The organism is Rhodothermales bacterium (assembly GCA_017643395.1).
Classification (GTDB): Bacteria; Bacteroidota; Rhodothermia; order Rhodothermales; family UBA10348; genus JABDJZ01.
Genome location: JAEPNP010000001.1, coordinates 57,672 through 115,342, shown reverse-complemented (window position 1 = coordinate 115,342; position 57,671 = coordinate 57,672). Strand labels below are relative to the sequence as shown.

Below are 57,671 nucleotides of genomic sequence, written 5' to 3'. Positions count from 1 at the left end.
GCGATCGGAATGGGTCTGAGAACATCTGGGTCGCGAACGCAGACGGCAGTGAACCCAGAGCGCGCACCACTGCAGAGAAGAAGTCGTTCATGTCGCCCGAGTGGACGCCTGACGGCACGTATATCGTGGCCAACGACGGCACCAGGCTGAGGCTCTACCACCGGGATGGGGGGTCTGGTGCCGAGCTTTCCGACAGCTTCCTGATTGGGGCGGCCTTCGGGCCGGACGCTGATGTGGTCTGGGTGAACATCCGCGGCACGCTGCCACGCGGCATCGACGTGCCGGATGATGCAGGCTCCGCCGGTGCGGCCTTTCGGGACGCGCATGCCCACCCGGTGCCGCCTCAGAGCTCCAGTCGTAGGGTCGGCACCTACCAGATTGCGGAGCTGGACCGCTCCAATGGCGAGATTCGGGTGCGCTCGCACGAACATGAAGGGGCCTTTCGACCCGTGCCCAGCCCGGATGGCCGTTACGTGGTTTATGCCACGCGCCATGACGCGCGGAGTGCGCTGAAGCTGCTTGACCTCGAAAACGGGAATGAGTCGTGGTTGGTCATGGATGTGCAGCGCGACGACTCGCAGGGCGGTGGAGCGCGCGATCGCGACGTCTACCCGGGGTCCGCGTTTCTGCCGGACGGCTCGGCGCTGATCACCAGTTTCGGGGGCAAGATCTGGCGCGTATCCGTTCCCGGCGGGGCTCTGACCGAGATCCCGTTTTCTGCCGAAGTCGAACTGGAGATGGGGCCGCTCGCCCTGTACGACTATCCGGTCAACGACAGCACGCTGACCGTCAGCCAGATCCGTGGCGCGCGGCCGAGTCCGGACGGCAGCCGATTGGTGTTCTCCGCACTGGACCGCCTGTGGGTGGCACCGCTGTCGCAGGATTCCATGGCTGTGGTACGGGACGCACGCCGGCTCACGGACCACGAACTGGTAGAACACGGTCCGGTCTGGAGTCCGGACGGTCGCTGGATTGCCTACGTCACGTGGGACGATGCGCGCGGGGGCCACATCAGGCGGGTGCGTGCTGACGGCACTGCGCAGCCGGAAACGCTGACACCGGCCGCCTTCTACGACAAGATCGCCTACTCACGCGACGGCACCCGCATCATGGGAATGCGGGGTTCGCGCATGCACCGTACCAGGATGCTGGAAGATTTCGGAAGCCATCATGCGAGCTCCGAATCCGAGTACGTCTGGATTCCGGCAGAAGGGGGAGAAGTGAATCGCATCAAATGGGTCGGCGGTGCCTCCACCCAGGAAGGCCGCAACGCCCCGCACATCGGACCGGACCCCGAGCGGCTCTACATCTGGGACGGCTCGGACGGCCTGCTTTCGATGCGTTTCGACGGCACCGAATTGCGCACCGTCGTCAAGGTCTCCGGCACACCGAACGGTCGTTCCGGCGGTAGCCCGGTTTCGCCGGATGAGGTCGTCCTGTCTCCCGACGGCAAGCGCGCCCTGGTGCGTGTGGCTCGCAACGTGTACGCGATCACGGTGCCCCCGATCGGCGGCAACGTGCCCACGGTGTCGGTGCGCTCCTCGAGTGCTTTTCCATCCTGGCGCATCACCGACATCGGCGGCGACTTCGTCGGCTGGGCGAACGATGGGTCCGCGGTGCACTATGCGATCGGGCGCAGCTTCTTCCGCTATGACCTGAGTGACCGCCTGGACGTGGAGACGGCTCAGGAGGCCGCCAAGGATGACTCCACGCTGACCGCACCGGCGGACTACAGCCCCCTGCGCACCGACATTGAAATCGTCGTGCCCAAGGATCGTCCATCGGGCGATGTGGTGCTGCGCGGGGCACGGGTGATCACCATGAACGGCGATCAGGTGCTGGAGCGTGGTGACATCTGGGTGCGAGACAACCGCATCGCCGGTATCGGGCCTGCTCTCGCCGTGCCGGACGGAACGCGGGAGATCCCGGTGACCGGAAAAACCATCATACCGGGTCTTGTGGACATTCATGCCCACACGTGGGTGGCCTGGGGCGTGCACCGCAGACAGGTATCGCAGTTCCTGGCTCAGCTCGCCTATGGCGTCACTACGCAAAGGGATCCACAAACCAGCTCGGAGGACGTGGTGACCTACAGCGACCTCGTGGAGACGGGGGACATTCTGGGGCCCCGCATTTACTCCACGGGTCCGGGCATTTTTTCGAGCGATGCGATCTCCAGCCTGGAGGAAGCCCGCAATGTGTTGAAGCGCTACGCGGACCACTTCAATACGCTCACCATCAAACAGTACCTGGCCGGCGACCGCAAGGTCAGGCAGTGGGTCATCATGGCGGCGAACGAGTTGGGGCTGACTCCCACGACGGAAGGCGGCTCGAACTTCACCATGAACCTCACCCTCATGCAGGACGGCTACGCCGGCCTGGAGCATGCGCTTCCGATCAGTCCCTTCTATGAGGATGTGGTGCGCCTGACGGCTGAAAGTGGGCTCTTCTACACACCGACGCTTGTGGTGGCCTACGGCGGGCCCAGTGGGTTCAACTACTACATCACCAGAGAAGATGTCGACGCGAATGAGCGGCTCCGGCGCTTCACGCCGCACGACGAACTCGACAAGTGGAAATCGGCTACCTGGTACAGGGATGACCAGTATGTGCACTTTCTGCACGCCGAGCAGCTGACCAAGGTCGTGGAGGCCGGAGGCAAGGTAGGCCTCGGTTCACACGGAGAGGTGCAGGGCCTGGGCACGCATTGGGAATTGTGGATGATGGCGTCAGGAGGCATGCAGCCCATGGATGCCCTCCGGGCAGCGACCATTCATTCGGCGGATGCGATCGGGCTCGACAACGACCTCGGATCGCTGGAGGCAGGCAAACTGGCGGATCTCATTGTCCTGGACTCGAACCCGCTGGACGACATCCACAACACGGCCGACATCCGGTATGTCATGAAAAACGGGCGACTCTATGATGCGGCGACGATGGACGAGATTTGGCCCCGAAACCAGCCACTCCCGGACCAGTGGTGGTGGCGCGTCGAGCCTGAACGCTAGATCAAGTGAGTATCAGTTTTGGCGTGCGCACGCAGCGCGGATACACGGTGAAGTCCCTAGACTGTCCATCGTATAGACCCGACAATCCGCCGTGCACCCTGAATTGACCACGATAGACGATACCAGCTACACGCTGACACACGATCAGGTAGCTTTCTACCGGGAGCACCGGTACATCAAGCTGAAGGACGTCCTGAGTGCTGACGAGCTCGACCACTATGGCCGGGAAATCACGCGTAAAGTGATCGAGCTGAACACGATGCATCTCCCCATGAACGAGCGGGACACCTACTCCAGGGCGTTTCTGCAGGTCATGAACCTGTGGCGGGAGAGCGACGTCGTGAAGGAATTCGTCTTCTCGAAGCGGCTGGCCCACATTGCGGCGCAGCTCATGGAAGTGGACGGAGTGCGACTCTATCACGACCAGGCCCTGTACAAAGAGCCCGCGGGCGGCTACACCCCCTGGCACGCAGACCAGTACTACTGGCCGCTCGCCTCGGACAAGACCGTCACCGCGTGGATCCCGTTGCAGGCGACTCCCCTCGAGATGGGACCGTTGGAATTCAGCGCCGCGTCGCACGAACTCAGCGCCGGCCGGGGTCTAGGGATCTCCGACGAGAGCGAAGCGGCTATCGACACACTGCTTGAGCAGGCTGGCTTCGAGCACGTCGTGGAGCCGTTCGAACTGGGCGAGGTCAGCTTCCACGCGGGCTGGTTGTATCACCGCGCGGGACCGAACAGCACCGATCAGGCTCGGCGCGTGATGTGCATCATCTACATGGATGAGCAGATGAAACTGAAGGCTCCGGAAAACGAGAATCAGCAGAATGACTGGGATACCTGGTGCCCCGGCGCCGATGTGGGTGAAGTAATCGACACGCCGCTCAATCCTGTGATCTACACATCGTGATACAGGGGCGGGCGGCGGTTACCGACGGCCAGGGCAACTGGCGCATCGACCAGATCCAGACGGCACTTCCGTCCGATGGCGAAGTGCTTGTGGCCATCAAGGCCTCCGGAGTCTGCCACACGGACTGGGACTCGAGAACCTGGGGGCGAAGCATGATCATGGGCCACGAGGGCGCAGGAGTCGTGCTGGAGGTCGGCCCTGGGGTTGAGCGGGTCGCGTCGGGAGATCGCGTATTGCTCAACTGGGCCATTCCGTGCGAGACCTGCTTCCAGTGCGAACGGGGCAACAAGTCGCTCTGCGAGGATCAAAAGGCGGCCCACGAGGGGAGCGCGCGGGTAGGCACGGAAACCGTCAGCCGCTCGTTCAATCTGGGCACCATGGCTACCCATTCGCTGGTCCACGAACGTGCCGTCGTCACTATTCCGGATCAGGTGCCGTTCCCGTGCGCGGCCATCATGGGATGCGGCGTCATGACCGGAGTAGGGTCTGTGTTGAACGCCGCGCAGGTCGAGCAGGGTGCTTCTGTCGTCGTGATCGGCTGTGGCGGCGTGGGGCTGAACGTCATTCAGGGCGCTCGACTGGCAGGCGCCCACCCGATCATCGCCATCGACATCCGGGACTCCCGGCTGGACATGGCTCGGCAGTTTGGGGCGACTCATGCGGTACGCCCCGCTCCGGAAGACCGGGACCTGGTGGAAGCTGCCTCGCAGGTGGCGGAGTTGACAGGCGGCCGGGGCGCTGACTACGCGTTCGAGGCCACGGGCATTCCCAGCCTGGGCGCCGCGCCGCTGCGCATGGTGCGGAACGCGGGCATGGCCATTCAGGTCAGCGGGATCGAGGAGGACCTGACCATCGACATGAACCTCTTCGAATGGGACAAGCTGTACCTGAACCCGCTCTACGGAAAGTGCGATCCCGCACGAGACTTCCCGCTCCTCATAGACGCCTACACCGACGGATCCCTGCTGCTGGACGAGATGATTTCCCGGACCTACGCACTGGATGATCTTGGCGATGCGTTTGATGATATGCTGAACGGCCGCATTGCCAAGGGCGTGCTGATCCTGTCGTGAGCACACCCAATCCTCCGTTCGTGCACGCGTCTCCTGAGATCCCCGGCATGCCCGGGGTGCGTCACGTGACCGTGAACTCCACACATCTTCGCGGCCGGGGGGATGTAACCCTGTTCGTGCCGGCGGGCGTGCACACACACTCGCCCGTGGGGCTGCTGCTGCACGGCATCTATGGCAGTCACTGGAACTGGACCTTGCTGGGCGACGCGCATCTGACCGCAGCGCGCCTGATTCAGGCAGGGGACATCCCGCCGATGGTGCTCGCCATGCCGTCGGACGGCCTGTGGGGGTCCGGAAGCGGATACGTGGAACGGGACGGCCGGGATCACGGGCGATGGGTTGTGGAGGAGGTCCCCCGCGCGGTGCATGCACTCACCCCGGCAAGGGGCCCGCTCTGCATCGCCGGATTGTCGATGGGGGGTCTCGGGTCGTTGTCCCTTGCGGCCCGTCATCCGGGTGTTTTTTCGGCAGCCGTGGGCCATTCCTCCGTGCCGTCCCTGGAGGGGCTGATGGGAGGCGTGCAGGAGCAGTGGGAAGGCGGCTTCCTGCTGGATGACATCCTGGCTGCGACCGAAATGCCGCCGTTCCGATTCGACTGCGGCACGGAAGACGGACTGATTGCAGCCAATCGGCACATGCATGCAGCGTTGGCTGATGTACCGCATGGTTGGGCCGAATACCCTGGCGGGCATGACTGGAACTACTGGCGGGCCCGTCTTCCGGACACGCTCCGGTTCTTCGCAGCGGTCTTGCGGGCCTAGCGTTCGCCCTCGGGCAGCCTCACGCGCAGCGTCAGCGCGGCCGCCACCAGCAGTGACAAACCGCCGCAGATGAGTACCAGGACGGCCTGGCCGTCAAACAGTCTGGACAGCAGGGTGCCGTACAGCGTGGCCGCGATGATCTGCGGGATCACGATAAAGAAGTTGAAGATCCCCATGTACACGCCCAGCTTGCCGCCGGGTATGCCGCCAGAGAGCATCGCGTACGGCATCGCCAGAATGGACGCCCACGCAATCCCGACCCCGATCATGGGGACAAGCAACAGGCCGGGCGTAGGCACGATGTAGATCCCTGCCAGCCCGATTCCGCCCAGGATGAGAGCCACCGCGTGCGTCCAGCGCATGCCGACCTTTCCGGCCAGGACGGGTAGGCCAAAGGCAACCGCCGCGGCCACCGCGTTGTAGGCCCCGAACATGATGCCGACCCAGTTGGCACCTTCGTTGTAGAGGGCGGAGGTCGTGTCGCTGGTGCCGTAGACATGCTCGGTCACCGCAGCGGTGGTGTACAAGAACATCGAGAACAGGCCGAACCAGGAGAAGCCCTGCACCCAGGCAAGATCCTTGAGCGTGTCGGGCAGATTGACGATGTCTCCAATGATCTCGACGAAGCCGTTTTCGGAACCGCGGCGCTGGAGCATGGCTGCGGAGCCCATCGCCACTCCGAAAACGGCGACAAAGACGGCGAGCAGGTGCACTTCCGGCTCAATGTCGAACAGCTCGACGGCCGCGGAGAGCAGCACCCCGGCGCCCAGCCAGACCGGCCAGCTGCGGCCGCCGATGGGCTGCACGGTGCGCGCGGAGATTTCGGCCTCGCCTCCGCGTTCCGCCCGGTTGTACGCTTCGAGCTGCTCCGGCGGGTATTCCCTGGTCGTAAAGACGGTCCAGCAAACGGCCGCCAGAAAAATGCCCGCGCCTACCATGAAGGCGATGCGCACCGTGGGCGGCACCACGCCTTCCGGCGCCGTGTTGGCGACTCCGAGCCATTCGTTGAGCATCCATGGGAAGGCCGAAGCCACCACGCTGCCGATGCCGATGAAGAAGCTCTGGGTGGCGAAGCCCAGCGTGCGCTGCTCCGGCGGCAGCATATCGCCCACAAAAGCGCGGAAGGGCTCCATGGAGACGTTCGCCCCTGTGTCCAGAATCCAGAGCAGGCCGGCCGCCATCCACAGGGCAGAGACGCCCGGCATCACGAGCAGGCTGAGGGAGGCCAGCACCGCGCCCGCAAGGAAATAGGGACGCCGGCGGCCAAGCCGGGTCCAGGTGCGGTCCGAGAAGTGGCCCACGATCGGCTGCACCAACAGACCCGTCACGGGGGCGGCAACCCAAAGAATTGCGATGTCGCCGATGTCCGCTCCGAGCGTCTGAAAAATGCGGCTGACGTTTGCCAGCTGCAGTGCCCATCCGAACTGGATGCCGAGGAATCCGAAGCTCAGATTCCAGATCTGCCAGAACGAAAGGCGGGGGCGGGTTGTCATGCGCGCGAGGGTTTGCGACAAAACTAGCGCGGGGTGGCAAACCGCGCCCGGTACGCGCGGGGCGTGACCTGGAGACGCTCCTTGAACCTGCGATTGAAGTTGGCCAGACTGCCGAAGCCCGCATCGTACGCAATGGATGCGATGGGTTCGGAGGTAGTTTGCAGGAGGGCGCACGCGTGGCTGACGCGCAGGTCGATCACGTACTGGGTGAATGTCATCCCGGTCATGCGGCGGAAGTACCGGCTGAAGGCGGCCTCCGTCATGTGCACCAAAGCTGATGCCCTGGCCTGCGTGACATCGTGCGTGTACGATTCGGCGACGTAGCGGAATACGGTGTCCAGCCGGTCCTTGAGGCGGTCGTCTCGCGCAGGTCGATGGCCGGGCGAGGCCAGTGGGCGCGTCTTGAGCTCGGTGAGCCGGCCCAGGATATCGATGAGCCTGGAGACACGACTGGGGCCGGAGGCATCGACAAGCTGATGAAGGTCCGCTTCAAGCGTTTGTCCGTCCGGGAAGTGCAGTCCGCGGGAAGCCGCATCCAGAAGGCGAGCCACATCCGCCATCTCTTCCAGGGCGCAGAGTCCACTCAGCGCGGTGGCGTCGAACTGCACAACGACAGCCCGGCAGACGCCGCTGCTGCGCTCAGACTGCCAGGAGTGGGGGAGGTCGGCGCCAAGAAGGGCCAGGTCTCCGGGGCGATACGATTCGGCCCGATCTCCAACCAGTCGGGAGCCGCGGCCCGAAAGGATCATCGTGAGCTCGAATTCCGGGTGGTAGTGCCAGTTGAATTCGAATTCCGGCAACTCGAGCAGGTAGGAGACGATCGAACGATTCTCCCGGGTTGGCCTGACGTATTCGAAGCGCGCCTTCACCCGGTCAAGATAGTATCAGTATTCGAAATGTGGTGGGGAGCGTGATGGGTCTGCGATTGGGGATACTCTATACTGGACTCCCATGCCTTCCATGTTGCGTCGCGGACTCATCCTGCTCGCTTTCTGTGGCACTGCCTGTACCCCGGCTCCGCCGGAACGGCAGCTGGATGTGTCCCTGCTGTTCCATTTCAACCAGGACCTGGTGCCCAAGGCACCCATGGCCGCGGCGGTACAGTACGAGCCGCTCCTCAAGACGCTGCTCAACGAAGAAGTCCCGTTTCAGGCCCAGGTGTCGGGGACGTTGCTCAACGCCCTGATCTGGTTTGATCGTGGTGTCGTGGACTATCTCCGCCAGGGAGGCTATTTCGATCTGGTCGAAATCTGGGGCAGCACCTATTCGCAGAACATCCTGGCGGCGACCGGGAGCCGCGTCACCAATGATGCCCAGATTCTCACGCACCGGCGACTTCTGGACCATCATTTTCGTGTCACGCCCCAGGGCTTCTGGAATCCGGAACGGGTGTGGACGCGGGACCTCCCGGACTACCTGTCCGGACATGGGTATGACTATGTGCCTGTCGAGACACACATCCTGCAGACCAGCGGCTACACGGACAGTCTGCATGTGGTGCGCCCGGCTCGGGGTGATTCGGCCAGCATTCTGGTCATTCACGACGACACGGCCTTCAAACACCTGTTCAACCAGGCCGTCAATTCAGGCTCCACCGATTCCCTGTTGAGCTATCTCCGGGCCCTGTACCAGGAGGATACCGCGGACCGGTATCTGGTCGCATACTTCGAGGATGCCGAAGCCTCGGGCCTCTGGCAGTTTGAGGCGGGCGGAAACCCGGAAGAGACCCTAGGGAGGTTGCGAACCGTACTGCGCACACTCGCGGACCAGGACTGGATTCGGATTACCACAACCGAAGCCTTCTTGTCGGGACACGATATCGCAGAGGAACCGATGGATATCGGGCCCGGCGCCGCGAATTGGATGAACGAGTTCTCAGCGAGCCTGGGCTTTGAGGACTGGTATGACTATGCCGCCCGCGATTCGGCGACTGCGTACTTCCGCTCGTTGGTGGAGCCGGTCAGAGCGGAACTTGCGGCGGCTGACGCTGCGCTGCCGCCTGGCGACTCGCCCGCTCGCAGATTGTTCGATCGCGCAATGCGCACGTATCTCGCGCATGAGTACGAATACGGTGCCAGCTGGACGTGGGACGAAGGCTGGGCGGACTTTCACTTCGCGAGGGAGGCCCGAATCAGTCTGCTGGCCAGTCGCCACGCATCGGGGCCAACGTACCAGGCCTATCAGCAGGACCTGACGGGTGACGGTGTGCAGGAGGTCGTGATCGTGCGCCCCGAGCAGATGCTGGTATGGACACCGCTGGGTGGAAGGCTGCAATACTGGTTTGACCTGCGCACGGGAGATTCGGTGGTCGGCAACGAAAATTTCGGCGACTACTTCGAGCGGTACCAGTTCAACCACACGTACCAGCGCGAATGGCAGGGCGGGGAAGACGTCTATCGATGGGCTGCCGACAACCCCCATGCCGCGGAGGTTCTCGGGACGACGTTCAAAGCCCGCACCCCCGCCTTTGCCGACCGGCTCCTGGCGGGCTCACGGATTGACAGTTTGCAGAATGCCACGTTCAGGGTCGAAGGGCTGACGCCGGACGGCGTGACGTTCGTGGAGCCCGTGGGAACCGGAGCCCTTCAGAAGACCGTCAGCGTGGACGAGAACCGCGTTCGAGTCGGCTACTCCCTGGCGGGATTGCAGGCTGAGCTGGAAATCGAGGTGGGGCTCTCGCCAGGCTATGTCGAGATCATGGACCGGGGAGCCTCCATCCTGACCGTGCAGCACATTCCAGACGGACTGCAGGTCATGAACCAGGTCACGGGCCGCGGTGCGGAGGTTCGCATGCCGCCCGGAGCAGCCCTTCGCAGCGAACAAACGGTATTCGGACACACGCTGCGTGCCACCGTTCGACCTGAGCAACCGGTCCGCGTTATTCTTCGACTCATCTCTGACTCGGACTGATTCCATGCTACGAGTGGCGCTCCTGATTCTGATCCTCGCGCTGGCCCTGCCGGCAACGGCCCAGGAGGCAAGGCCTCCGAACATCGTCCTGCTGCTCGGCGATGACCATGGATACCCGTACTTCGGATTCACGGGATCCGATCACGTGCACACGCCGAACATGGATCTCCTGGCACGCGATGGTGCCACCTTTCTGCTGGGACACGTGACCGACAACCACTGTCGGCCGTCGCTCGCCACGCTGATGACCGGTCTCTTCCCGGCCCAGTACGAGCATCTTGTGGACGAATTCCGGGAGGCTGCCAAGGCCCAGGACCCGGACTACCTGGCGGCTACCCCGGACGAGCAACGCATCTGGGAAAACAACTTCGGTTTTATCGCCATGAACTACTTCACCACGCTGCCGCAACTGCTGGACGAGCAGGGCTATGCCAGCTTCCAGGGCGGCAAGTGGTGGGAACAGTCCTACAAAAACGGCGGCTTTTCGCACGGTATGTCTACCGGCTGGGACCTGGATGCGCCGAAGGGTCCGGGCTGGTTTCACGAGTTCATGGGGGGCAAGGGCATGGAGCTCACCCGAGAGACGATGGAACCGGTGTACGATTTCATTGACGTGCACGCAGACCAGCCGTTTTACATCTGGTACGGGCCGTCGTTGCCCCATACGCCCCTGAATCCGCCCTACAAGTACCTCAAGTACTACCAGAACACGGACCTGTCCGAGTCCGCGAAACTCTACTACGGCAACTGCACCTGGTGGGACGCGGGCGTCGGGGACCTGGTCAACTACATAGAATCGAAGGGCCTGCTGGAGAATACGATCTTCGTGTACGTCAACGACAACGGTTGGGAGCAGCCGCCGTTTGTGGACTACACGCCGGTGCGAGACCTATTCCTGAACGGCGGGACGAAGGGCAAACTCGGCTTGCACGACCTGACGTTCCGCACGCCCGTGATCGTGCACTGGGCCGGCCAGATCGAGCCACAGCTGTTCGAGGACGAGCTCGTCTCGACGACGGACATTGTGCCGACCCTGCTGGATTATGCCGGCGTGGACATTCCGAACGGGCTGCCGGGACAGTCACTCCGGCCGCTGATCGAGGGCAGGGAGTTTGACAGCAGGCAGGCTCTGATCGGGCGCATCACGCAGACCCGGTCGGACGACGACCCCATGGGACAGCGCACTCGCGGGTACTACTATCGCGATCAGCGCTGGCATTTCATGTGGTGGCGCGACCTGGGCCGCGAGGAGCTGTACGACATGGTCGCCGATCCGGAGGCGGAGCAGGATGTGGCGGCAGAGCATGCCGCACTGATCACGAGATTCAAGGGCGCCATCGAGGCGTGGGAGACTGAGATAATGGCCGAGGTATCGCAATGAAAAGAGTACTCTTGCTGGTCGTCCTGCTCGCAGGTTGCTCGGGCGGTCCGGGCGAGACCGCGCCGACGGCACTGGACAAGACCCCGTCGTGGAGCCACGAGGCGGTGTGGTACCAGATCTTCGTGGAACGCTTCCGGAATGGAGATCCCTTCAATGACCCCACCGCAGCCGATATCGTCGGTTCGTACCCGGGCTTCATACCCGACAGTTGGGCGGTGACACCGTGGTCCTGGGATTGGTATCGGCCGGATCCCTGGTTTGAGGAGATGCGTGGTCGAGAGGCCTGGGACGGCTCGACCGTGGAGAGCTTCGGCCAGTTTGCCCAACTTCGGCGGTACGGCGGTGACCTGCAGGGCGTGCTGGATCAGCTGGACCACATCGAAGCGCTGGGAATCAACGCGGTGTACTTCAATCCGCTGAACGATGCGGCCTCGCTCCACAAGTTCGACGCGCGCAACTGGCGACACATGGATCGGAATTTTGGTCCGACCCCTGACGAAGACGCCGCGATCATGGCCGCCGAAGATCCGACGGATCCAGCCACCTGGCAGTGGACGGGAGCGGACCGCATGTTTCTGGACCTGCTGGACGAACTCCATGCGCGCGACATCCGGGTGATTCTGGACTTCAGCTGGAATCATACCGGAAACCAGTTCTGGGCCTTCAAGGATGTTCGGGAGAACGGCGCAGCCTCCGAATACGCGGATTGGTACTGGATCGATGCGTACGACGACCCGACCACTCCGGAGGACGAGTTCGCCTACAAGGGCTGGTTCGGCGTGGTCTCATTGCCGGAGATCCGGGAGACCATCTACCATGACCCCAGCATTCGCATTGAGGCCTACGAGGCCGATATCCACGCGCAGGCGGTCAAGGACCACATCTTTGCCGTGTCCCGCCGCTGGCTGGATCCGAACGGCGACGGTGATCCGTCGGACGGCGTGGACGGATTCCGACTGGACGTGGCCGCGGAAATCGGCCTCGAGTTCTGGCGCGAGTACCGGGAGGTCGTGCGTGGGGTGAACCCTGAGGCCTACCTGTTGGGCGAGGTTTGGTGGGAAAAGTGGCCGGACGACCTGCTGGATCCTGCGCCGTTCCTTCAGGGCGATGTGTTCGATGCCGTGATGAACTACCGTTGGTACCGTTCCGCAAGGCGCTTCTTCGCCGAGGCTCCGGACCGCATGCCCGTGTCGGAGTTCGTGGACAGCCTGCGCAGCTACAACGAGGGGTATCCCGACCGGCATCAGTATGCCATGATGAACATGTCCGCGAGTCATGACGCACCCCGGGTATCCACCTCGCTCTACAATCCGAAGCAGTACAAGGTCAACGTGAACGCGGTGGGAGATCCTTCCTACCGCATCGACCAACCAGACGCCGAGACCTGGGAGACGCTGGACCTGCTGATGGCCCATCAGTTCACCTACATCGGGGCGCCCCAGATCTGGGCCGGCGATGAGATGGGCATGTGGGGTGCGGACGATCCCTCCAGCCGAAAGCCGTTGGTCTGGCCGGACCTGGAGTATGACGACGAGACGGCGCATCCGCTCGGACTCGACAGGCCGAAGAACACGGTCCAGTTCGATCAGGCCCGCTTCGAGCGGTACCAGCAGTTCGTTGAGATCCGCCGGTCGAACCCGGTGCTGTCCCACGGAGGGCTGGAGTACCTGGTCATCGATGACGAGGCTCGCGTGCTGGCATTCCGGCGGTTCAACGAGACGGGCGATGAGGTCATCGCGGTGTTCAACGCGTCCCGGGAAGACGCGAACGTCGGATTTCAGGCAACGAGTGGGGACTGGGAGGACGTGCTGGATGGGTATTCCGTCTCGGGGACCCGCGGATCTCTGGACGTTAGCCTTCCGGCTCGTCGGGCGGCGATTCTGGTGCGACGGTAGGGCCTCTTGCGCAGTGCCCGGCTTGGGGCCTCAGAGGTTCCATTTTGGGGCGATATGCAACCTTTTTGCGCGTTTCTTGGCCTCAGAGGTTCCATTTGGGGCGATATGCAACCTTTTTGCGCGTTTTCTGGCCTCAGAGGTTCCATTCGGGCCGTTATGCAACCTTTTTGCGCGTTTTCTGGCCTCAGAGGTTCCATTTGGGCCGGTATGCAACCTTTTTGCGCGTTTCTTGGCCTCAGAGGTTCCATTTGGGGCGATATGGAACCTTTTTTCGCGTTTTTGGGCCTCGGAGGTTCCATTTGGGGCGATATGCAACCTTTTTGCGCGTTGTTTGGCCTCAGAGGTTCCATTCGGGGGTGTTATTCAACCTGAGCACGCGCTCGGCCAGCCCTCCCGCAGCCCTGCCGGCCGGCCCTCCCGCGGCCTCGCCCCCGCCCACCAGGCCACGCCTGGACGACGGCTGAAAGCCGCGGCCGTCGCCCGACCTGCCGGGCGGCTGGGCCCCGGGGTCGACACACAACAGGAACCCCAAATGGCGAGCCGAATCTGAGGCGCATGCTCAGACTCCTCATGCTCTGCGCGGCCACCGCGCTGGCGGCCGCTTCCGCCCACGCCCAGTTTTCGACCTACCAGGCCTTCCGGGACTCGCTGGACGCGGTTGTAGCTATTCAGGATTCCGGGGAGCGCTCCGAGCGACTCGGCGTGTTCCTGGACTCCTTGGCTGCTCAGGATCAGCTTCCGTTCAAGTTGGGCTCTCAAGCCGCTTTCCTCTACCGAGGGTCGGGGAACCAGGTACGCGTCGCGGGGGACTTCAACCGGTGGAATCCCGCCGCAGGACCGGCGACACGGCTGGGCTCGAGCGACGTCTGGATTCGTGAGGAGACGTTCCCAGCCGACGCGAGGCTGGATTACAAGTTCGTGATCGGGTCGAGCCAGTGGATTCTCGATCCGCGCAATCCACATCGCCAGAGAGGCGGATTTGGCGACAACTCCGAGCTGCGCATGCCGGACTACGAGCCCTCGCCGTGGGTAACAAGCTGGGCCTGGGTGAACGGCGGCAGCTACACGAGCGGGCGATCGCTCTCCAGCACGCATCTGGGATACAGCGTCACCTATCGGGTGTACACGCCGGCCGGCTACGACGCGTCCGGCACGGCGCTACCGACGATCTACGTGACCGACGGCCATGAATACGCGGACAACGCGGTCGGCAGCATGCGCATCGTGCTGGACAACCTGATCCATGAAGGCCTCATCCAGCCGGTAATTGCCGTATTCGTCGATCCACGTGTGGGCGGGCAGAATCGGCGTGGCGAGCAGTACGTGGAGAACCCGGACTTTGCGGCCTTTCTGGCGGAGGAGTTGGTTCCGGAAATCGACGGCAGCTACAACACCCTGACCGGGGCCGGAAGTCGTGGCATTCTGGGCACCTCCCTGGGCGGACTCAATTCGGCCTATGTCGGCGCGACCCATCCGGATGTGTTCGGCCTAATCGGCATTCAGTCACCGGCATTTCATGCGGGCAGTACCATCTACAGCCTTTACCGCGACCAGCCCACCCGGGATCTGCGCATCCACATGACGTGGGGCACCATCTTCGATGTCGGCACGGCCGGAGAGCAGATGGAGACCATCCTGCGGGACAAGGGATATCCGTTCGAGACCGTCGTGCTCAACGAAGGACATTCCTGGGGCTCCTGGCGCGCGCTTCTGGACGATGTACTCATCTATTTCTTTGAGGCCGGCAGCACCGACGTGGCCCATCGTGACGAGATTCCCGAGAGACGCGGCCTGACGGTGTTCCCAAATCCGGCTTCGGGGGCATCGACGATTGTCTTTGCGCTGCCTGGAACCGAAGCCGCCGTCGTCGAGGTATTTGACATGATCGGCCGATTGGTGGCGGTGCCGGTTCGCGGCGTGCTGCCGGCGGGGCAGCACCGGGTGGACTGGAGACCGCCGGCCGCGCCGGGGATCTATGCGATCAGGCTCCAGGTCGCCGGTTCAAGCCACATCGTGCTCCAGACAGTGCGGTAGTCTACCGCGGCGTGAGCTTGACCACCCGGCCCGAATCGGTCCGGCGCGGGCTTCCTGTGTCAATCAGCAGCAGCACGGCGCCACTCGGGAGCTGCGCCACATCGCGCACGCGGCCCAGGTCGTCAAGAAGAATTACGGTGTCATCCAGCTCCGCGTTGTAGCCGATCAGGCGCTCCTGGGGCAAGGACCCGATCAGAAAGTAGCCGTCCCACTCGGGGAAGAGGCTGCCCTCGAGGCGCTCAAGGCCGGACGGGGCCACGTTCAGGCCTTCTCCCCAAAACTGGATGGGCAGCACCGTCGTGCGCTCGGCTTCCTCCTGAGAGATGCGGGTGACCTCGGTGCGATTGTAGTTCACTCCGTACGAGTGGATGGGCCAGCCGTAGTTGCCGGCCTTGCGGATAATGTTCAGTTCGTCGCCCCCCAGGGGGCCGTGCTCGTGGGAGTAGACCGTTCCGTCCTCCGGGTCTACCCAGAGGCCCTGCGGGTCGCGATGCCCGTAGCTCCAGATGCTGGTCGGCCGTGTGCTGCCGACAAAAACCGGGTTGTCGGCAGGGACCGAGCCATCGGCGTGCAGCCTGTGGATCTTGCCGGCATCGCTCGACAGATCCTGTGGACCTGGCTCCGGATAGGGATTTCCGCCAACTCCCTGTGTCACCAGGAAATGATCCTCGTCCAGCCACGCGATGCGGGAGCCGATGGAGAAGGAGTCGGATTCGAAGATGACTTCGAGATCTTCGGCATGCTGATCTCCCAGCCGGAACCGGGCCACGGACATCAGGCCCTGGGGATTCACGTAGGCAAAGTAGACCAGGCGGTTCTCGGCGAATCCCGGGTGCAGGCTTACGTCCATGATGCCCCCGTAAACCAGTCCGGCGACCTCGACGGTGAACGACTCGGGAATGCCTTCGAGCGAACGCATCTGTCCGTCCCGGTAGTGGTAGACGTCCCCCATGCGCTCGGAAAGCAGATACTCGTTTTCCCCGATGATTTCGATGCCCCAGGGGATGATGAGCCCATCGGCCACCACTTCCATCTGCGCGCTGAGCAGTTCCGTGGTGGCGGGGGCACCCGGTGGTCCCTGGGCGTCGCCGGTGACGTAGCCGTCGTCGCAGGACGCGAGAATGATCGAGGTAAGGAAGAGGGCTAGTGTGCGCATGTCGGCGTGCGGGGCGAGCCTAAGTGTAAAGCCGCGGCGGCACTCTTCAGCGTCGTCCCACGCCTGAGACCGGATCGAAGTTGCCGACCAGGTAGACGTCGCTTTGCAACTCCAGGAAGCTGAACACCATGGTCGTGGCATTCGGGCTGAGGTCTATGGAGATGAAGTCGTGTTCCGTGACAATGGGGATTTCCTCCAGCGCCTCGAATTGGGATCCGTCGGGGCGAATGCGCATCAGTGTCTCCCGATGGCCGGCGACCCGCAGCGCATAGATCCAGTCTCCCCTCCAGGCCACGGGCTGCCAACGCTCACTGGCAGGAACCACGTGGATGATTTTCTCCGAGGACTGGACCAGGTCGACCACCAGTAGTCCGCGAGCTGCTGAATCGCGGGAATTACGCCAGAAGGCGACCCGCCCCGCGTCCTGTGATCCGCGGGCGAAGAGCGCCCAGCCGGTTGAGTCATCCGATATGACGAGCTTCTGTCTGCCTTCTCGCAGCGCAAACCAGGTTCGGTTATCGGCGCGGGGGACGAGGAGCGTGCCGTCAGCCAGCCACTCCAGACCCTGAAAAGAAGCGTCGGAAACCGGTTCGGATCTCACGGCGCCGTCAGAAAGGCGGACCACGCGCAGGGGCGCGGCCGGATTGTCGCTGAGCGTAAATGCGATCTCGGAGCCGTCGGGACTCCAGGCGACGAGTTGCGCCCGGCCTGCCTCAAAGGTTCGGCGGGTTTCCGCCCCTCCGCTCACCGGCCTCGTAAACACGTCACGACCACTGGGCACTCTCTTGGAGTAGGCTACCCATTGCCCGTCCGGCGAAATACGGCTTCCCGTGTGGTGAGCATTGCCGGTCGTCAACTGCCGCCGATCGGCGCTACCCAGTTCCTTGGTGTGCACGTTCCATTCCGAGTTATCGCTTGAGTACACCAGCTGATTGCTGTCGGAAAGTGAAAACGGGCAACAGAGGCGCACACCGGTGCGGACCAGCCGTGCGCGGACTTGCCTGCCAGTGCGAACCGGGGTATTGATGATGGCGCGCTCCTCAGCTCCCCATCGGAAGAGATACAGCGAACGGCTATCCCGGGCCCAGGTGGGGTTTTCAAGGTATCGCGTGCTGTCCTGATGTACGAGGGCCAGTGACGTGTCGCTTAGGCTCAAGGACCACACCTGACTTCGATCCGTGACCAGCGCCAGTCGGCTTCCGTCAGGAGACCAGTTCAGTCCGTTCAGGAAGGCATGGCCGGCGGCAAGAGCTATGGGGGTGGTGTCAAGGTTGCTCAGGTCCACGAGCTGGACCTCCCGGGAACCTCGGGCTGCAATGGCTATCCGCCCTCCGTCCGGAGACCAGGCGGCGAGATGGCCCCGTACGGGCATCTGACGAGGCGGTCCCCCGGCTCGAGATACGACCCAATTCGCTCGGAGGCCGTGGATCTCTGCGTAAAATGCCAGCTGCGTGCCGTCCGGAGACCACCGAATGGGCGCATCGACCAGCATCGGCTTTGTGATGCCCGAAACGAGGGTTCTGGACTCGCTGGAGCCGATATCTGTGAGCGTGAGGATACCGGTCGAATCGCTGTCGGCGCGGTAGGCCGCAAACTGGGTGCCGTCCGGTGAGATAGCCCCGTTCCGAGAGCGCCCGTCATACGTGAGTTGCCGAGCCGATTCCGGCACCGGATCGCTTTCGCCGGACAAGGCAATCGCCATCAGAAGCGTAAGGCCGGCCAGCACGGTCACGGCCGGAAGAAGAGACCGTGCCTTCCGGAAGCTGGCGATGCGCCACCTTCGCGAGCGGATGCGAGACAGATCCTCACTTCCCAGTCGCGACAGCACATCCTCACCCCGCTGGAGCCGGTCCTCTGCCTCCTTCGTGAGCAACTCACGGTGTATGGTGCGCGTCGATGCCGATACGCCACCGGGCAGGGGTGGCACCGGGTCGTGGAGGATGCGGTAGATCACCGCCTGCGGGAAATCCGCATCAAATGGTCGTTTGCCCGTCAGCATCTCGTGCAGGACGACACCGAGTGACCAGAGATCGGTGCGCCCGTCTACCGGCACGCCCTGGGCTTGCTCTGGGCTCATGTAGGCGACCGTGCCCAGCGTCGATCCAGCCAGTGTCAGATCTGTGTATTCCGCGGATTTGGCCAGCCCGAAATCCAGGATCTTGGTCACGGGGCCCCCGACAATGAGGTTGGAGGGCTTTATGTCTCGGTGCACGATGCCGTGTGCGTGAGCGACGCCGAGGCCCGCAGCGACATCCTGGAGGATCTTCAGAGCCAACCGTTCAGGCAGGGGTCCATCACGCAGCCGCTCCTTGAGCGTGCGACCCTCCGCAAACTCCATTGCGATAAAGGGAAGAGCCGGGGTCGTCGAGTCGTGCGACGGGACCGCCTCACCGATCTCGTAAACTGTCGCGATGGCAGGATGCCGAAGCCCGGCCGCCGCGCGGGCCTCTCGGAAAAAGCGGGATCGATCCTGACCTTTTCCGAAGATGCCGGGAAGCATGACCTTCAGGGCCACCACGCGCCGAAGACGGGTATCGTACGCGCGATACACTATTCCCATCCCGCCCTGACCAAGCAGAGACTCGACGCGGTAGTGTGCCAGATGGGAGCCGACCATGCCTAGGATCGCTAGTCCACCAATAAGTAGGCGACCGGCCAGAAGATCAAGCGCCCTGCACAATCTCGCCGTGATCGGAGACCACCACAGCGTACAGCCAACTGCGTGCGACGGCCCATCTTCGTTTGACCGTGGGCGTCGAGATGTTGAGTGCGGCGGCGGTTTCCGCTACGGTCATGCCGCCGAAGAAGCGGCACTCGACCACCGCTACCGCATCCGGATGCTGAGTCCCGAGACGTTCCAGGGCCCTTTCCAGATCGAGTAATTCCGTGACGACGGTGTGCGGCATGCTTGACCCCGCGGGCAGGGCTTCGTCAAGTGCGACATGGCGAGCACCGGCACCCCGACGCTGGGCCTGGGCCCGCCTTGCATAGTCCATAAGTACCTGCCTCATGGCTCGGGAGGCCAGTGCCAGAAAGTGTGCCTGGTCCTGCACACGCTCCAGGGCACTGCCTGCGAGCTTGATGTAGGCCTCGTGCAGAATGGCCGTTGTATTCAACGTGAGATTGCCGTCCCACCGACGACGCTGCCCGTGGGCGCGCTCTCTGAGCTCGCCATACAGCAGGTCAAAAAGCTGCTGCACAGACTCTGCGTGGCCATCTTCCACGCCCCGTAGAATGGAGTCCACGTCAGGCATCGCGACCCCTCCGCCACGGGGAGTAACGCCCGCCGGCCAGAATGCGCCTCCAGAACCCTTGAGGAGGCCCGGGCGCCAATCTCCGGAGTTGCCGCTCGAGTAAAGCTGCAGACGCCCACCGGTCTCGCGGCCGTTTTTGCAGGCACCGGAACACGATCCTGGCACAGGCACTGGAGATGTCCGATGGCAAGGGAGGCGGCGGTTCGTCCCGGACCTTTCCGATCACCTCGAGAGGGTTTGCTCCCTCGAACGGACGTCTTCCAGAAAGAAGTTGGTAGAGAACGACTCCCAGGGACCAAATGTCGGTGGTTGCCGCCGTCCGCTCGCCACGAGCTTGCTCAGGGCTCATGTAGGCGATGGTGCCGAGCTTGGCCCCCATCGGGGTGAGTGTAGGGTCCGCGAGGATCTTGGCGATACCAAAATCCACAATCACCGGGTCTCCCTCCTTTGTCATGAGGATATTGGACGGTTTGATGTCCCGATGAAGAACTCCCTTGCGGTGCGCATACGCCAGCGCGTTCGCAACGGCCGCCGCAAAGGAAACGGCCTCCTGCTCCGGCCAGCGTCGACCGGTGCTCAATGCGCTGTGATACAGGGGCATGACCAGGTAGGTCGTGCCATCCTCACTTTCTCCCACATCCAGAATCCGTGCGATGTAGGGATGCTCCATTCGGGCCACAGCACGGGCTTCCACCAGAAATCGCCTTCTCGCCTCCGGGTCCAGACGCAGGCGGCCGTGCAGAACCTTGACGGCGACATGCAAGCCGGAGGAGGTATCTCTGGCTCGGAGTACCGAGCCGGTTCCCCCACGGCCAACTACGGCACCAAGCTCGTATCGCCCCAGTCGTCGGCCTGTCAGCCCGTTTAGCGGACTGCCGCCCAGCATTCGCCTTGCGAGGCCGTGAAAGTACGCCTCTGCCTTGTCTTGGAGTCCAATCACCTGCTCGACACGTCGCGCAAGGTTCGGGTCGCTCGTCCTCAGGGCGTGCAGCATCCTGGAGCGCTCGGCTTCTGATTGGCGCAATGCCAGCCCGACAGCGTCTTCGACCCGAGCCCAGTCTTCCGCCGAGTAGTGTTGAGTCACGTGAAATCTCCCTTCCTTCAGTGCGGGCACTCCGTGGACACGGGTCGTCTCCGAGGGCCCATGTCGGCCCGGACAAAGTAGTCGTCGGCGTTTTGTGTCATGAGTGTGCTCCAGGTTCGCACACAGAGACGCAGGACTTCCCAGTCCGGGATCAGCGACGGTTGGGGGAGATGGTGCCCGGCTGTGTATTCTCAATAGCAACCCCAATGGCCTCACCCTCGATGCAACGAATCGCGGCGGTCCCGCTGACCGCAATATGGGCGCTGAGCCTGGTCTTCGCAGTGCAGCTCCGGGCCCAGACCACCACCCTTTCCGGTACGGTGCTCGACGCCGACTCGGGCGAGACCCTGCCCTATGCCAGTGTGCGCATCGACAGCCTGAGCCTGGGGGCCGCTACCAATCTGGACGGCCGTTTTGCCCTGCTCGGTGTGCCCGAAGGTCGCCACACGCTTAGCGTCTCCCATATCGGCTATCAGACGCTGGATCTGGTCGTCGAGGCCGTCGACGGCATGCGGCCCATCGAGATCAACCTGCAGCCCCGGACGGGCGAGCTGGATGAGGTCCTAGTCACCGCGGAACAATACGAAATGATGCGCACCTCAGGGGCCATCAGCCAGATTACCGTTTCGCCGAGAGAGCTCGCCGCACTGCCGAGCGTGGGGGAGGTAGACATTTTCAGGTCGTTGCAGCTGCTTCCCGGTATCAGCGGTACGAACGAGGGCTCCTCCGGGCTGTATGTGAGAGGCGGTACCCCGGACCAGAATCTGGTGCTGCTGGACGGCATGACCGTGTATCACGTCGACCACTTCTTTGGCTTCTTCAGCGCCTTCAATGCCGATGCCATCAAGGACGTTCAGGTGTACAAGGGTGGTTTTCCGGCCTCCTACGGCGGGCGTACCTCGAGCGTGGTGGATCTCACAGGGAAGAGCGGCGCGAACGACCTGCGCGCCGCCGTCGGAGTCAACCTGCTGAGCGCATCGTCCGTGATTGAAGCGCCGCTGGGCAGCCGCGCTACCGTGCTTGTGAGTGCGCGCCGGTCCTACACGGACGTGCTTCAGACCGGCATCTATACCTCCATTTTCGAGACCCTGACCGGCGAGGAAACCACGCCTGAGCCCGCCGCTCCGGGAGGGGGGCGTCGCCCTGGGGGAGCCTTCAACGCCGCATTCACGGGACCGGGTCAGGCCGTGGTGCAGCCTGATTTCTACTTCTACGACCTGAACGCAAAGGTCACCGTGCGACCGACAGATCGCGACGTGATCGCGATGAGTCTCTATGGTGGGCAGGACAACCTGGATGAGTCCCGGTTCACCTCCAACGAGATTGGCAACGGCACGATCGGGGCCCGCCTGGACAACGATATTTTCGACGTTACCAGTTGGGGCAATCAGGGCATCAGCGGCAAATGGTCCCGGCAATGGAACTCCAAGCTGTACTCAAACGCGATGCTGTCCTACACGGAGTATTTCTCGGAGAGTCTCCGCAATTCGCTGCTGGAGCGATTTCCGCTGGACGCCGACACAGTGGCTTTCAGCCGGGAGCTAAGCAGCCTCGAGGACAACTCGCTTTCGGATGCCACCCTGCGCATCGACAATGAGCTGGCCGTGTCCGGGGCTCACAGGCTGGGGTTTGGTGCACAGCTGACCGGCACCGACGTCGGGTATCGCCTGACCCGCAACGACACCCTCAGCATTCTGGACGCGGATCAGCAGTCTCGACTGCTCGCGATGTACGTACAGGACACCTGGTCCCCGTCAGACCGCGTGCGCCTGATCGCCGGAGTGCGCGTGGTCAACCACGACCTGACAGACGAGACGGTGGTCGAGCCGCGCGCCTCGGCCCGCATCGCGCTGTCGGAACGCATTCGGCTGAAGGCAGGCATCGGGCGCTACAACCAGTTCGTGGCGCGCGTGGTCAACGAGAATGTGACCGAAGGGGCTCGGGATTTCTGGCTCCTGGCCGATGGGCAGGACGTCGGAGTGCAGCGCTCTACCCACTATCTGGCGGGTGTCGCCTACGAGACGCCCAACTGGCTGTTGGACGTGGAGGCGTACCACAAGGATCTGACGGGACTGTCCGAGTTCACGCTGCGCTTTCGCCGTGGCGAGGCCGATTTTGAGGCCAGCGATCTGTTTTTCCAGGGCACGGGGACCGCGCGTGGACTGGAATTCCTGCTGCAGCGCAAGTTCGGCCCGACCACGGGATGGCTGTCATATACCCTGGCCGAGGTCGAGCACACATTCCCCGGTTTGAACGATGGCAAGCCGTTCCCGGCCCTGCATGATCAGCGCCACGAGCTCAAGGTGGTGCAGAGTTCACGCATCAACGAGCGGTGGAACGTGGCAGCCACCTTCACGCTCGCGACAGGCAAACCGTACACCACGCCCGAGTCCGAGTACGCCATCACGCTGCTTGACGGCAGCGAGCAGACGTACATCCACGTCGGACAGAAGAATGGCGTGCGGCTGCCGGCATATCACCGACTGGACGCCTCGGCGCACTATCGTTTTCCCGTGGGAAGCTCCACCGTGGATTTCGGCGTTTCCATCTTCAACCTGTACAATCGCCAGAACGTGTGGTATCGCCAGTTCGATCTGTCGCAATCGCCGTTCGTGACGACGGATGTGTCGTTTCTCGGCCTCACTCCCAACCTGTCCGTGAGGGTGGAGCTATGAGGTGGTTCTGTCTGATGGGCGCCGCGCTCCTGCTGGCGGCTTGCGACTCGACCGCCACGCAGCCGGCAGGCGATGACCTGGTGGTAGAGGCGTTCCTGTTCACCGAGGAGCCGGTGAACAACATCCGCATCACGGAGGCCATCCCACTCTCCGAAACGTCCGAGTCGGACTCGCTCGAGACCCCGGTGAACGATGCGGTAGTGACGCTCTTCAAGGAGGGCGTGCCGTTCCGCCTCAAGGCCTCGGGAACGGACGGCTTCTACCACTACGACGGCGATGACCTCGCGGTGGAAGAAGGGGATACGTTTCGTTTGACCGTGGAACGCGGCAATACATCGATTCAGGCTGAGACGACCGTGCCAGAACGTCCGGAAGGCGTGGCGCTATCGTCGGATCGGGTCGAGATTGTGCGCATTGTCATCGGGCCGGGCGGCCTTCAGACTCCGGGTGGAGAGTCGCGCGTACGGGAAAGCCTCCAGCGGGCCAGTATCCGCGTCGGCTGGGAGAACAGCCGTCGAGACCTGCACTTCGTGGTGGTCAACAGCCTGGTCGGTGAGAACCCGCGCTACATCCTGCCGGAGTTCATCCGCGTGCGCTTCGAGCCGTTCCGACTCGTTACCGAACCGACCGATGACAGCGCCTTCGACGTCAATCTGCGCACCCTTGAGGTGTTCGGTGCCCACCAGGCCGTAGTCTACCGCGTGAACAAGGAGTACGCGGATCTTTATGCAGGCCGCGAGCAGGACTCGCGAGACCTGAACGAGCCGCCATCCAACATTGAAGGCGGACTGGGCGTGTTCAGCGCGTTTGCCGGGGTGGCCATGCCGTTCGCCGTGGTACCGGTGGAGTGAGGCTGGCCCCTGCCATGTTGATCCTGATTTGGGGTCACGCGGCGCATGCGCACGACGTGCCGGCAGATACGCTGGATGCTCAGAGAGCTCATCGCCCGTATTTCTTCTATCAGTACCAGAACGACAGTGCCCCGTTTGGGGATCGACTGGGACCTTTTCGCACCGGCCCCGACGACTACGTGACGACCGGTTTGTGGCTGCGGTGGCAGGGTGGGTCGTGGGTAGTCGACGGATCACTGAACGTGCTGACCAATCGTCGAGCCGGCTATCGCGCGGATGTACTCAAGCTGTCCGGCGCCTACGTGATCCGGCCGGCTGGGTTTGAGCTGTCTGCGGGTGGCGGCGTGGCCTTGCGGGGACAATTCGGCGGCGAGGCGGTGCAGAACCGGTACCACCGATGGACCGGTGCCAGGGAGCTGGATTTGCAGTACGCCCAGGGAGGGCTCGTCCCCTTGCTGACGCTCGCAGCCAGGACACCGGTGCAGAAGCTGCGGGCGATGCGCTCCGCCGCCTACGCAGAGGCCGAGGTGACGGGCGGGGTCGTGCCGGGTAACGTGCTGGCTGGCGGATTCGTGAGTTGCTGCCGGCTGTTTCGCTCAGGCGGTGTGAGCGGAGAACTGCGTGCAGACCTCGCCTACGTGGCCTGGTTCGGCACCGATTGGGTCACGGCCCCGTTGTTTGAACGGGGCTGGGCGCGCTCGCTCAACGCACGCGTCTGGTGGGCGAGACGTGGATCAATGGGCCTCCTGGTAAGCCGAAACGAACACGGCACGGGATTGCCTCAGTTTGGATTCCGCCTCACCGTCGGTCCCCCGAATTCGGGGCGGGTGTTTCAGAAGTGACGCTCAGGTACAGCACCGCTCTGGAGCTTGAGCCGTCTGCCACGACCAGATCATCCCTGCCGTCCGCGTTGAAGTCGGCCAGTAGAAGACCCCACGCGTTGCCTTCGAAGGAGAGGGAGTCCGTAGTGAGGGTCCCGCCGGCGACAACCAGGAGACCGGCGCTCCAGCCGCATACCACTGCGTCGTCCACATCGTCTCCATTGAGGTCCCCGGTGGCCACCAGCTTGGCGCCGCGGCTCATGGGAATCCGGGCGATGCGGGACGAAAAGTTCGGTCCGGCCCAGACTTCGATGTCGTTTGAGCCTTCGCCGGACACCGCAACCAAGTCAGGCGCCCCGTCATGGTCGAGGTCTGCAAGGGCCACGCCGAACGGAGCCAGTGTTCCGATGGCCTGAGGTGGCGAGAAGGATCCGCCCCGGTTCATGGCGACTGCAGCCGTTCGGGGATTCGGAGTCACGAGGTCAGGAAACCCGTTTCCGTCGAGGTCCGCCAGATCGAACCCGAGGTAGGGGTCGCCTCCTGTGTCGATCAGGTACGAGCGGCCAGTCAATCCCGGCAGCACCCGGATGCCGCCGCGGTTGCGATCATCGACCAGGAGGTCCAGCACGCCATCGTCGTCTATGTCGTGAGCTCTGGCCACGTGGGGGTGCGGCTCCACATCCACTCGAACAGGGGAGTTAGGGGCCTCGACGAAGCCGCCCGCACCGTCGCCATGCAGCAGCGTGACATGGCTCGTTTCGTGGTTTGCAATCACGGCGTCCAGGTGCCCGTCTCCGTTGAGGTCGACGGCCTGCACGCTGGTGGGATTACGTCCGGCCTGCACGGAGGTGCGGCGCGTCAAGCGACCACGGCCGTCTCCCGCGAACAGTGTCAGACGATGGGACCCTGCCGAAACGGCAATCGTGTCCATGCGCCCATCGCCCGTGAAATCACCGGCGGCCATGTTTACCTCCCCGGGACCGGCATCGAGCCTCTGGAGCGTGAAGGGGACGCCGGCCAGCACGACGGTGTCTGGCTGCGCGATGAACAGAGCAACTAGCAGGGCAATCATGCAGATAGGACACGGGAGCCCGGACTGCGTTGCCGAAGGTCGGGCCTGCACGTAGGTTGCTGCATGACCGAGTTCGTGTGCAGGTGTTCGGAGCGGGTCCTGCAGGGCTCTATTCTCCTGATGCTGCTCCTGGTTCTCGGGGCGGCCGGCGTGCGTGCGCAATACTTCCCGCCCACCGAGGGCGAAGAGTGGGAGAGCGTCAGTCCGGCCTCGTTGTCCTGGGACTCCGAGGCGCTGGCAGAGCTGCTGGCGTTCCTGGACGATCGCAATACGCGGGCCTTCGTCGTGCTCCACCGGGGACGCATCGTGGTGGAGGAGTATTTCGCGGGAGCTGCCAGAGACGACGAGCGGGTCTGGTATTCGGCCGGGAAGAGTCTGATGGCCGCCCTGGTGGGCATGGCGCAACACGAGGGGCTCGTGAGCCTGGACAGTGCGACGACGGACTATCTGGGTCGGTGGACCTCGATGCCGGAACAGGACGAGCGGCGCATCACGGTTTGGCACCAGCTGACCATGACAACCGGACTGGATGAAGACGTTTCTTTTGGCTGCACGCTTCGGTTGTGCCTGCAGAAACGCGTGGAGCCCGGCCAGCGGTGGGTGTATCACAACGCCCCGTACAGCTTGCTGAGGGACGTGGTTGAACAGGCATCGGGCGAAGATCTGACCGACTTCACGCGGAACCGGCTTACCTCCACGACCGGATTCACAGGCCACTGGCAGGCAAGCGGCTTCAACAACTTCTTCTATTCGACTGCGCGCAGCGCCGCTCGCTTCGGTCTGCTTGTTCGGTCGGGAGGTGACTGGCAAGGCACCCAGGTGTTGCCCGACACCGCGTTCACCCGGGCCATGCTGGTGCCGTCACAGGAGCTGAACCCGTCCTACGGGCTGCTCTGGTGGCTGAATGGGCAAGCATCCTATATCCCGGCCGACAGTCCGGAAACGATGCAGGGCGCTATTTCGACCCACGCCCCTGCCGACGCCCTGATCGCGGCGGGTTCTCAAGGTCAGTTCATTTCCGTTGCGCCGTCGCTGGATCTGATCATGGTCCGCATGGGGCGCGATCCCGGTGGTGGTCTGGCACCGCTTGATTTCCACGACGAAATCTGGCAGCGACTTCGTATGGTGATCTCGTCCTCCAGCTCGGCCGAGGCTCACCCTTCAAGGCCACAGTTGTACATGTATCCAAACCCGGCTGACGGACAGGTGATGGTCAGCGGGCACCAGCCGGGAGAGCTGGAGCTGTTTGATGTGCTGGGGAGGCGGGTCCTGCGGGTCGCGAGTACCGGTGCCCCTACCACGCTGGACATCTCTGCGCTGCCGGCCGGGCTCTATGTGGTTGTAGCGCCAGGGAGCAGGGGTGGCCAGGTGTTGATGGTGCAGTGAGGGGCGTGCCGGATCGGCCTAGGACGCGAGCGTCAGCGCCAGCGCAAGCGCTGCCGGCGCCGCCTGAACCCAGAGAATCTTGCGCGACGCGGTAATCGCGCCGAGGATTCCCGCCAGGATCACGCAGCCGAGAAAGAAGAGCCGGATGGCAACCCCCGCATCGCCCAGCCAGATTCCCCAGATGAGGCCTGCGGCCAGGAAGCCGTTGTAGAGGCCCTGATTGATGGCTAGCACCTTGGTCGCCGCGGCTTTCTCGGGCGTGTTGCCGAAGACCCGCATGCCATACGGCTTGTCCCAGAGGTACATCTCCAACACCAGGAAATAGAGGTGCAGGAGGGCTACGAGGGCAGTGACAAGGAGCGCGGCGGTCTGCATGCCGACAACATACGCCGCAACGTGCGCGCAGAGAGCGTGGACCTATATTCGGATTCCTTGTCGCCAGTTGCTGCCGCCATGACCCGGATTGTCGCTTGTTTGATAGCCCTCGCACTCTTGGGATGCGGAGAGCGGCAGGGCGGTGATCAGACGGTGGACGAAGCCGGTCCTGAGACGCCCGTTGAATCGGTGGTCCGGGTAAATCCGACCGCGACCATGGAGGACGCGGCTGCCCTGTTGACGAGTTCGTTTGCCGACGATTGCATCGACCGCGAACCCGGCGAAGAGCCCATGATTCCGGACGAGAGCGTCGATGTCGTGCTCGCCGATGGTCGAACGGCCAGGTTGTTCAGGATGTCCTGCGCGCTCGGTGCCTACAATTCCTCCGAGGTGTGGCTTCGACAGGTCGGGGACGGTCAGTTGGAGGCGCTTACGTTTCGCACGCCTGAGGTCACGTATGCTTATGCCGATGAGGATGAGACGCAGTTGACTTCTCCGCCGGAGGTGACCGGATTTCGGGAGAGCAACATGTTGGTGAACAGCAGCTTCGATCCGGAGTCCGGGCAGATCAACTCGTTCATCAAGTGGCGGGGCCTGGGCGATGCGTGGGAGGCCGGCACATGGACCCTGGCCGGGAGTGAGTTCGAGTTGACCCGGTACGTGGTTGACCCCACCTGGTCTGCCAACGCGGCGGCCGAGGACGGCACAATCGATGAGACGAGCTGGGAGATCTTCCCGGCGGTGAGGCAGCAGTGAGGCTTGCCACAGCGCTGGTCCTTCTGGCGCTGCTGGTTCCGGATGTCGCGGTCGCACAGTCGAGCGCATACATCTACATCAGTTCGCGCAACACATCGTCCGTCAAGCGCTATCGAGCGGACACCGGGGCCTACGTGGACGAATTCGTGGAGTCGGGAGCCGGTGGTCTGCTGCATCCTCAGGAGGTGCTGTGGGCCCCCGACGGGAATCTGCTGGTGACGGGACACGGAAACTCGGCGGTCAAGAAGTACGATGGGCAGTCAGGCACCTACCTGGGCGACTTCACATCGGGATACCAGCTTTCGAGGCCCACAAAGGCGGCCTTCGGTCCCGACGGATACCTGTACGTGAGCCAATGGGGAGCCGGTCAGCCAGAGGTCGCCCGATTCGACGGTGCGACCGGTGTGTTCGTGGACGAGGTCACGGCGAACGGCTCAGACGTCGCACCCATGGGCCAGGCCTGGGACAGTCAGGTGCGACTCCATGTGGTCACCTTCGCCGCCGGGGAATTGCGGCGCTACGACGAGGACGGCAGCTTCGAGGTGCTCATTTCCGGGCTTTCCGGGCCCGTCAATGTCTGGTTGGGCGATTCGAACCAGGCGTACATCGTGGAATGGGGCACGAGCACCCGCGGATCCGGGCGCGTGGTGGAGTACAACCTGGAGACCCGTGGTTTCACGCGGGTAGTGGCTGAGGGCTTGCAACACGCCGAGGGGTGGACGTTCGGGCCGGAGGACGAGTTGTTATACGTCTGCGACTGGACGGCGAACGCGGTATATCGCTATGACTTTGCCACGGGAGAGCGTCAGGGCAAGTTCATTGCCGGTGCCGGGCTGGATACTCCGAACAGTATTGTTTTTGGGCCGCCGACGGGGCCGGTGGGCGTCGAGTCTTCTCACCGGCTGGAGAGATTTCAGGTCGGGGCCGTGTTTCCGAATCCAGCCAACGGCTCGGCTTCGATTCCCGTGCAAGTGGCACGCCCCGGCCTGGTCGAGATCGCCGTGTTCGATGTGTTGGGTCGGCCACTGGGTGGCAACCGCTCCCATCATGTGTCTGTCGGGAGCCAGGAGCTTCTGGTCGAGACGGCGGGGTTGCCTGTTGGGGTATACCTGGTCGCTTTGGAGTTCGGCGACCTTCGGTGGGCCAGGCGTGTCGTCATCGGGCGTTGAGACCAGTCTGGGTTGACCTTCTCTGCACGATGCCCGGTATTGCCATCAGCCCTCGCCACACACAAACGCCCATGCGACCCGCACGCTTCCTGCTCTCGGTCCTGATCCTGTCCGCTGCCTCCTCGGCCCACGCCCAGGACTGGGCGTCTGTTGAGCGGGAGCATCAACGGCTGATTGCCTCCTCCGGCATCGTCGGAAGCACGCTCGCCCTGGTTGAGGGCGGTGCCGTAACGCAGCGGCAGGACCTTGGGTGGGCGGTCGTAGACAAGCGACCAGTCGACATCCAGACCCTGTTTCACTGGGCGTCCATCACAAAGACTTTCACAGGCGTCGCGGTCATGCAGCTCAGGGACCGCGGACTCATCTCGCTTGAGGACCCGATTGTCGAATACGTGCCGGAGCTGCGGCAGGCGCACAACCCGTTCGGCTCGATGCAGGACATCACGGTCGGGCACCTCATGGCGCACGCAGCCGGATTCCGGGGTTCGACATGGCCCTGGGACGGCGGTGAGGACTGGCAGCCCTGGGAGCCCACGGCGTGGAGTCAGTTGGTGGCCATGATGCCCTACACGGACATCGCTTTCGAGCCCGGCTCACGATTCCAGTACTCGAATCCCGGCATCGTCTTCCTGGGAAGCATGATTGAAGCGGTGACGGGCGATGTGTTCGAAGCCTACATCGAGAAAAACATCTTCCGGCCGCTCGGCATGCGCTCGGCCTACTTCGACGTGGCGCCGTGGCATCTGGCTGAGCACAGGTCGGAGAACTATCGGCTCGTCGAAGGGAGCCCCGTCGCAAACGGCGATTTCAACACGGGCATCACGGTGTCCAACGGCGGGCTGAATGCCACGGTGGACGATCTGGCGAAGTGGATCGGCTTCCTCACCGGCGCCGTGGATGCCCCGGTCCTGAGCCGGGAGAGCCTTGCTGAAATGTGGCAGGAGGTGGTGCCCGTGGGGGAGATGGAACTCGGCCATGAAGGCATGGGGCTCACGTTCTGGCTCTATCCGGATCGAGGGCTGGTCGGACATACCGGGAGTCAGCGGGGGTTCTTTTCCTTCATGCTGTTCGATCCGGAGGAAGGGCGTGGGGTGCTGGCGACATTCAACACTGCCGGTGGGGATGAGACTGGACCGGATACAAGGGCCGTGCTGAACGCGGTGAGGTTGGCGGCCGCGGAGTACCTGCGGGAGTAGACTTTCGCGGGCGTGACAACGCTGGAAGCCTACTCGCGCCCGGGGTATTGTTGCACCGACCAAGCGCCACGACCCATGCCTCGCCTCCTCTGCCTAGCCCTGTTCGCGTTCTCCCTCACGGCCAACGCGCAGCCCCTGCCGGACAGCTTCCTTGACGGTCTGGAATTCCGCGAAATCGGCCCTGCCACCATGAGTGGTCGCGTGGTCGACCTCGCCGTTCAGGTCGACGATCCCTACACGTTCTACGTGGCGTCCGCGACCGGCGGAGTCTGGAAGACCACCAACAACGGCGTCACGTTCGAGGCGCAGTTCCAGAACGAGGCGGTGCACTCCATCGGTGACATTGCGCTGCACGCCATCGCGGACAGCATCCTGTGGGTGGGCACCGGAGAACGTGCAAATCGGCAGAGTTCGTCCTGGGGGAACGGCGTCTATCGATCGACCGACGGCGGCAAGACGTTCACCCATCTCGGGCTCGACGAGACCCGACATGTAGGCCGCATCGCCCTTCATCCGAGCGATCCTGACGTGGCGTGGGTGGCCGGCATGGGACACCTGTGGGGACCGAACCCTGAGCGAGGCCTCTACAAAACGAGCGACGGCGGCGCGACGTGGGAACGACTGCTGTTTGTCGATGACGAGACGGGCGTGGTGGATGTCGCGGTGGATCACACCAACCCCGACATTCTTTATGCGGCAACCTACCAGCGTCAGCGCCGGGCCTACGGCTTTCACGGGGGTGGTCCGGGCAGCGGCCTGCACAAGTCCACAGACGGCGGCCGCACGTGGCGGGAGATGCGCAACGGTCTGCCGGAGGGCGACTTTGGACGCATCGGCATTGCACTCTGGGAAGCGGATCCGTCCGTGATCACCATCAGCGTCGAGCAGGGCTGGCAGTACAACGCCTCCACGGCCTACGGCGAGCGCCGGGCCGGCGTGTATCGCAGCGAAGACCGAGGGGAGACCTGGACATTCATGAGCGACTGGAATCCTCGCCCGATGTACGCGAGCCAGCCGTACATGGACCCGAGCGACGACCAGCGCATCTACATGCAGAACAGCTTCAGCTGGTCGGATGACGGCGGCCGGACGTTCACACGCGCGCGCCAGTCCCTCCACGGCGACGACCGCATCGTATGGGTCAACCCCGCCGACTCCCGGCACGTGATCAAGGGGGACGATGGGGGCATCGGCATTTCCTACGACCGAGCGCTGACGTGGCTCTATGTGACCTCGCTGCCCATCGCCCAGTTCTACCGGGTGGATGTCGACATGCGTGATCCCTATTGGGTGTACGGGGGTCTGCAGGACAATGGAAGTTGGGCTGGGCCCAGCGAGACCTACCGTAACCGAGGCATCCTCAACGAGGACTGGATCAAGACGGGTGGGGGCGATGGGTTTGTCAATCACGTGTCCCGATCCGATCCCGACCGGCTCTACACGGAATCGCAGTACCTGGGGCTGTCCATGCTCGACCTCGGCACGGGTGAGCGGCGGTCCATTCGTCCCGGGGATCCGCAGGGAAGGATTGGTCCTCGGCGTAATTGGACGTCCTGGGGGCCGGGCGTGCCGGAGCCCGAGCTGGGCAACGCCATGGCTCCCGCCAACTGGGACGGACCGTTTGTGCTGAGTGCGCACCACCCGGAGACGATCTATGCCGCCACGAACATCTTCTGGCGTTCGCGTGACGGCGGTGATACCTGGGAGGCGCTCGGTGATCTGACCACGGGGACGGACCGGCGCTACATGACCATCATGGGGCAGGTGCCGCACGATTCCACGCTGTCACTGGATGACGGCATTCCGTACTGGCCGACCATCGCCTCGATTGCCGAGAGCCCACTGGACGCTGATTTCCTGCTGGCAGGCACGGACGATGGGCTGCTGCATGTTTCGCACGATGCCGGGGCTACCTGGACGGACGTCACGGAGCGCTTGCCTGGAGCTCCAGACGATCTGTGGGTCGCCGGGATCGAGGCCTCGCGACACGCCGCGGGCACCGCGTACGTGGTGGTCAACAACTATCGGAATGACGATTACGGCAACTACCTCTACGTGACGGACGACGCTGGTGAGACGTGGCGCTCGATCACCACGGGGCTGCCGCACGGCCGCGTGCTGCGCACCCTGCGGGAGGACCCCAGAGAGCCGAATGCACTCTACCTCGGAGCGGAGATCGGTCTGTTTGTCTCCGTGGATCGGGGAGAGACCTGGACCGAATGGACGGCCAATCTGCCGACGGCCGCCGTGAACGATCTTGTCGTGCATCCGCGGGACAACGACCTGGTGCTGGGCACCCACGGCCGGGGCATCTGGATACTGGACGATCTCGGGCCGATTCAGGCGGCGGCGCGAGGCGATGCTTCGCCGCTGTTCGAGCCGCCGACGGCCCGCATGATTCGCTATCGCAGTGAGCGGGGGCATGCCGGGGACATGATTTTCTACGGTCAAAATCCGGCGCGCGGGGCGCTGATCACGTACCAGCTGGCTCGCGGCGTGTCTGCCTCCGATGTGGCTCTGGACATCCTCGGTCTGGATGGCAGTCACGTGCGATCGCTGCGCGTGGACACCTCAGCGGGAATGCATCGCACAACCTGGAACTTCCGGCACGAGGATCTGGCGCCGGCGCCGGCGGACACGACCGGCGGGCGCGCGGGGCGCACGGGTTTTGCGCCCTCTGGTCCCATGGCGTTGCCGGGGCAGTATCGCGTTCGACTGACGCTGGCCGGCGAGGTATTTGAACAGCCGTTGACGGTGATGGAAGATCCGCGCCTGGAGGTGGATCCGGCCGTGCGCTCCGACTGGACGGAGACGCAGTTCGCAATCGGTGACCTTTGGAATACGGTTGCTCGAGACGCCGAGTTCGTGGTGCACACCGAGGCGTACCTAAGCTCTCTGGGCGATGCGGTCCGCGCTTCGAGCGAGCGCTCTGAGATTGCAGAGCTGAGCCGCAAGTATCAGGAGCTCATGTCCCGAGTGCGCTCGCTGTATGGGCAGGTCGGCGGCTGGACCGGGCCGATGACGGCGGACCAGGAGAGCATGTTTGCGTACTACAGCGAGATGCTCGGCCGGCTGGCCGAGCAGGCGGGGATGATGCGAACCCGGTGGCTGCCTCGTGTGAATCGAGGGTTGCCGCGGGCGATGCGGTTGCAGGTGCCGTAGGGCGGGCTCCGCGGGGAATTCTGTCGAAAGGAGTCCCATGAGGTAGGCGGTGGTCGTTTCAGGCTGGACGCTCGGTGATCCCGCCCGGCCGCGAATTGCGTGTACAGGCTTGCACACAATTCGTGAAAGTGATGGCGCACTCCACATCCATCTACCGAGCATGCCTGTTGGCCTCACTCTTGTGGGCCACCGGATCGACCGCCCAGACGATCACGTTTGCCGACTTTGCAGCCACCGTCCAGCCGGGTACGGTGGTGATGGCCAGCGAAAGCGCAAGAATCGAGTTGGACATCGGCACACCTGGGAGCGGCAATCAATGGGTCTTCAGCTACCTCCCGGCCCTGTCGACTCAGACTTCAATCCTGGCTCCAGCGGCGACCCCGTTTGCTGCGGAGTTTTCTGGCGCGACGCACGTTACATATGGCGAGGTAGCGGATACTGATTTTCAGGGGGAGGCCTGGGTCTATCAGGCTCTTCGCGACACCAGGCTGTCGCAATTGGGGTCAGCGAGCAATGTCCCGGGGTTAGAAGGGAAGCTGGTCTACAGCCCTGCTCTGGTCGTCCTGGAGTTTCCGCTGGAATTGGGAAGGGCCGTGTCCTCAAGTGCCTTGGCTACTACGACAACTACCCTCGGGACGACCACGATTACGCTCGCCGACAGCGTGCACGCGGAGAGCGTCGTTGACGCGACGGGACAACTCATTCTGCCGGACGGAATCTCTCGACCGGCTGTTCGGGTGAGGAGCACGCGCGTCTTTCGGTCCTTGTCGGGCACGACTGTAATGGAAGACATTTCATTCCTCACGTCCGATGGCTACGGAGTTTCCCTGGAGGAACCCGACTCAACGGGCGTCACCGAGGGCAGGGTGACCGGTGATGTCAGGTGGGCCCATTCCGGCGGGGGCACCAATGTCCACCAAGCCCACGAGGCGGCAAGTGAAGGCATCCCATGGGGCGTGTATCCGAATCCAGTCCGCACCAACACGACCCTGTGGCTCGACATGCCCTCGGCAGAATCCGCGCGCATCGAGTTAACCGACATTCTGGGGCGTCGCCTGGCCACGGTGTTTGACGGGGTGCTCGCTCCGGGCCCTCATGAGTGGAGCATCGATGCAAGTGGATACCCTCCGGGGGTCTATATCTGGACAGTTCGAGCTGGAGCGTGGAGTGCGAGTCGTCTGATGCACCGGAGCCGATGACACGGCGCTGCGCCTCCCGCCCGGCAACGCGCGCCTGGCCCAAGAGCATTGCAGTGTGGGGATTCAGCCGACTGTTCGCGTCGCTGCTTGTGGTGGCCGGGTCTCTACAGACGGTCAGTGGCCAAGCCGTTCACGCTGCCAATCTTGGGCTATTCGAGACCAGCCTGACGTCGGAGGGCGTTGAAGCGGTCGATGTGAGCGCTGCTGGCGTGATTCTCGGATACGCCTCGCGCGGTACCGCACAGTTTTTCAATAGGGGAGCCTCCGGATGGGAGGCCGGGGTAGAACTTCCACAGGGCGGCCGCGGCGTCGCGATAGGAGACAGCCTGGCCGTGTTGGACGAAGGGCGACAGTGCGCCCAGGACTGTCGGGATGCTGTTTCGGTATATCGACGAACAGGAGGCGAGTGGACGCTTCTGGCGACTCTGAGGGATCCCCTTCCTAATGGTTTCTTCGGGTACGCTCTGGATGTCTGGGGGGAGTGGGTCGCAGTCGCCGGGGCACAGCCGGACGGCAAGGGAATCGTCTACCTCTACAAAGCGACCGAATCAACGGTCGTTTTGGATCAGACCCTTGTCGCGCCGACCCCTGTAGCCTCGGACGGCTTCGCCGCGACTATTTCCCTGTCCGGTGGAACGCTGGCGGTCAACTCCTATCACACCTTCAGCACCTACGTGCTTAGAGGCGATGCGTGGAGCTTTGAGCGGGCCTTCTTCGGTGCTCCCGTCGCCGATATCGCGCCTTCGGGTGCCCGGCTTGCGACAGTGCTCAATCAGTCTGGCGGCGGGGTCGAAGTCACCGTCTACGTAAGGTCCGAGGCAGAGTGGGAGGTCGAGTCCAAGGTTGTCCTGGAAGGCAGCATCTTTGCGGCAGCAACGACTCAAATGAACGACGACTTCATAGCCGTTCCCGTTGTCCCGGTTGGCCAGATCTTTGGCAACAACGAACTGCGGCTGCTATCCCGACATGGTGGCCATTGGGTGCAGGAAGGGATGGTTGCGGTGGCCGCGATCCCCGATGATTCCACCTGGGACATCGCCCTGGATTCGAGTCGAATTGTCGTAGGCGGGTCCAACTTCACGAATACGAGCGGCGGGGCGTCTGTCGTCGAGAGCCTGCCCCGGTCCGGCCATATGGCAGTCGATGCGGTCTATCCGACATCCGTCGGGGAGGGTGGGGTGGTCACGGTGTCCATCCTGGGGAGCGGATTCACCGAGTCGACGACCGTCAGTCTTGAGAGGGGGGCACAGATCTGGGAGCCGCTACGGCTCCGCGTGTCTCCGACGGGGAACCTGCTGTCCATCCAGCTCGACACGGGAGGGAGGTTTCTGGACTCGTGGACCGTCGTGGCTAGCGGAGCGGGTTCGGAACGAGCTAGTCTTGTGGACGGGCTGCACGTTGTTCCTCTCGAGGCTCCAGTTGTGCTAGCCTCGTACGTCGGGCCTCCAGCTACGACCGAGGGACTGAACAACGCGACCATCCAGTTGACCAACTCCGGGAATGTCGACGCAATCCTCGTTCCGCTCAGAGTGGGCGGTTTTCCCGAAGATGCCCCGCCCAGACTACGAGGAGGCGTGGGCGACTGGTTTCCGAGTCTGCCGGAATCTGACCTGGTTCTGGACAGCACAGATGCGGCTCTCGCAACTTCCTTGCTGATCCCCCGGGTCCCACCTGGGATCCCGTGCCTTCTGGATATGGAGTACGTGCGGCCGGGGACGTCGGACGCGGATGTTAGGTTGACCCTGGCCACCTCTCCACCGCTGGTTGGCGTGGATCCGTTGTCCAGTTCGGCCGGAAAGGGGGGGCGCATAGGGGACGCCTGCCTCAAGGCCGGACTACTCGCCGCGCTTGAGGAGGTTGCTTCGGCCTATGGGGGGCGAATAAAGATGAAGTGCATCAACGAGATGATTGGCCACCTGTCGACTTTGGCAGGCTTGGGGATCAATGTGGCTGGTGACTCGGATGCCCCGATTGACTACATCAAGCTGCTGTTCGAGACCTTCAAGCAGGCCCTCGTCTGCAGCGGGCATGCCCTGAGCGGTTCGACGGCGATCGGATTGGCGCTCAGTCTATCAGGATCGATTGGCCGTGGCATCGAGGCCATCGACAAATGCCTGGAAGACGAATGGAAGGAGGAACTGCAGCGGCCACTCGATTGGCCGGGACCGCACTCAGTGCCTTTGCCACACCGGAGGTCTGAGGACCCCAACGAACTCCGAGGCCCACTCGGCCACGGCGAACGCAGAATGGTCTCGGCCGAGTCGGTGCTGTCGTATACCATCCTCTTCGAGAACCTCGTTTCCGCGACCGCTCCCGCTCGCCGGGTTGAGATCTCCACCATCCTGGATCCTGAACTCTTCGATCTCGAGACATTTGGTTTTGGCACCGTCTCGCTTGCTGACTCGACGATCGCTGGGGACGCCTGGAATCGTTCCAGCACCTCTTCGCTCCTGGACCTGCGTCCTGCCGTCGATGCCCTCGTGTACCTCACATCCAGTCTTGACGAGACCTCGGGAGAGGTTCGCTGGGTCATGACGGCACTGGACCCATCGACCGGGTCCATGACGACGAACCCCCTCAACGGATTCCTGCCACCCAATCACCTTCCACCTGGGGGCGAAGGCGCAGTCTCATTCTCTGTCAGGCCTCGCGGAGAGTTGACCACGGGTTCTGTACTCTCGGCAAGTGCGGACATCGTGTTCGACTCGAACCCGTCTATCCGTACCAATCAGTGGTCCAACGTGCTCGACGCGGATCCCCCGGTCTCCATGATCGAGTCTGTGCAGGAAGCAGATTCATCAAACTACGTCGTCTCATGGTCTGGGTCTGACGTCGGCGCCGGTATCGCCTCGTATAGCATCTACGTATCCCGGGACGGCAACGACTTCGAGCGATGGCTGCGGACTTCTGAAACCAACGGTGTATTCCATGGCGACACGCTGGCAACGTATCAGTTTGTCTCTGTAGCGTCCGATCTGGCAGGGAACATGGAGGAAGCGACGTTCGACTCGTGGACTGCGACGGCCCGCCCGCCTGAGCTTCCGTCCTCCCTTGGGATCAGCCTGAGGTCGCCCTTCCCCAATCCCGCCCTGGAGAGCGTGACCGTACCGTTCGCGGTCTCCCACGCGGGCCGGGTCACGCTGGAACTCTACGACACGTTGGGTCGCCGCCTGGTCACGGTTACAGAAGAGGAGTTCTATCTCCCCGGGAATCACGAGGTCAGCGTTGATCTCGAGGGTCTTGCAAGTGGCGTGTACCTGATTCTGGCGAAAGCCGGCGGTCACGCTACTACCTCAATGATCGTTCGTCGGTAGGCACTAAGAACGCGTCAGATTGGCGCGACCCTTTCCAGGTAAGCCTGATCCCGTAGGTCGCGGTTCTTCGTGTCAACCAGTGGCGAGCGATCCAACAATAGCTGGCAAGACGACCATGAACAGAGCCGTACTCACGGCTGCGGCCGTGCTCTTGACGGGGAATCAGGGCCCCGAAAACCTCCTCCCATCCTACGCGTCGCGAAACGCCATGCCCGAGACACACTATGTCTCCCCGGCGGGAAGCGACGCCGGTTCGGGGACGATGGCCGATCCGTGGGCAACGCCGGGCTTCGCCTCCCGGCAGATGGCCGCTGGAGACACATTGGTCATTCTTGAGGGACGCTACAGCCTGAGCGTTTTCGACGATGATATCGTGCGTCCACCCTCCGGGATTCCAGGGATGAGAACGGTGATAAGGGGAGAGCCGGGCAAGCGCCCCATCCTCGCAGGATCGAGCAATCTGCTGGCGCTGGTGGACATCACCGATCAGTCTCACGTTCACCTCAAGGGTCTCGAACTGACCTCCGACAACGGAGCGCCCTCGCGGGACGCCATTCTTGGAGATGAGTCGCAGACCGATATCCATCTGGAAGACCTGTACATCCATCACATGGATGAGGCCGCGGTGAACATGCACAACGTGCACGGTCTCGTGATATCAGATTCTCGCTTCACCTATTGTGGCCTCGGAGGGATTATCGGTTCCAAGGACGGTAACTGGAGAGAAGTGATGATCAGGGACACGGAGCTGTCCTGGTCCGGGTTCTACTACCAGGGCGTCTTTGGGCCGAATCATTTTGACCGTCCCGACGGCTTCGGAATCGAGCCCTCGGATGGCCCGATCGAGTTTGAGCGTGTTCGGGTTCTGTACAATCGGGGCGATGGACTCGACTCAAAGTCCGACAGCACACACATCTGGGACTCGGTGATTGCGCACAACGAAGCCGACGGACTCAAGCTCTGGGGCGGGGGCAGCACGGTCACCAATACGCTGATCTACGGCCGAGGGGGCACCTATACGGAGCCGACTTCATACTCGGCAATCGTGATAGAAGCAGACGGGGCCGACGAAACGTTCGAATTTCGCCACATCACCGTGGACGACATCGTCGGCAACAACTACATCATGCACATCGAGTACGACCCACCCCATGACGGGATTCAAGTGCTGATTGCCAACAGCATCTTCAACGCCCGCAACGAGAGGTCGGCTTTGTTCGCGGCGGACGAGGTGGATTTGAGCATCGAATCGAGCGTGTTCTTTTTTCCGGAGTCCGAGGAGGTTTTTAGCAGCCACACCTACGGAATCGTTGCGGACGACTTCTCATCTGCATTCCCGACAAGTATCTATGCCGATCCCCTGTTCGTGGCTCCGGCGGCCCCGGGCGAAGAGGGCAACTACCGCCTCCAGCCCGGCAGCCCTGCAATGAACCTGGGTGCCCCGGAGTACTCGGTCGGCACGGACCTCGACGGTGTGATCCGGCCCGTCGGCCTCGCGTCCGATGCGGGCGCGTATCAGGGATCGCTCTATATGGGTGGCGAGCCGTCGCTGCCAGATGCACCGAGCCTGGAGGTATATCCAAATCCTACCCGGGGACTGCTGAACGTTCGACTCGACCGAGCCCCGCTGGCCGCTTCGCTGTTGCTTGTTGATCCGATTGGGAGAAGGGTCACCGGCTTGTCCGTCCAGCTCGGAAGGAGTCCCGTTCAATGGCGCCTGCCCGAACAGTTGGCAGGTGGCACCTATTTCCTGCTGGTCCGGAGTGCAGATGGCGCTGAGCGCGCCGTGCCGATCCAGTTGATCCGGTAGGTGCCGACTCTCCCTGCCGTTTTTGGGCCCTAATGCCCCTTCAGGGCCGAATTGAAGCGATTCGGACACGACTGGAGGGAATCGGACGGCCCGTTGTCCAATTCGGCCGCTCCTGGACAAAAATCGGCCGTTTTGGGCTGATTCCAATCGGTGTGGCAGGGTGCGAAAGGACGCATTTCGGACAGGGGGCCAACGGATAGCAGACATCCGCTATCACAAATCGGACAAAAGACGACACAAATGGGACATGTGACCGAATTCAGCTACTCACGTCCGTTTTCAGTGACTGGTTAGCGGTGCGGAGTGTCGTACGTCCCCCATGACGACAGCGGCAGCCGCCCGGCAACGTTGTGCAAACATCAGCAGGAAGGCTGTCATGAATTCTGTTACTACTCACGGGCGGATACTAACGCTGGGTAAAACCCTCATTGGGCTGGTGCTTCTGGCATTCGCGTCAGTGCTACCCTCCCAAGCCCAGAACTTCAACGTCCCCGCGGATGCGACCGTGACCGAGGGGAATACGTTGACCGCTCAGGTGACCGTCGACGCGGCACCCGGCGCCAACATCACCGTCGACTATGCGGTGCTACCGAAAGCCACGTGTTCCGTGGGCACCGTCAACTCCGCTACGGCGGGGACTGACTTCGTAGTAGCGTCCGGTACCCTGACCTTCTTGTCGGGCTCCACGGCGAGCCAGCCGGTCAGTGTCCAGACGCTGGAGGACTCCATCCGCGAGAACGCCGATCAGGCGCAGAACGCCAGTGAGTGCTTCCAACTCGTCATTTCCAATGCGAGTGGCGGCACGATCGTCGACGACGATCAGGAAATCGTCATTGTCGACGATGAGTCGAACCCGACGCTGTCCATCGCGGACGGATCCGCGGCTGAGAACGCGGGCACGATCCCGATGACGATTACGCTCTCGGGTCCCATCGACGAAGATCTCACGTTTGGTACCAACGCAGGGACCCCTGACATCGCGTTCATCGATGGTTCCACCGATGCCGACAACGGGGCCGGCGGAAGCGACGACACGGACTACAACGACGGTGACGGAACCGGCCTGGCAGCCTACACGGCCGTTCTCGCCGCGGGGACGACCTCGACAGACCTTCTCGTGCAGATCATCGACGATCTCGTCTACGAAGGCACTGAAACGTTCAACGTACAGGTTGCGACCAACGCCCGCTATTCGCTGTCCGACGGCATCGGCGTCGCCACCATCCTCGACAACGAGTCGCAGCCGGAGCTCTCCATCTCGGATGCATCTCCTGTAGCGGAAGGGGCGAACCTGACGTTCACCGTAACGCCGAGCGTGGCAGCAGAGGCCAGCTACACAGCCCTCTTCAGCTACCAGGACGTCACGACGACGGCCGGGGCGGACTACACGCCCACACCGAGCCTGTCCATCACGTCTGCCGTTACGCCTTCCGCGCCTGCGACCCTGACCGTCGTCACCATCAATGACTCGGATGCCGAGGGCGACGAGTCCCTCATCGTGACCATTACCGATGGCGCGGACTACGATGTCAATGCCGGCAACGGCAATGCCATCGGTCTTATCAACGCCAACGACAGCATTGACCTGTCGGTGGCCGTGAACATCACCGATGCGACCATCAACCTGGATGGCACCCCCGGGGCGACTGTCAATGTGGTCGTCACGAACAACGGTGTTGCTGCGGCGACGGCCGACATCACGCTGACGATCACCGAGACCGGGTTCAACATGAGCACCGCTACCGCGAGCTCCTACACCGGCGATAGCAGTGGAAATACGACCTGCGACAGCAGTCCATCGTTGCAGGGCGGCTCATGTGTGCTTCAGTTCGCTGACTTTGGTGCCGGCGAGTCTGAGACGGTGGTCTTCACCGTCAACGCCGACGGTGCCGCGGGCTCCACGGCCAGCATGACCGTATCCCAGGCAGGCAACACCGAAACCGACAACTCCAACGATGCCGATACCGATTCGGCCCTGCTGGTCGGCGTTGACTTCGGTGACCTGACCACGAGTGGTGGCGCAGCTCTGGGTTCACACCTCATCAGCAGCGATCTCAGGCTGGGAACAGCGATTGATGCCGAGACCTCGAATCCGAACGATGACGGAGACGGCGATGACGGTGTCTCGATCCTCGGGAACGTCATGACGGCTAACACGACGGCCTATTTCCATGTGCAGGTGACCGGCGGAAGCGGCTACCTCAGCATCTTTGGAGATGGCGCGATTACGGATGTGACCGACCTGGCGGTAACCGAGGGCTCCAACTGGGTAGCCGTCTCTGTCGCTGTCGGTGCCACGAACCCGGAGATTCTGAGATTCCGCCTGTGCTCGACCATCGACAATTGCGACGACGCAACCGAGACTGCAAATGACGGTGAGGTGGAGGACTACTCCATCGCAGTCGGCGCGGCTCCTACCTCGGTAACGCTGCCCACTGGCACCGTTGAGCCCGTCACAGTTTCTGAGGTCGGTGGCAACCTGACCCTGGTCGACGGCAACGGCAATACGATGCTCTCGGCTACCTACGGTACCGGTAGCGATCCTGACTTCACCATAAACGGCAATGCCAACGCGAACACGCTGGCGGTGAGTCTCGGAGGGTTGGATCCCAACCTCGACCTGCTATGGGATGGTGGCGACGGTGCAGACGCACTGGAAATCAATGATCCCAACAACAACACATGGACGTCGACCCACGTTGCGGTCAGTTCATCTGCTGGTCAGTTCACATTCGGATCCGGCGGTACGACGCTTGGCGTCGACTACCAGAACCTGGCGCCGGTCCTATCGACCATCACCGTGTCGGACGCCACGTTTACGTTCTCGGATGCGATCGATGACAACATCGTCCTTCGCGACAATGCATCGAGCGTAGACGGCATGTCGTTCATCGATTCGAATGGCTCTGAGGCGATCACGTTCAAAACGCCTACCACGACGCTGGTCATCAACGCCGGCGACGGCGCAGACACGGTTGATTTCCAGGGCCTCGACGAGACCGGATCTCCTTCCACCACGATTACCATCAATGGTGAGGAGGGAGCAGACACGCTCACGATCCTGCCGATCTCGAACTCGAGTAGTCTCAGCCTGGCCACAGTCGCCGGTAGCACTCCGACGACCTGCGCGGGCGACGTGCTCGACATGAATACGAGCGGCGGCGCGACCATTGATACCATCACGAATGCGGGTGGCACTGGAACGATTACGTTCTCCAGCGCCCACAAGACCGTGAGCTTCAGTGGCATCGAGTCCTTCGCGGACCAGTCTGCCGACCTGTCGCTGGCGATGTCCTCCTCGGCGGGCACCAGCGTCAATCCGGGCGACCAGATGACGATCACCATGACCGTCACCAATGCAGGCCCCGATACCGCGACGTGTGTTACGGTTGACGACATCCTGTTCGGTAGCGACGGCGCCTCTGGCACCGTGCTCGAAATCGTGACCGGTCCGACCTTCTCGGTCGGTTCCTACAACTCCTCAACAGGAGTCTGGAGTGTCGGCGCGATGGGCTCTGGAGACAGTGCGACGATCACCTACACGGCAATCGTGAAGCACATCTTCAATGGCACGGCAACCGCGACGGTGTCTTCGCCCGAGAGTGATCCGGATTCGACCGATGACTCGGTCAGCCTGACCGTAGCTCCGGCGTTCTCCTTCCCGACCGGTGCGCAGGCGACCTCTGCCGCATGGTACAGCTCTGGTACGAACGAGCGCCTGGTTGTTGGTCTGGCGAATGGATTCTCCGGGCTCAACAGCGCTGTCCTGTGCCGCGTCAAGCAGATCACCGGCTTCCCGGCTGACCTCTGGCGCGAGTGCGGCAACGGACTCCCGTACCCGCTGTACGTGAATGACATGTACCTGGACAACGCCGGCACACCTGCCGACTCGACGGACGACAAGCTGTACCTGGCGTCCTGGGGCAGTGATGGTCTCTACATCTCAACCGATGGTGGCGAGAACTTCACCGCAGCAGAGCCGGACCTCGGAAACGGCACTCCCGGATGGACGAATGTGTACTCGATCCTGGAGGACAACAGCGGATTCCTGTATGTCTCCGCGAACGATGGACTGGTGTTCCGTTCGCTGAACAACGGGGCCACCTGGCAGCAGGTCTCCAGCCTGCCGGCCGTCTCCACGGACACGCCGTGGTCCATGGCCGCACACCCGACAGAAGCCGGCCGACTGTACGCCGGTACCTTCGGCGGCGGGGTATTCACCTCGGAAGACTTCGGCTTCACGTGGACCGAGCTTGGTGGCACTGTGATCAACAATCTGCTGATCTCCAACAACGCCGGGCACATCTTCGACCTGGAGCTGCTTCCGTCGTCGAATGCCACCAGTGGATTCATCTTTGCCGCCACCGGCAGTGGTGTCTACCGCATGTCGCTCGACGGTGACGGGCTGGCCACCGGCCTTTGGAGCCAAATCGATACGGACGTAACGCTGGACAGCGGAACGGTCACGCCTGAAGCTCGCAGCCTCGCGTTCGATCAGAGTGAAGACCTCTACGTCACGACGTGGGGACACGGCGCCTTCACTTCGAGCGCGCCTTCGACGGCCTCGTCCATGAGTTCCTTCGCCCTTCGTGGTGCGAACGTGACCTTTGTCACGATCAGCCCGAGTGGTGGTGAGGTTCTGATGGGTGTCCAGGAAGGTGGAATCCACTTCATGCCGGCCGCCTCAGTATCAACGGATGTTGAGCCCGAGCCGACCACTGAAGTCGAGATCCCGACCGGATACGCGCTCGACCAGAACTATCCCAACCCGTTCAATCCGGTGACGACCATCGCATTCTCGCTTCCGCAGACCGGCACCGCACGCCTGGCCGTGTATGACGTGCTGGGTCGCGAGGTCGAAGTGCTGATCGACGGCACCGTACAGGCGGGTCAGCACGAAGTGCAGTTTGACGCAGCGGGCCTCCCCACGGGCACGTACATCTACCGACTTGAGACCAAGGCTGGCAGCTTCACCAAACAGCTGGTTCTCATGAAATAGGATGAGAGGGCACCGGCGGTTTTAGCTTACCGGCCGCCGAGCTTGACTCCTGGGTGGGGGAATCCCCCGGTCTCCAAGATGGAGGTCGGGGGATTTCTGTATGGTGGCGCCAGCACACAAAAGCGCCTGGATTGAATCAGACTTAGCCCCACGGGTCGTAAGAGCCAAAGCTCCAAACGTGACCCTCGAGGTCGCGGCAGGTGTAGAGGCGCCCACCGTAGTCCTGATCGGCGAGCTCCATGACGACATGCGCTCCTGCTGCTACGGCTCGTGCGTAGTGGTCGTCGGCATCGGACACAACGATGTACGGACTCTGGGTCACCGGAGCGTCTGCGGAGTCCGGTGGCCTCTGGACCGCGCCAAATTCGTCAGATCGGGCAGACCCCAGCATCACCATTCCTCTCCCGAAAGTGAGTTGGGCGTGGATGACGGTGCCGTCTTCCCCTGGCACCACGAGGTGCTTCTCAAAGCCGAAGGCCTCGCACAGCCACTCCACGGCGGTGGCCGCGTCGTTGTAGCGTAGCGTCGGAATCACGGTGGCCGTGGTGTCTTTCGCGATGTCGGCCATGGTTCCGGCTGATTTAGTGGGCGATGGTGTGCCGCCAGCAGGCCGTGTGAGCGCTCGTGGCGGTTCCGTTGAAGTTAGCGGGACCGGTGGAGAGATTCGCGCCACTGCGATGAGACTCTTCCGATGACAGGTGCCTGCGGAGGTCAGGGGACCACCGGTGCTCAGATCACGTCGCTTCCGGATCGCACTCGATCCCTTCTTCCAGCCTCTCAAGTTTGGACAAGGCCTCTGCGTAAGCCTGCTCGTACTGCTCTTCAACGCTCTCCCGGCTATACCAGCCGACGCCATACTCCTCGAAGAGCACTGCCGTTCGCTCTTGGTTCGCCAACAGTTCTTCGCGAGAGGGCAGCGGCCGATCCAGGACGGCTCGTCCTTCCGTCGAGCACTCCGCACCTAGGAGCGCCCTTTCCAGCCACACGCTGGTGGCATTCGGATCCCCTAGTTGGACGGCCCTGGTTAGCAGAGTCTCATCGGACTGACCAGTGAACAACCACGAAAGGAAGAGGCCGTTTGTCAGACCTTTGTCGACAGCTTGTTCAATCAGAATTGCTCCCCGGCCTGGATCCGCCTCTACAAGGTTTTCCAGCGGCTCAACCCCTTGGGACCCGTTGAGGAGGAGGACACCGTAGGTGCTCATCCAGAACGGATTCCCGGCCTTGACACCGGAAGTCGCCTCCTCAAGCCATTCTTCAGGTTCAATGGTGAATGCGCCCTCGGATGCCACCCGGATGTAGTTCGCAACGGGAGTGGGGTCGTGTGCCAGATATCCGAGCCCAAGGACGGCGGCGCACGCCGTAGCAACCAGTGTCTTCATGGTGTCATGAGTCTTCAGGCTGCTGGTATCGGTTGCCGCAGACTGGCCCTAAAGCGACTGCCAGTGGGTCTTCCCGACCTCTCCGGCGCACCGCTTACCGCCGGACAATCAGCGGGTGTGACTCGCGGTAACCCGCAATGTCCACGGTCAGCAGGTAGACTCCCGCGGAAAGTCCGGCGAGGTCGACAGCTTGAGAGGTGGAGTTGGTCACGTTCGAGAGGTTGGCTATCGTTCTGACCTCGCGGCCGAGAACGTCGTAGAGCGTGATGTCAATTGGTCCTTGGTGGGCCGGAACTGCGATCCGCGTAAGGCCTGTCGCCGGATTCGGAAAGGGAGGGGGGACTACAATAGGGACGGGGCGGGCCCGATCGGACGGCTCAGGCGTCGAGTCGTACGTAAGCACCCAGAGTTCACGCCCGTGCGGATAGGCCTCGGCGGAGATAAAGAGTCGGTCCCCGACACGAGTTGGCTCTGAGGGCGAGGATGAAGCGGGTCCCGGATTCAGATCCGCCAAGAGCCGGGATTCCGTTCCGTTCGTGATCCACAACTCCTCGCCGTGGATGCCATCGTTGTAGTTGAGAAGAAGCTCTCCATCGACATCTCCAAGGAGATAAACGGCGCCGTCGGCTGTGAGGACGTGGCGGGCAGGGTGAGTTCCGTCGGTTTGCCAGACAGAATGGACCCCCATAGAGATGAATGCGCGATCCTGTACAACCATGAAACCACTGAGATCTCCACGGTTGCCGATGCCGTCCGCAAACAGGGGCCAGACATCCCTGCTCGAGGGTTCGTAGACGAGCGGTTCACTGCCCCTTGGCCCGTTCCCGGAGGCCATGAGCACGCGAGAGCCAAATGCGGTGAGGGAGGAGGGAGTACTACCGTGAGGGTTGTGCCATACCAGCTCGGCTGAACCATCGGCGGTTATCCGCCACAGACCGGACATCCCGTCTCGGGTCTCAGCGGTGTACAGGGTGTCATTGATAACGACGGCCCCGTTGAAGAGCGAGGATGGGGAGACCGGTAGTGGCCAGGTGAACGTTGCACTGCCGTCGGTCGCGAACCACTGCTCGCGGTCATCGATGAAGTACGCCAGGCGGGTGCCAGTGTAAACCTTTAGACGGCGCGAGTTGCTGTCATAAATCTCCTCCATGGAGCCCGGTTGGCCAGTCCCCGCCCAAAGCCTTCCCCTGGCTGTTATGAGCATCAGGTCGCCGAGCGAGACTGCACGCAGAGTCTTGTCCAGCCCAGACAGCGTTGCCTCCGGCTGCGGGTCGAATCGGAGGAGATCCAGCGTGCCGGGGTTCTGGATGGCAAAGATGAACAGGTGACCACGCGGCCCTACAAAGGTGCCAACGGTTCCACGAGAAGCTCCTGGCACCGCCTCGTAGAAGAGCCGGGTGCCGGCCTCCGTCCCGTCGCTAATCCAGACCTCCTCCCCGTGCTCTTCGTGCGTGGCCTGGAAGATCACGCTGGATCCGTACGCGCGTAGGCCTCGAGGGACGGCGTTGCCATCCTTCGGGGAGGAGAACTGCCTAGAGACGGTCCTTGTCACGCCGGCGGCAGCGTCGACGTGCACCAGCGTTCCTCCAGCGTCGGCTGTCTCAGCCATCACGAAGAGGTCGCACCCAGAGGCTGCGGCCGAGAAGGGAGTGGAGCTTCCAGGCCCGCCAAAAATGTCTATGACGCGGGTCCCCTCGGGTTGGCCGTCGGAGACCCAAAGCTCCGCGCCGGTCGAGGGACTGGTGGCGGCGAAATACAGCTTGCCGCAAGCGGATGCGAGAAGATCTATGTCGGAGTTTGTGGGTCCGGGATAGATGTCAGCGAGCATACCTGTGCCAGCTGCAGTTCCGTTGGTCCGCCAGAGTTCGGTCCCCTCGGTCGACGTGTAGGTGGTGAAGAGCAATCGTTTGCCAGCTCGGCCGAGGACAGTGAGTCCGGCCGCTAGGCTTGAATAGGCTGTCGTACCACTCGCCGTTCCGTCGGTGCGGTACAACGTCCGTCGGTTCCCGTCTCGCCAGACCGCGACGACGTAGTCGTCAAGTCCGAGCACTTCACCCATGCTACCCGTATTCGTCAGCCGAGATGGGATAAGGGTATGAACGTCCAAGGCCCAGAGATCTGGGCTCCATCGTCCGGTTCCGACCTCCTGACCTCTGAACACCAGGCGGTCTCCGACGCGCTCGAGCGGGCCCTCGGCCCAGAGGAACGGCGCAACACGGTACGTTCCGCTCCGGGTGCCGTCGGTTCGCCAGAGTTCGCGAAGCTCGCGAGTCGTAGAGACGACAAAGAACAGGACTCCGGGGTTGATGAGGCCGCTGGTCGCGATGCGGTGCCTGAACCGCTGGTCGGTGAGCTGCTCTGTCCCCGCGACTGTCCCGTCGGTTGAATAGAGTGCATAAGTGGTGTCGGCCTCAGGCACCGACAGAATAACCCGATCTGCCAGTGTTCCCACAATGCGGATACTGCGGTCAGTTCCTGCATAAAGCAGGCGTGACCCGCGGTTGGATGCGCCGAATCCCCACACCTCGCTGCTCCCAAATGGAGCGAGAAGCACATGGTCTCCAGCGGCAGCGAACGGGAGAAGGTGGTGTCCGTGGGTTCCCGTGACGCTGGTTGCCAAGCTGGTGCCACTCTCCGAGCCGTCCGACTCCCAGATACTGCGGACCCCGTCGACCTCGGCGGAGAAGTAGGCCTTGCCCCCGGCCACGACAACATCCGACATCCACGGATTGACGCCGCGAGTGTTGATGTTCTTCACCATTCGCGCGTCGCTCCATCCCCCGGTTTGCGCATGGACGACCATCGGCAGGCAGACGCAAAGGGATATGAACGCGGGGATCCTCATAGGTCAGAAGGATATGCCCGTGTCCCCATGCGGGGAGCAGGGAGCGGGCCGACCGGCCTATCTGCTCCCCGGGTGGCCGCTGTTTTCCATCGAACCGGTGCCGATGTCGATTGGGGCGAGGGTTCTGGTACCTCCGACGGCCGACAACGCAGATTGCCAGGAGTCGGGTGCTATTTGACCCGGCGCCCCAGGGACTCTGCGGTACCCGTGGAGGTAGCCGATTTCTTGGGCTACCGGGTGATAGACTCTGGCGGCCTGCCCGACACGGCCTCTACAAAGTCTACAACCAGGTTAGAGATTGAGTGGTATATGTTGAGAGCGCCTGCGTCGAGTGTCCGGAGGATCCGACGGACATTGGAACTGAACAAATGGAGGAAGGGAATATGGAACTAGACCTAGCCGTGTTGAGAGAGGTAATGCTGAAGGTTCGCGCGGAGGCCAGTCTCTCCAGCGCGATTGCGACGGCATCCGTGCAGCTAGAGGGCTACGAAGACGGGGTGGTCGCATACCACACGTATCTCTTGTTGGAGTCTGGACATTTCATCACGCATCTGCCTTCGCAGCCGATAGGTGTGGTGGGAAACAAGGAGTGGCCTTCGGCACATGTGTACGGCCTGTCAATGCTGGGGCAAGAGAAGCTCGCGGCTCTGGAAGAGGACACCGTGTTCACCTACATGATGGATAAGGCTAGGTCAGTCGGGCAGGCAGCGGTCTGGGCCACCCTGAGGCCCCTACTCATTCAGTTCGTAGGTCAGCTGGCCGCGCCATGAACCCTTGAGCGGCCGGTTATTGTCTTTTGCCGGTCTCTGCCTACCGAGGAGTTCCTGTTTCAAGCCCCGCCTGGACATCCACCTGACTGGCGATCGCCTGCGGAGTCGCCTCATCTGGAATCACAGGCTCGTCGTTCACCATGGTGGCGAAGTCCACTCTTCGTCCTTCTTCGTTCCGAGCCGGCTACAAACTCCGGCACAACCTCGTGCCGGCTTGTGAGGAAAGGAGCGTACCTGCTCTGGCTGCTATAGGCATTTCGCACCGAGGGGCCCCGATCATGCTCGGGAGGGAGGTTGCGACTGGCGGGGAGAGTGATCCCCTTGGCGCCGGCACGACGTGTTGGATACAAAGCCCGCCGAACATTCTACTCACAGGCATCGTGAGCCGCGTTGGCGGGACTCCATTCACCGTTATCCCGCGCGCGGGACCGATGTCACTGATCGCCCCCGCGGGACTGGCAAGAAAAAGGAGAAGACAAAAAATGCCCTTCGCTTGGAAAGAACGCGAACACTTTGTGCTGGACGCCCTCAACAACATCGAACTGAACAACATCGAGATCACACCTCGAAACGTGCGTCCGGGACAGTCGGTGCGGGTCAGATTCGCCGTGAGAGTCATCGATGCCAACACCCCAGTCCCACTGGTTGAAGTTCGCGAGGGCCGGAGAGTCCGGTTCGCCCATCGCTACCAGTCAGGGAGCCACCAGGTCACGTTCCGGATTGCAACGGATGATCCCACGGACGTGACGTTTTGGGCGACGTTCCAGAACGGCGAACGTCGGCTTGCTGAGCCCACTTTCGTAGGTATCGAAGAACCAGAGCGCTGCGTGTGGCACAACGCGCCGCTGCAAGTGTTGGAGCACCGACTCCGGGAAGCCTTGGTGCCACTTCTCGAGGATCTGCAGAGCCATCCTCGAGTGAGGGAGGTGCGCCCACTCTCGATCAGCACGAACCCATTCAACGGAATACATATTAATGCGTCCTTCCGGGTTCACGTCGAGGACTGGTTCGACTCGGACGGGCGGATTGATGTCTGGATTCGTTCCTGGGCCTCTGCCGGCGAAGTCGAACACCAGATTCCCCGGACCATAATAATCGAAATGCCGCCGGCGCTACCGCCGTGGAAGCGTCAGGAGGCGAGCGCACTGATTGCTGGCGCGACAGCCGAAATGCGCCGGCGTCTTGCCGAACTGGACCTGGACGGCCTTGCCGACGGGCTGTTCGCCGAATTTCTCGCAGGGCTCGCCATCTCCAGACACGTGCTGTGGGACATCGACTACAACCAAGCAGGCCTGCGCCTGAAGGTCTGCCCTCAAAGCTCCGGCGCGCCACCACAAATCGACGAGTCGCCGTTCATGCCGCCTGTAACGCCAGGGGACGAAACCAAGGTTCACCGGCACAACTGGGACTGACTGGCCCCTTCTCGTCTGGCTGAGGAGGGCAACCTCTAGGAAGTGCCTGGAGGTCCGCGTTCGAGCACTTCGCATCGGGCCGCAATGGTCTGCGGCGTGGCCTGACCTCGAAACGGCCGGAATCGATCTTCTTTCGGACAGATCGTTGATCAGGCCGAGGAGAACAGGTCTCTGAGCGTTCGCCGGAGCACTCACATAATATGTCTGGCGAGAAGTCGAGTTTAATTGCACCTGCAATGAAGTCGGCGATGGCAAAGAACTGATCGGCAATCAAATCCGGCCCTTCGCAGCGACCTGGTTACTGCCCTCCACGATCCAGTCCAAGGTTATTCTCGCGGTCGTGGCACTCGCGAATCGTGAGCTTCGAGGCGCGCGGATCGACGAGTAGGTGACTCCCGTCGGCCGAGCCACCGTCATCCTCGTGGCTCCGTACTCAATCTAGGCGTACCTGGCCAGCGCTGTCCCCTGGACGGTCGCCATGTCCGGCAGCATCAAATGCCGAGTAGGGCATGGCGCGATCTCCCAGATCCTAGGGTGTGATCACGATACACGTTCTCGTCGGAACTAGCCGACACTAATCTTTAATAGCACCTCTGATCTCGGCGCCGATCGGAGGCATAATCACATGCCCGGCAGCGATATGCCATTCGCCCGCTGTACCCCGGGTGGGACTCGAACCCACACGTCCAAAGGACATACGATTTTGAGTCGCATGCGTCTACCAATTCCGCCACCGGGGCAGGTGGAAGCCGGAGTTTACGGCAGGCGGCGGGGGAGTTGGCCGGCCGGATGTTGAGAATCGACTGAAACCGCCCCGCGAACCGGCCGAGCCCACAACCGGCCGCCCCAGGAGCCACGCGCAGCTTTTTTCCGCGGGGCCGTACAATGAGCCATGAGTAACCGACCTCTTTGGACCAGATCGGACTACCGGGCTCTGGCACTCTGGTTTTTCCCGGCTGTCATTCTTACCTGGCCGCTCCACGAATCGGCGCACTGGGCGATGGGCACTGTGCTGGGCTACGATATGTGGATGACGTTCAATCACGTCGGATTGGTGGAGGGGACGTACAACTCCACAATCCACCTCGTAGCGGTGGCACTTGCCGGCCCCCTGGTTACATGGTTTCAGGGAATCGCAGCCTTGGTCTTGATTCGCAGGACGTCTCACGTCCGCTACTACCCCTTTCTCTTTCTGGCCTTCTTTATGAGGGCGTGTGCCATGGGCATCAGCTATATCTCCAGGCCAAACGATGAGGCTGCGGCGAGTCTGGCCCTAGAGCTCCCGATGTGGGTCTTGCCGGTCGTTTTCGTCCTGTTCCTGCTGTCCCTGACGGTGTCAGGCAGTCGGCGACTCGGCGCCGGGTGGAAAGAGAACGCCCTCGCCTTTCTCATGGCTTCGCTCGTCGTGACACTGGTTGTTCTTTCGGATGGGCTGTTGTCCTGATCCCGAGCTCCGTTTGACCGAGCCATCCGCCCGGACGCTCGAACAGAAAAACGCCTACTCCATCCCTGCCAGCACACCCCGCATGTATGCAAACGAGCGCTGCATGCCGGGCACGGGGTTGGCGGCCTCAATTTCATACTCCAGGTTGACGTAGCCGGGGTATCGCATGGCTTCCAGTTGCCGGAAAATTGCCGGGACCGGCATCAGCCCATCGCCCACCACGCACTGACTGTCCCGACTGCTGAAGTCGGCCAGGTCTTTCATGTGCACGTCATGCAAGCGGTCACCTGCCGCCGCAATCTCCGCCACCACGTCCCTGCCGGTCCGGGCGGTGTGCCCCACGTCCACGCAGACGCCCATGCGCAGGTCCATGCCCTCGATCAGCGCAAGCGCGTCACTGGGAGCCGGAAAGTAGTTGTCTTCCGGGCCGTGGTTGTGGATGGCCACCTTGATGTCGTACTCCACAGCGAACCGCTCCAGACGGGGCAGCACGGCGTGGTTGGGACCGGCGACAATCACCGGAAAGCCGGCTGCACGCGCGTACTCGAAGGACGCCCGCATGGTGTCGTCATCGTTTTCGTAGAACGGAATCAGGCCGCCCCCGACAATCTCGATGCCTGCGTCGGCAAACTGCCGGCGCGCCTCAGCGATCTCCTGAGCCGATGCGCCATAGTCCAGGTGGAACGACTTGATGTTGACGTACTGCGCGCCGCAGGCCTTGATACCGGCGATGGCCTCGCGTCGGGACAGTTCGCGCAGCGAGTAGGATGCGACTCCCAGCCGCACGTGCTCCAGGGCGCCTCCGGCCGAAGGACGCCACCCACCCAGCAGGGCGCCGGCGGCCAGCGTAGCCCCGGCCTTCAGAAAATGCCTCCGCGTGTTCATGAACTGCGCAACCTACGCGCGCCCCGCGTCGGCGGGCAACCTATTCTGCCGGGCCGCTCGGCACACTTTCACAGCAACCGAGCCGCCGCTGCGCTACCATCCGGGCATCGAATCCATCGCCCGAATTATGCTGCGAATCCCGGCCGTCCTGGCGGCCCTGACGCTAACGATTTCTGCCACGGCGCAGCCTGTCGCCGACCTGCCCGGGGTGTCCATCAGCAAGGTGACCGACATCCCGGATACCGATGGGCAGAACCCCATCCGAATCGAGCACAACCCCGCCGACGGCAAGCTGTATGTGCTGGCGACAAGCGGTCGGCTCTATGTGCTGACCGAGCTGCGTTTCGGTTGGACGCCCGAAGAAGTGCTCACTCAGGCGGATCACGCCGTGCCCAGCGCGGTCGGCATGGATTTCGGAGCGGACGGCACGCTGTATCTGATCGGCAATGAAAATGTCGACTCCGATCGCACGCGCTTCGTGGTGCGGCGAGGACAGGTCGACGGCACGGGCTGGAACACCGTCGCGACCTCGGAACCCTATCTGCTGAGCCGCACGTGGTTCGACCACAAGGCAAACGGCATGACGCTCACCCCGGACGGCCAGTCGTTGCTGATCAATTCAGGTGCGCGCACGGACCATGGCGAGATGTACGGCGGGGTGCGCGAGGAGGGTCTTACCGCCATCGTGCTCAAGATCCCGGCGGACGCCACAGACCTCGTCCTGCCCAACGACCGGGAGACTCTGAAGACCGGCGGATTCGTATTCGCCGAGGGCATCCGCAACTCCTTCGATCTGGAATTCGCCCCCAACGGGGACCTGATGGCGGCCGACAATGCAGGCGATCGGGATGACGCGGAGGAGTTCAACTGGATTCGCGAAGGCCACCATTACGGCTTTCCGTGGCGGATCGGCACCAGCGAGACGCCGCAGCAGCACGCGGGCTATGACCCGTCCGCAGATCCGTTCGTGCAGCCGGATCGCAATACGAACAACGTCGCGGACACCGGCTGGTACTTCAGCAACGATCCCACCTACCCCGCGCCGCCGGCGGGTGTGACCTTTACGGACCCCATCGCCAATCGGGGACCGTTTGCCGATCTGTATCGCGACACCCAAACTGGCGAGCCCCGGGACGCCAGTGACATGGGGACCACGGTGGGTTCGCTGACGCCGCATCGCTCGCCCCTTGGCCTGGTGTTCGACGCGGACAGCCTCCTGGATTGGCCGATGCGGGGCGGGGCATTCCTGGTGAGCTGGAACACGGCCGAAGATCAGTTGCTCGCCCGCTTGGGTGGTACGGGGGAGGATCTGCTGTATCTGGACCTCGAGAAGTCCGGCGACACGTATACGATGTCGGCGGAGCGGGTAGCGCATGGGTTCGACCATCCGATTGATGCGGTCATGGTGGCCAATACCATCTACGTGCTCGAGTACGGGGAGCCGTGGGCGCCGGGAGGCAGTCGGGCGGTGCAGGCCGTTACGATCGCGACGGATCTGGCCAGTGAAGACACGCCCGTAGGTGGATTCCACCTGGACGTCTACCCAAATCCGGCCTGGGACCGGGTCCAGGTGAATTGGAATTCCGCGGCCGCGGCGACCGTTGAAGTCGTCGATGTGCTGGGTCGCAGCGTGCTGCGGCAGTCGGTGCACGGCCGATCTATCAGTCTCGAGACAGGAAGTCTGTCACGCGGTGTCTACTTCGTGCGAGTGCAGACCGGTCGCACAGTGACGGCCCGGCCGCTTCTCCTACGCTGACGGATCAGGACGGGTAGCCCACCAGGCCCACAGGCCAAACAGCACCTGGATCGGAAGGCGGACCCAGAACACCCACGCGGGGCCCAGTTCGGCAAAATCACCCGGGTTCAACGCCATGTGCAGGTTGGCCGGAGTCACGCCGATCAGAACGAGAATCAGGAACACCCCCGCCCGGGCGCGCCAAGCCGGTATGAGGACCGCAATGCCGCCTGCCACCTCGGCGACACCACTCCAGAACACCATCGCCTCATGAGCCGGAATCCAGGGCGGCATGAGTTGCAGGTAGAACTCGGGATTAATGAAGTGATTCGCGCCGGCGGCGACCCAGAAGGCGGCCAGGGCGAGAAGGGCAAGCGCCCGGATTCGGGATTTCGGCAGCTTCATGGGGGATTCGGCTCAGTAGGGGAGCGGTATGTTAGCGCTTTGAATCCATCCGAACGCCCACCATGCGTGCATTCCCGCTGATTCTCGCACTGTTTCTAACGCCTGGAACCGGGGACCTGGAGGGCACCTGGTTCACGGGTGGATTGCTGGGCGATGAGGATTCCGGCTCCGCAAAGACCCACTTCTACATGTGGCTGGAGGGCGATGCGGCCGAGGCCCTGTACACCCGGCTTCCGGTCGATGCGGTTGAAGACGACTGCGTCGGAGACGGCACCCTTACCAAGATGTCCGGCTCGGTGCAGTGTTCACTGGAGCCGAACGGCGCACACATGTGTTACCTGGGAATCGATCTGCCGGAGGGCAGGCTGGTGCCTGGCGTGATTTGCTGAGCCGGCCTACCGCAGCACCGTAATCGTGCGCGACGCGGAAACAGTGATTCCTCGCGCGGCCAGCACATAGACACCGGCCGGCAAGTCGGCTGTCTGCAGCCGCAGGCGCTCGACTCCCGGCTGCACGAGACCCGCGAACACGTTTCTCACCGCACGACCGGTGACATCGAAGAGAGTCACGGCGACGCGGTCGGACTTCGCAACTTCCAGTTCCACGGACGCGGTCCCTCGTACCGGATTGGGGAAGGCCTCGAGCGAAGCGAATCGATCGGGCACTTCCGGGGAGACGCCGGTCTGTGTGGCAGCTCCAATCAGGGGCAACACGGGAAAGCGGCTGCCTAGCACGAGTTCGTGCTGCTCCAGGCCGAACCACTGCTCCAGAACTGACGCATAGAGACTTCTGAAGTCGACAGCGTGCAGCAGGTCGCCATTGTCGTTCAGCGTCGAGAAGTCAGGGGCCGCCCCCAGGAGCCCCCCGGAAACGGCCGGGCCGGCCAGAAAATGCGGCGCAGTCGTCGCGTGATCGGTGCCGGCGGAGCCGTTTTCGACAATGGTGCGCCCGAACTCGGAGAAGGTCATGACGACCACTCGTTCGTCCAGGCCGTCCTGGGCCAGGTCGGTCAGGAAGGTGTCGATCGCTTCCGAGATGACTCCCAGCAG

Annotated in this window: 39 protein-coding genes and 1 tRNA gene (2 of these 40 cut by a window edge); 25 read left to right on the top strand and 15 right to left on the bottom strand. The window is 62.8% G+C overall.

Going from position 1 to position 57,671, the window contains the following annotated elements:
- From JJ896_00405 to JJ896_00390, 4 genes are all read left to right on the top strand, one after another.
- Positions 1 to 3,008 carry the 3' portion of a PD40 domain-containing protein gene (locus JJ896_00405; GenBank protein MBO6778087.1) on the top strand. The gene continues 331 nt to the left of window position 1, outside the view, so the window shows 3,008 of its 3,339 coding nt (coding positions 332-3,339); its start codon lies beyond the left edge, outside the window; it ends in the stop codon at positions 3,006 to 3,008.
- 91 nt (positions 3,009 to 3,099) lie between these two features.
- Positions 3,100 to 3,918, top strand: a complete 819-nt coding sequence (locus JJ896_00400; GenBank protein ID MBO6778086.1) for a phytanoyl-CoA dioxygenase family protein — start codon at positions 3,100 to 3,102, stop codon at positions 3,916 to 3,918.
- Complete coding sequence (locus JJ896_00395; GenBank protein MBO6778085.1) at positions 3,915 to 4,991, top strand: alcohol dehydrogenase catalytic domain-containing protein; 1,077 nt, start codon at positions 3,915 to 3,917, stop codon at positions 4,989 to 4,991. Before JJ896_00400 ends, JJ896_00395 begins: the two co-directional genes overlap by 4 nt.
- Entirely contained in the window at positions 4,988 to 5,752 is a 765-nt protein-coding gene (locus JJ896_00390) for a hypothetical protein (protein MBO6778084.1), read from the top strand. The genes JJ896_00395 and JJ896_00390 overlap by 4 nt, the downstream gene beginning before the upstream one ends.
- Here JJ896_00390 and JJ896_00385 read toward each other — a convergent pair.
- Both JJ896_00385 and JJ896_00380 read right to left on the bottom strand, forming a co-directional pair.
- On the bottom strand, positions 5,749 to 7,245 hold the full coding sequence (locus JJ896_00385) for an MFS transporter (GenBank protein MBO6778083.1): 1,497 nt from the start codon (positions 7,243 to 7,245) through the stop codon (positions 5,749 to 5,751). The genes JJ896_00390 and JJ896_00385 overlap by 4 nt on opposite strands.
- Before the next feature lie 23 nt (positions 7,246 to 7,268).
- Positions 7,269 to 8,114, bottom strand: a complete 846-nt coding sequence (locus JJ896_00380; protein ID MBO6778082.1) for an AraC family transcriptional regulator — start codon at positions 8,112 to 8,114, stop codon at positions 7,269 to 7,271.
- An 82-nt stretch (positions 8,115 to 8,196) separates the two neighbouring features.
- Between JJ896_00380 and JJ896_00375 the strand changes: the two genes are divergently transcribed.
- The 4 genes from JJ896_00375 to JJ896_00360 all read left to right on the top strand — a co-directional run bounded on the left by JJ896_00375 (position 8,197) and on the right by JJ896_00360 (position 15,465).
- Positions 8,197 to 10,155 carry a hypothetical protein gene (locus JJ896_00375; protein MBO6778081.1) on the top strand — a complete coding sequence of 653 codons (1,959 nt, stop codon included), beginning with the start codon at positions 8,197 to 8,199 and terminating at the stop codon, positions 10,153 to 10,155.
- A gap of 4 nt (positions 10,156 to 10,159) precedes the next feature.
- Complete coding sequence (locus JJ896_00370) at positions 10,160 to 11,536, top strand: sulfatase-like hydrolase/transferase (GenBank protein MBO6778080.1); 1,377 nt, start codon at positions 10,160 to 10,162, stop codon at positions 11,534 to 11,536.
- Positions 11,533 to 13,431 (top strand): alpha amylase C-terminal domain-containing protein, encoded by a 1,899-nt coding sequence (locus JJ896_00365; protein MBO6778079.1) that lies wholly within the window; start codon positions 11,533 to 11,535, stop codon positions 13,429 to 13,431. Before JJ896_00370 ends, JJ896_00365 begins: the two co-directional genes overlap by 4 nt.
- A gap of 555 nt (positions 13,432 to 13,986) precedes the next feature.
- Positions 13,987 to 15,465 carry a T9SS type A sorting domain-containing protein gene (locus JJ896_00360; GenBank protein ID MBO6778078.1) on the top strand — a complete coding sequence of 493 codons (1,479 nt, stop codon included), beginning with the start codon at positions 13,987 to 13,989 and terminating at the stop codon, positions 15,463 to 15,465.
- Between the two features lies 1 nt (position 15,466).
- Here the strand turns inward: JJ896_00360 and JJ896_00355 are convergent, their stop codons facing one another.
- The 4 genes from JJ896_00355 to JJ896_00340 are packed head-to-tail and all read right to left on the bottom strand — an operon-like array spanning position 15,467 to position 20,959.
- Positions 15,467 to 16,621: a PQQ-dependent sugar dehydrogenase gene (locus tag JJ896_00355; protein ID MBO6778077.1), complete on the bottom strand. Its 1,155-nt coding sequence runs from the start codon at positions 16,619 to 16,621 to the stop codon at positions 15,467 to 15,469.
- Between the two features lie 46 nt (positions 16,622 to 16,667).
- A complete protein-coding gene (locus JJ896_00350) occupies positions 16,668 to 19,238 on the bottom strand; it encodes a serine/threonine-protein kinase (GenBank protein ID MBO6778076.1) in 2,571 nt (856 codons plus the stop codon).
- Between the two features lie 46 nt (positions 19,239 to 19,284).
- The gene (locus JJ896_00345; protein ID MBO6778075.1) at positions 19,285 to 19,875 is read right to left on the bottom strand and encodes a sigma-70 family RNA polymerase sigma factor; all 591 of its coding nucleotides are present in this window, start codon (positions 19,873 to 19,875) and stop codon (positions 19,285 to 19,287) included.
- On the bottom strand, positions 19,868 to 20,959 hold the full coding sequence (locus tag JJ896_00340) for a serine/threonine protein kinase (GenBank protein MBO6778074.1): 1,092 nt from the start codon (positions 20,957 to 20,959) through the stop codon (positions 19,868 to 19,870). The genes JJ896_00345 and JJ896_00340 overlap by 8 nt, the downstream gene beginning before the upstream one ends.
- A 221-nt stretch (positions 20,960 to 21,180) precedes the next feature.
- Here JJ896_00340 and JJ896_00335 point away from each other — a divergent pair, with 221 nt between their 5' ends.
- Genes JJ896_00335 through JJ896_00325 form a run of 3 tightly spaced genes read left to right on the top strand, consistent with a single transcriptional unit; the run spans position 21,181 to position 25,327 of the window.
- The gene (locus JJ896_00335) at positions 21,181 to 23,634 is read left to right on the top strand and encodes a TonB-dependent receptor (GenBank protein MBO6778073.1); all 2,454 of its coding nucleotides are present in this window, start codon (positions 21,181 to 21,183) and stop codon (positions 23,632 to 23,634) included.
- Positions 23,631 to 24,485, top strand: coding sequence for a DUF4249 family protein (locus tag JJ896_00330; GenBank protein MBO6778072.1), 855 nt, complete (start codon positions 23,631 to 23,633; stop codon positions 24,483 to 24,485). The genes JJ896_00335 and JJ896_00330 overlap by 4 nt, the downstream gene beginning before the upstream one ends.
- Positions 24,486 to 24,499: 14 nt before the next feature.
- Positions 24,500 to 25,327, top strand: coding sequence for a hypothetical protein (locus JJ896_00325; GenBank protein MBO6778071.1), 828 nt, complete (start codon positions 24,500 to 24,502; stop codon positions 25,325 to 25,327).
- Here the strand turns inward: JJ896_00325 and JJ896_00320 are convergent.
- Positions 25,284 to 26,378 carry a VCBS repeat-containing protein gene (locus tag JJ896_00320; protein ID MBO6778070.1) on the bottom strand — a complete coding sequence of 365 codons (1,095 nt, stop codon included), beginning with the start codon at positions 26,376 to 26,378 and terminating at the stop codon, positions 25,284 to 25,286. The two genes, JJ896_00325 and JJ896_00320, sit on opposite strands and share 44 nt — an antisense overlap.
- 63 nt (positions 26,379 to 26,441) lie before the next feature.
- Here JJ896_00320 and JJ896_00315 point away from each other — a divergent pair, with 63 nt between their 5' ends.
- Positions 26,442 to 27,764 carry a serine hydrolase gene (locus JJ896_00315; protein ID MBO6778069.1) on the top strand — a complete coding sequence of 441 codons (1,323 nt, stop codon included), beginning with the start codon at positions 26,442 to 26,444 and terminating at the stop codon, positions 27,762 to 27,764.
- An 18-nt stretch (positions 27,765 to 27,782) separates the two neighbouring features.
- On the opposite strand, the gene JJ896_00310 is transcribed toward JJ896_00315, so the two are convergent.
- Positions 27,783 to 28,139 (bottom strand): DUF1304 domain-containing protein, encoded by a 357-nt coding sequence (locus JJ896_00310; GenBank protein ID MBO6778068.1) that lies wholly within the window; start codon positions 28,137 to 28,139, stop codon positions 27,783 to 27,785.
- 78 nt (positions 28,140 to 28,217) lie between these two features.
- Between JJ896_00310 and JJ896_00305 the strand changes: the two genes are divergently transcribed.
- The 8 genes from JJ896_00305 to JJ896_00270 all read left to right on the top strand — a co-directional run bounded on the left by JJ896_00305 (position 28,218) and on the right by JJ896_00270 (position 45,744).
- A complete protein-coding gene (locus JJ896_00305; protein MBO6778067.1) occupies positions 28,218 to 28,895 on the top strand; it encodes a DUF1176 domain-containing protein in 678 nt (225 codons plus the stop codon).
- Positions 28,892 to 30,064, top strand: coding sequence for a T9SS type A sorting domain-containing protein (locus JJ896_00300; protein MBO6778066.1), 1,173 nt, complete (start codon positions 28,892 to 28,894; stop codon positions 30,062 to 30,064). The genes JJ896_00305 and JJ896_00300 overlap by 4 nt, the downstream gene beginning before the upstream one ends.
- Positions 30,065 to 30,135: 71 nt before the next feature.
- Positions 30,136 to 31,260 (top strand): beta-lactamase family protein, encoded by a 1,125-nt coding sequence (locus JJ896_00295; protein ID MBO6778065.1) that lies wholly within the window; start codon positions 30,136 to 30,138, stop codon positions 31,258 to 31,260.
- Positions 31,261 to 31,335: 75 nt separating this feature from the next.
- Complete coding sequence (locus tag JJ896_00290; protein ID MBO6778064.1) at positions 31,336 to 34,422, top strand: hypothetical protein; 3,087 nt, start codon at positions 31,336 to 31,338, stop codon at positions 34,420 to 34,422.
- 131 nt (positions 34,423 to 34,553) lie between these two features.
- Positions 34,554 to 35,621 (top strand): T9SS type A sorting domain-containing protein, encoded by a 1,068-nt coding sequence (locus JJ896_00285; GenBank protein ID MBO6778063.1) that lies wholly within the window; start codon positions 34,554 to 34,556, stop codon positions 35,619 to 35,621.
- On the top strand, positions 35,618 to 38,935 hold the full coding sequence (locus tag JJ896_00280; protein MBO6778062.1) for a T9SS type A sorting domain-containing protein: 3,318 nt from the start codon (positions 35,618 to 35,620) through the stop codon (positions 38,933 to 38,935). Before JJ896_00285 ends, JJ896_00280 begins: the two co-directional genes overlap by 4 nt.
- 115 nt (positions 38,936 to 39,050) lie before the next feature.
- Positions 39,051 to 40,745, top strand: coding sequence for a right-handed parallel beta-helix repeat-containing protein (locus JJ896_00275; GenBank protein ID MBO6778061.1), 1,695 nt, complete (start codon positions 39,051 to 39,053; stop codon positions 40,743 to 40,745).
- A gap of 376 nt (positions 40,746 to 41,121) precedes the next feature.
- Positions 41,122 to 45,744: a T9SS type A sorting domain-containing protein gene (locus tag JJ896_00270; protein ID MBO6778060.1), complete on the top strand. Its 4,623-nt coding sequence runs from the start codon at positions 41,122 to 41,124 to the stop codon at positions 45,742 to 45,744.
- Between the two features lie 142 nt (positions 45,745 to 45,886).
- On the opposite strand, the gene JJ896_00265 is transcribed toward JJ896_00270, so the two are convergent.
- From JJ896_00265 to JJ896_00255, 3 genes are all read right to left on the bottom strand, one after another.
- On the bottom strand, positions 45,887 to 46,312 hold the full coding sequence (locus JJ896_00265) for a VOC family protein (protein ID MBO6778059.1): 426 nt from the start codon (positions 46,310 to 46,312) through the stop codon (positions 45,887 to 45,889).
- A gap of 166 nt (positions 46,313 to 46,478) precedes the next feature.
- Positions 46,479 to 47,126: a hypothetical protein gene (locus tag JJ896_00260; protein ID MBO6778058.1), complete on the bottom strand. Its 648-nt coding sequence runs from the start codon at positions 47,124 to 47,126 to the stop codon at positions 46,479 to 46,481.
- A gap of 94 nt (positions 47,127 to 47,220) precedes the next feature.
- A complete protein-coding gene (locus tag JJ896_00255) occupies positions 47,221 to 49,971 on the bottom strand; it encodes a T9SS type A sorting domain-containing protein (GenBank protein ID MBO6778057.1) in 2,751 nt (916 codons plus the stop codon).
- Between the two features lie 383 nt (positions 49,972 to 50,354).
- On the opposite strand from JJ896_00255, the gene JJ896_00250 reads away from it, so the two are divergent.
- Both JJ896_00250 and JJ896_00245 read left to right on the top strand, forming a co-directional pair.
- Positions 50,355 to 50,741 (top strand): hypothetical protein, encoded by a 387-nt coding sequence (locus tag JJ896_00250; GenBank protein MBO6778056.1) that lies wholly within the window; start codon positions 50,355 to 50,357, stop codon positions 50,739 to 50,741.
- 431 nt (positions 50,742 to 51,172) lie between these two features.
- Positions 51,173 to 52,153, top strand: coding sequence for a hypothetical protein (locus JJ896_00245; protein MBO6778055.1), 981 nt, complete (start codon positions 51,173 to 51,175; stop codon positions 52,151 to 52,153).
- Positions 52,154 to 52,810: 657 nt separating this feature from the next.
- Here the strand turns inward: JJ896_00245 and JJ896_00240 are convergent.
- Positions 52,811 to 52,893: transfer RNA gene (locus tag JJ896_00240), tRNA-Leu, on the bottom strand.
- A 152-nt stretch (positions 52,894 to 53,045) separates the two neighbouring features.
- Between JJ896_00240 and JJ896_00235 the strand changes: the two genes are divergently transcribed.
- Positions 53,046 to 53,597 (top strand): hypothetical protein, encoded by a 552-nt coding sequence (locus JJ896_00235; protein ID MBO6778054.1) that lies wholly within the window; start codon positions 53,046 to 53,048, stop codon positions 53,595 to 53,597.
- 54 nt (positions 53,598 to 53,651) lie between these two features.
- On the opposite strand, the gene JJ896_00230 is transcribed toward JJ896_00235, so the two are convergent.
- Complete coding sequence (locus JJ896_00230) at positions 53,652 to 54,482, bottom strand: sugar phosphate isomerase/epimerase (protein ID MBO6778053.1); 831 nt, start codon at positions 54,480 to 54,482, stop codon at positions 53,652 to 53,654.
- Between the two features lie 127 nt (positions 54,483 to 54,609).
- On the opposite strand from JJ896_00230, the gene JJ896_00225 reads away from it, so the two are divergent.
- Positions 54,610 to 56,238, top strand: a complete 1,629-nt coding sequence (locus JJ896_00225; GenBank protein MBO6778052.1) for a T9SS type A sorting domain-containing protein — start codon at positions 54,610 to 54,612, stop codon at positions 56,236 to 56,238.
- Here the strand turns inward: JJ896_00225 and JJ896_00220 are convergent.
- Positions 56,230 to 56,622, bottom strand: coding sequence for a hypothetical protein (locus JJ896_00220; protein ID MBO6778051.1), 393 nt, complete (start codon positions 56,620 to 56,622; stop codon positions 56,230 to 56,232). The genes JJ896_00225 and JJ896_00220 overlap by 9 nt on opposite strands.
- Before the next feature lie 62 nt (positions 56,623 to 56,684).
- On the opposite strand from JJ896_00220, the gene JJ896_00215 reads away from it, so the two are divergent.
- Complete coding sequence (locus JJ896_00215) at positions 56,685 to 57,011, top strand: hypothetical protein (GenBank protein ID MBO6778050.1); 327 nt, start codon at positions 56,685 to 56,687, stop codon at positions 57,009 to 57,011.
- 6 nt (positions 57,012 to 57,017) lie between these two features.
- Here the strand turns inward: JJ896_00215 and JJ896_00210 are convergent, their stop codons facing one another.
- Positions 57,018 to 57,671: the 3' end of a DUF1501 domain-containing protein gene (locus JJ896_00210; GenBank protein MBO6778049.1), read on the bottom strand. The gene runs 951 nt beyond the window's last position; only the last 654 of its 1,605 coding nucleotides appear in the window; the start codon falls outside the window, past its right edge; the stop codon is at positions 57,018 to 57,020.

Excerpts from the sequence above, each read along its gene's own strand:
- JJ896_00385 (MBO6778083.1), bottom strand. The coding sequence starts at position 7,245 with ATGACAACCCGCCCCCGCCTTTCGTTCTGGCAGATCTGGAATCTGAGC.
- JJ896_00375 (MBO6778081.1), top strand. The coding sequence starts at position 8,197 with ATGCCTTCCATGTTGCGTCGCGGACTCATCCTGCTCGCTTTCTGTGGC.
- JJ896_00370 (MBO6778080.1), top strand. The coding sequence starts at position 10,160 with ATGCTACGAGTGGCGCTCCTGATTCTGATCCTCGCGCTGGCCCTGCCG.
- JJ896_00365 (MBO6778079.1), top strand. The coding sequence starts at position 11,533 with ATGAAAAGAGTACTCTTGCTGGTCGTCCTGCTCGCAGGTTGCTCGGGC.
- JJ896_00360 (MBO6778078.1), top strand. The coding sequence starts at position 13,987 with ATGCTCAGACTCCTCATGCTCTGCGCGGCCACCGCGCTGGCGGCCGCT.
- JJ896_00355 (MBO6778077.1), bottom strand. The coding sequence starts at position 16,621 with ATGCGCACACTAGCCCTCTTCCTTACCTCGATCATTCTCGCGTCCTGC.
- JJ896_00350 (MBO6778076.1), bottom strand. The coding sequence starts at position 19,238 with ATGGTCGGCTCCCATCTGGCACACTACCGCGTCGAGTCTCTGCTTGGT.
- JJ896_00345 (MBO6778075.1), bottom strand. The coding sequence starts at position 19,875 with ATGCCTGACGTGGACTCCATTCTACGGGGCGTGGAAGATGGCCACGCA.
- JJ896_00335 (MBO6778073.1), top strand. The coding sequence starts at position 21,181 with ATGCAACGAATCGCGGCGGTCCCGCTGACCGCAATATGGGCGCTGAGC.
- JJ896_00330 (MBO6778072.1), top strand. The coding sequence starts at position 23,631 with ATGAGGTGGTTCTGTCTGATGGGCGCCGCGCTCCTGCTGGCGGCTTGC.
- JJ896_00325 (MBO6778071.1), top strand. The coding sequence starts at position 24,500 with ATGTTGATCCTGATTTGGGGTCACGCGGCGCATGCGCACGACGTGCCG.
- JJ896_00320 (MBO6778070.1), bottom strand. The coding sequence starts at position 26,378 with ATGATTGCCCTGCTAGTTGCTCTGTTCATCGCGCAGCCAGACACCGTC.
- JJ896_00315 (MBO6778069.1), top strand. The coding sequence starts at position 26,442 with ATGACCGAGTTCGTGTGCAGGTGTTCGGAGCGGGTCCTGCAGGGCTCT.
- JJ896_00310 (MBO6778068.1), bottom strand. The coding sequence starts at position 28,139 with ATGCAGACCGCCGCGCTCCTTGTCACTGCCCTCGTAGCCCTCCTGCAC.
- JJ896_00305 (MBO6778067.1), top strand. The coding sequence starts at position 28,218 with ATGACCCGGATTGTCGCTTGTTTGATAGCCCTCGCACTCTTGGGATGC.
- JJ896_00295 (MBO6778065.1), top strand. The coding sequence starts at position 30,136 with ATGCGACCCGCACGCTTCCTGCTCTCGGTCCTGATCCTGTCCGCTGCC.
- JJ896_00290 (MBO6778064.1), top strand. The coding sequence starts at position 31,336 with ATGCCTCGCCTCCTCTGCCTAGCCCTGTTCGCGTTCTCCCTCACGGCC.
- JJ896_00285 (MBO6778063.1), top strand. The coding sequence starts at position 34,554 with ATGGCGCACTCCACATCCATCTACCGAGCATGCCTGTTGGCCTCACTC.
- JJ896_00280 (MBO6778062.1), top strand. The coding sequence starts at position 35,618 with ATGACACGGCGCTGCGCCTCCCGCCCGGCAACGCGCGCCTGGCCCAAG.
- JJ896_00275 (MBO6778061.1), top strand. The coding sequence starts at position 39,051 with ATGAACAGAGCCGTACTCACGGCTGCGGCCGTGCTCTTGACGGGGAAT.
- JJ896_00270 (MBO6778060.1), top strand. The coding sequence starts at position 41,122 with ATGAATTCTGTTACTACTCACGGGCGGATACTAACGCTGGGTAAAACC.
- JJ896_00265 (MBO6778059.1), bottom strand. The coding sequence starts at position 46,312 with ATGGCCGACATCGCGAAAGACACCACGGCCACCGTGATTCCGACGCTA.
- JJ896_00260 (MBO6778058.1), bottom strand. The coding sequence starts at position 47,126 with ATGAAGACACTGGTTGCTACGGCGTGCGCCGCCGTCCTTGGGCTCGGA.
- JJ896_00255 (MBO6778057.1), bottom strand. The coding sequence starts at position 49,971 with ATGAGGATCCCCGCGTTCATATCCCTTTGCGTCTGCCTGCCGATGGTC.
- JJ896_00250 (MBO6778056.1), top strand. The coding sequence starts at position 50,355 with ATGGAACTAGACCTAGCCGTGTTGAGAGAGGTAATGCTGAAGGTTCGC.
- JJ896_00245 (MBO6778055.1), top strand. The coding sequence starts at position 51,173 with ATGTCACTGATCGCCCCCGCGGGACTGGCAAGAAAAAGGAGAAGACAA.
- JJ896_00235 (MBO6778054.1), top strand. The coding sequence starts at position 53,046 with ATGAGTAACCGACCTCTTTGGACCAGATCGGACTACCGGGCTCTGGCA.
- JJ896_00230 (MBO6778053.1), bottom strand. The coding sequence starts at position 54,482 with ATGAACACGCGGAGGCATTTTCTGAAGGCCGGGGCTACGCTGGCCGCC.
- JJ896_00225 (MBO6778052.1), top strand. The coding sequence starts at position 54,610 with ATGCTGCGAATCCCGGCCGTCCTGGCGGCCCTGACGCTAACGATTTCT.
- JJ896_00220 (MBO6778051.1), bottom strand. The coding sequence starts at position 56,622 with ATGAAGCTGCCGAAATCCCGAATCCGGGCGCTTGCCCTTCTCGCCCTG.
- JJ896_00215 (MBO6778050.1), top strand. The coding sequence starts at position 56,685 with ATGCGTGCATTCCCGCTGATTCTCGCACTGTTTCTAACGCCTGGAACC.